This window comes from Pseudogemmobacter faecipullorum (genome assembly GCF_020539525.1).
Taxonomy (GTDB): Bacteria; Pseudomonadota; Alphaproteobacteria; order Rhodobacterales; family Rhodobacteraceae; genus Pseudogemmobacter; species Pseudogemmobacter faecipullorum.
Map to the genome: position 1 here is coordinate 1 of NZ_JACDXX010000023.1, position 41309 is coordinate 41309.

The 41309-nt window shown below is 64.4% G+C and carries 38 protein-coding genes, 1 pseudogene and 1 riboswitch; of the genes and pseudogenes, 27 read left to right on the plus strand and 12 right to left on the minus strand.

The features are described from left to right. The 4 genes and pseudogenes from H0485_RS18195 to H0485_RS18210 form a co-directional block, all read right to left on the minus strand. A pseudogene (locus tag H0485_RS18195) lies at positions 1-125 on the minus strand (IS3 family transposase); the annotation flags it as partial. Further along, the gene (locus H0485_RS18200) at positions 77-454 is read right to left on the minus strand and encodes a tyrosine-type recombinase/integrase (protein ID WP_354002459.1); all 378 of its coding nucleotides are present in this window, start codon (positions 452-454) and stop codon (positions 77-79) included. The pseudogene H0485_RS18195 and the gene H0485_RS18200, both read right to left, overlap by 49 nt. Before the next feature lie 117 nt (positions 455-571). Next, positions 572-811 carry a hypothetical protein gene (locus H0485_RS18205; RefSeq protein WP_226937350.1) on the minus strand — a complete coding sequence of 80 codons (240 nt, stop codon included), beginning with the start codon at positions 809-811 and terminating at the stop codon, positions 572-574. A gap of 126 nt (positions 812-937) precedes the next feature. Further along, positions 938-2494 carry an ABC transporter substrate-binding protein gene (locus H0485_RS18210; RefSeq protein ID WP_226937351.1) on the minus strand — a complete coding sequence of 519 codons (1557 nt, stop codon included), beginning with the start codon at positions 2492-2494 and terminating at the stop codon, positions 938-940. Positions 2495-2686: 192 nt separating this feature from the next. On the opposite strand from H0485_RS18210, the gene H0485_RS18215 reads away from it, so the two are divergent. The 3 genes from H0485_RS18215 (at position 2687) to H0485_RS18225 (ending at position 5929) form a co-directional block, all read left to right on the plus strand. Further along, entirely contained in the window at positions 2687-3619 is a 933-nt protein-coding gene (locus tag H0485_RS18215) for a LysR family transcriptional regulator (protein WP_226937352.1), read from the plus strand. A gap of 84 nt (positions 3620-3703) precedes the next feature. After that, positions 3704-4744, plus strand: coding sequence for an aromatic ring-hydroxylating dioxygenase subunit alpha (locus H0485_RS18220; protein ID WP_226937353.1), 1041 nt, complete (start codon positions 3704-3706; stop codon positions 4742-4744). Positions 4745-4747: 3 nt separating this feature from the next. Next, on the plus strand, positions 4748-5929 hold the full coding sequence (locus H0485_RS18225; protein WP_226937354.1) for a 2Fe-2S iron-sulfur cluster-binding protein: 1182 nt from the start codon (positions 4748-4750) through the stop codon (positions 5927-5929). Between the two features lie 90 nt (positions 5930-6019). Here H0485_RS18225 and H0485_RS18230 read toward each other — a convergent pair whose 3' ends face one another. Genes H0485_RS18230 through H0485_RS18240 form a run of 3 tightly spaced genes read right to left on the minus strand, consistent with a single transcriptional unit; the run spans position 6020 to position 9467 of the window. Then, positions 6020-7633 (minus strand): ABC transporter ATP-binding protein, encoded by a 1614-nt coding sequence (locus H0485_RS18230; RefSeq protein ID WP_226937355.1) that lies wholly within the window; start codon positions 7631-7633, stop codon positions 6020-6022. 3 nt (positions 7634-7636) lie between these two features. Beyond that, positions 7637-8494, minus strand: a complete 858-nt coding sequence (locus tag H0485_RS18235) for an ABC transporter permease (protein WP_226937356.1) — start codon at positions 8492-8494, stop codon at positions 7637-7639. 4 nt (positions 8495-8498) lie between these two features. Then, positions 8499-9467 carry an ABC transporter permease gene (locus H0485_RS18240; RefSeq protein ID WP_226937357.1) on the minus strand — a complete coding sequence of 323 codons (969 nt, stop codon included), beginning with the start codon at positions 9465-9467 and terminating at the stop codon, positions 8499-8501. 106 nt (positions 9468-9573) lie between these two features. Here H0485_RS18240 and hutC point away from each other — a divergent pair, with 106 nt between their 5' ends. Beyond that, complete coding sequence (gene hutC / locus H0485_RS18245; RefSeq protein ID WP_226937358.1) at positions 9574-10299, plus strand: histidine utilization transcriptional repressor HutC; 726 nt, start codon at positions 9574-9576, stop codon at positions 10297-10299. Between the two features lie 43 nt (positions 10300-10342). On the opposite strand, the gene H0485_RS18250 is transcribed toward hutC, so the two are convergent. Continuing rightward, the gene (locus H0485_RS18250) at positions 10343-11734 is read right to left on the minus strand and encodes a formimidoylglutamate deiminase (RefSeq protein ID WP_226937359.1); all 1392 of its coding nucleotides are present in this window, start codon (positions 11732-11734) and stop codon (positions 10343-10345) included. A 68-nt stretch (positions 11735-11802) separates the two neighbouring features. On the opposite strand from H0485_RS18250, the gene hutI reads away from it, so the two are divergent. From hutI to H0485_RS21685, 8 genes are read left to right on the plus strand one after another with little or no spacing between them, the layout of a single operon-like run. Then, complete coding sequence (hutI, locus tag H0485_RS18255; RefSeq protein WP_226937360.1) at positions 11803-13005, plus strand: imidazolonepropionase; 1203 nt, start codon at positions 11803-11805, stop codon at positions 13003-13005. Beyond that, positions 12993-14543 (plus strand): histidine ammonia-lyase, encoded by a 1551-nt coding sequence (gene hutH / locus H0485_RS18260; protein ID WP_226937361.1) that lies wholly within the window; start codon positions 12993-12995, stop codon positions 14541-14543. The genes hutI and hutH overlap by 13 nt, the downstream gene beginning before the upstream one ends. Then, on the plus strand, positions 14540-15340 hold the full coding sequence (gene hutG, locus H0485_RS18265; protein WP_226937362.1) for an N-formylglutamate deformylase: 801 nt from the start codon (positions 14540-14542) through the stop codon (positions 15338-15340). Before hutH ends, hutG begins: the two co-directional genes overlap by 4 nt. After that, the gene (locus H0485_RS18270) at positions 15340-16533 is read left to right on the plus strand and encodes a CaiB/BaiF CoA transferase family protein (protein ID WP_226937363.1); all 1194 of its coding nucleotides are present in this window, start codon (positions 15340-15342) and stop codon (positions 16531-16533) included. The genes hutG and H0485_RS18270 overlap by 1 nt, the downstream gene beginning before the upstream one ends. Then, entirely contained in the window at positions 16526-17668 is a 1143-nt protein-coding gene (locus tag H0485_RS18275; protein ID WP_226937364.1) for an acyl-CoA dehydrogenase family protein, read from the plus strand. Before H0485_RS18270 ends, H0485_RS18275 begins: the two co-directional genes overlap by 8 nt. Positions 17669-17683: 15 nt before the next feature. Further along, complete coding sequence (gene hutU / locus H0485_RS18280; RefSeq protein WP_226937365.1) at positions 17684-19378, plus strand: urocanate hydratase; 1695 nt, start codon at positions 17684-17686, stop codon at positions 19376-19378. Further along, positions 19375-19953 carry a HutD/Ves family protein gene (locus H0485_RS18285; protein WP_226937366.1) on the plus strand — a complete coding sequence of 193 codons (579 nt, stop codon included), beginning with the start codon at positions 19375-19377 and terminating at the stop codon, positions 19951-19953. Before hutU ends, H0485_RS18285 begins: the two co-directional genes overlap by 4 nt. A 25-nt stretch (positions 19954-19978) precedes the next feature. Beyond that, the gene (locus H0485_RS21685; RefSeq protein WP_255613811.1) at positions 19979-20110 is read left to right on the plus strand and encodes a hypothetical protein; all 132 of its coding nucleotides are present in this window, start codon (positions 19979-19981) and stop codon (positions 20108-20110) included. Positions 20111-20133: 23 nt separating this feature from the next. Here the strand turns inward: H0485_RS21685 and H0485_RS18290 are convergent, their stop codons facing one another. Then, complete coding sequence (locus tag H0485_RS18290; RefSeq protein ID WP_226937367.1) at positions 20134-21000, minus strand: glycosyltransferase family 2 protein; 867 nt, start codon at positions 20998-21000, stop codon at positions 20134-20136. A 129-nt stretch (positions 21001-21129) separates the two neighbouring features. On the opposite strand from H0485_RS18290, the gene miaB reads away from it, so the two are divergent. The 10 genes from miaB to aroA all read left to right on the plus strand — a co-directional run bounded on the left by miaB (position 21130) and on the right by aroA (position 31756). Beyond that, entirely contained in the window at positions 21130-22497 is a 1368-nt protein-coding gene (miaB, locus tag H0485_RS18295; RefSeq protein WP_226937368.1) for a tRNA (N6-isopentenyl adenosine(37)-C2)-methylthiotransferase MiaB, read from the plus strand. Between the two features lie 194 nt (positions 22498-22691). Then, complete coding sequence (locus H0485_RS18300; RefSeq protein ID WP_226937369.1) at positions 22692-23273, plus strand: OmpA family protein; 582 nt, start codon at positions 22692-22694, stop codon at positions 23271-23273. Positions 23274-23284: 11 nt separating this feature from the next. Further along, positions 23285-23650, plus strand: coding sequence for a hypothetical protein (locus tag H0485_RS18305; protein ID WP_226937370.1), 366 nt, complete (start codon positions 23285-23287; stop codon positions 23648-23650). A 300-nt stretch (positions 23651-23950) separates the two neighbouring features. Next, positions 23951-24922: a PhoH family protein gene (locus H0485_RS18310; RefSeq protein ID WP_226937384.1), complete on the plus strand. Its 972-nt coding sequence runs from the start codon at positions 23951-23953 to the stop codon at positions 24920-24922. 203 nt (positions 24923-25125) lie between these two features. Next, positions 25126-25623 (plus strand): rRNA maturation RNase YbeY, encoded by a 498-nt coding sequence (gene ybeY, locus H0485_RS18315; protein WP_226937385.1) that lies wholly within the window; start codon positions 25126-25128, stop codon positions 25621-25623. A gap of 41 nt (positions 25624-25664) precedes the next feature. Beyond that, positions 25665-26570: a CBS domain-containing protein gene (locus H0485_RS18320; protein WP_226937371.1), complete on the plus strand. Its 906-nt coding sequence runs from the start codon at positions 25665-25667 to the stop codon at positions 26568-26570. A 2-nt stretch (positions 26571-26572) separates the two neighbouring features. Further along, complete coding sequence (gene lnt / locus H0485_RS18325; RefSeq protein WP_226937372.1) at positions 26573-28114, plus strand: apolipoprotein N-acyltransferase; 1542 nt, start codon at positions 26573-26575, stop codon at positions 28112-28114. A gap of 31 nt (positions 28115-28145) precedes the next feature. After that, a riboswitch (SAM-SAH riboswitch) is annotated at positions 28146-28195 on the plus strand. Between the two features lie 6 nt (positions 28196-28201). Beyond that, a complete protein-coding gene (gene metK / locus H0485_RS18330) occupies positions 28202-29368 on the plus strand; it encodes a methionine adenosyltransferase (protein WP_226937373.1) in 1167 nt (388 codons plus the stop codon). 139 nt (positions 29369-29507) lie between these two features. Next, positions 29508-30236, plus strand: coding sequence for a tRNA (guanine(46)-N(7))-methyltransferase TrmB (gene trmB / locus H0485_RS18335; protein ID WP_226937374.1), 729 nt, complete (start codon positions 29508-29510; stop codon positions 30234-30236). Between the two features lie 173 nt (positions 30237-30409). Next, entirely contained in the window at positions 30410-31756 is a 1347-nt protein-coding gene (gene aroA, locus H0485_RS18340) for a 3-phosphoshikimate 1-carboxyvinyltransferase (protein WP_226937375.1), read from the plus strand. A gap of 211 nt (positions 31757-31967) precedes the next feature. Here aroA and H0485_RS18345 read toward each other — a convergent pair whose 3' ends face one another. Next, entirely contained in the window at positions 31968-32621 is a 654-nt protein-coding gene (locus H0485_RS18345; RefSeq protein ID WP_226937376.1) for a GcrA family cell cycle regulator, read from the minus strand. Between the two features lie 407 nt (positions 32622-33028). Here H0485_RS18345 and H0485_RS18350 point away from each other — a divergent pair, with 407 nt between their 5' ends. Then, positions 33029-34201 (plus strand): aspartate aminotransferase family protein, encoded by a 1173-nt coding sequence (locus tag H0485_RS18350; protein ID WP_226937377.1) that lies wholly within the window; start codon positions 33029-33031, stop codon positions 34199-34201. 75 nt (positions 34202-34276) lie between these two features. Beyond that, a complete protein-coding gene (gene argF, locus H0485_RS18355) occupies positions 34277-35203 on the plus strand; it encodes an ornithine carbamoyltransferase (protein WP_226937378.1) in 927 nt (308 codons plus the stop codon). A 117-nt stretch (positions 35204-35320) separates the two neighbouring features. Here the strand turns inward: argF and H0485_RS18360 are convergent, their stop codons facing one another. Continuing rightward, a complete protein-coding gene (locus H0485_RS18360) occupies positions 35321-36490 on the minus strand; it encodes an MFS transporter (RefSeq protein ID WP_226937379.1) in 1170 nt (389 codons plus the stop codon). A gap of 77 nt (positions 36491-36567) precedes the next feature. After that, positions 36568-38982, minus strand: coding sequence for an ATP-dependent helicase HrpB (hrpB, locus tag H0485_RS18365; protein WP_226937380.1), 2415 nt, complete (start codon positions 38980-38982; stop codon positions 36568-36570). Positions 38983-39197: 215 nt separating this feature from the next. Here hrpB and meaB point away from each other — a divergent pair, with 215 nt between their 5' ends. The 3 genes from meaB to H0485_RS18380 all read left to right on the plus strand — a co-directional run. Further along, positions 39198-40175 (plus strand): methylmalonyl Co-A mutase-associated GTPase MeaB, encoded by a 978-nt coding sequence (gene meaB / locus H0485_RS18370; protein WP_226937381.1) that lies wholly within the window; start codon positions 39198-39200, stop codon positions 40173-40175. 171 nt (positions 40176-40346) lie between these two features. Further along, entirely contained in the window at positions 40347-40634 is a 288-nt protein-coding gene (rpmB, locus tag H0485_RS18375) for a 50S ribosomal protein L28 (protein WP_226937382.1), read from the plus strand. Positions 40635-40948: 314 nt separating this feature from the next. Continuing rightward, positions 40949-41309, plus strand: a 361-nt coding sequence (locus tag H0485_RS18380) for an acetyl-coenzyme A synthetase N-terminal domain-containing protein (RefSeq protein WP_290427262.1), incomplete at its 3' end; no start/stop codon positions are given.

Here is a 41309-nt window from a genome sequence, read left to right on the forward strand (position 1 = left end):
CCGTAGACCTTGCCGCTTTCGGTCCATGCCTTGTGCAGAAGGTCTGTTTGACGCGCATCCTCTTGGGCGCGCTTGCTCATCGGGCGTTGCAACCAAGCATAAAACCCGCTGGGCTGGATGCGCAGGCGTGGATGTCATATTTTTCCGCCCCGATGGCCCGGCGCACAGCCATGATCAGATCGGCTGCACCGCGGTAGCTGGTAGGCTTGCCAATCCCCCAGGCGGAGATCGTGGCGCCGAGCTTTGTGGTCTCAGCCAGCACGCCTTTCAGGTGAGGGGTGAAGGGCACCCAAAGGCGCGCACCGGTCTTCCCCTGCACCACATTGATGCCGTCGCCATCGATGTCGCTCCAGCGCATCTTCAGCACGTCCCCGATTCTCTGGCCGGTCCCGAGCGCCAATTCAAAGAGTAGTAGCGTCCGACCTGAAGCATTCATCCGAAAGGCCTCGATCATATTTTCGGGCCATGCCTCGCGCGGTTCGGTGTCTGCTTTGAGAAGGGAGACACCTTTGGCCGGATTATCGGGGCGCCAGCCCTTGTCGATCGCGTGCTCGAAGAGGATCCGAAGCACCTACACGATGTAGTTTGCGAACCTGACCTTAGCCACATTGGCGTCCCGAGCCTGGATGATGTCGCGGCGTTGCATGCGCTCCACCTCCAGCTTCCCGAGCTTCTCGGTGACCCATTTCAGGACCTTGTCGTAATCGCGGGCCGTGCGGGGCGCCAGGGCAGCGTAGCGAGGGCTGGCATGGCGTGGATCGAGCTGGCCCAGCCGGGTCATGGTTGTGATGCCAGCCGCTTCCAGCCACATTCGCGGCACGGATCATGTCCGCCTCACTTGTAGCCCGCGCCATTAGGTTGGTCACCGGCGGATCCGGGGCCGCCGGTACTGAAGTGGCTCCGGATCCGGATCGGGCCGGCCCGGAGCAACGCGAGGTCAGGCGGTGAACCACCAGCGTTCGCCGCAGCGGGCTCCGTCCAGATCCCAGTCATTGGCGATCTCGCCATGCCCGATCCTGTCGCTGGTCGCATCGAGGAAATCAGCCCAGATTGGCGCGATCAGACCGGCATCCTCTGAGATCAGGCGCTGGCATTCCCAATAGAGTTCCTTGCGGCGGGTATCATCGGCTTCGCCACGCGCGGCGACCAGGGCCTTGTTGAAGGCCTCATTGTCCCAGCTGCTTTCGTTCCAGCTTCCGATGCTCTCGCGCGAATAGGCGAGGGTCAGCATGGCATCCTCATTCACCCGGCCCGACCAGCGCGTCGCAAACAGCGGGCGCTGCCCCCAGATGCTCGACCAGTAGCCGTCATCGGGCTCGCGCTTCACCTCGATGCTGATGCCGGCGCGGGCGGCCTGTTCGGCATAAAGCTGCGCCATATTTGTGGCACCGGTAAAGGGCAGTTCCGAGACATGCAGCGGCACCGTCAGCCCGGCAACCCCTGCCTTTTCCAGCAGCGCCCTGGCCTTTTCGGGGTCATAGCTATGCTGCTCGAGCCCCGAATAATGCGCCGGATAGGCTTTCGAGAGCGGCTGATCATTGGCGATGGAGCCGTAACCGTTCTGGACTTTTGCCAGCACCTCGTCGCGGTCGATGGCCAGCTTCATCGCCAGCCGCACATCGCGATCCCTGAACAAAGGATCGGTGACATTCATGCAAAAGCCCTGATGCATCTTGCCCTGGGTCTGGATCAGCTTCATCCCCGGCATCGCCTCAAGCAGCTGCGCGGTCGTCGTATCGACAAAGCCCATGGCGTCGATCTGTCCGGTCTGCAAAGCGGTGGTGCGGGCATTGATATCGGCAATGCAGTGCAATTCGATCGAGTCGAAATGCGCCCGGCCTTCTTTCCAGTAGTTCGGGTTCCGGCGCACGACGCTGCGCAGGCCCGGCTCATAGGTTTCCAGAATGTAGCCCCCCGTGCCGACGCCTTTGTCGAAGGCGCGATCCTCTGCGGGCACGATCAGCATATTGATCATCGACAGAATGGCCGGGAAACCGGCATTCGGGGCTTCGAGCGTGACCCGGACCTCAAGCGGCGCGCTGACGGTAATATCCCTGATCGCCACCATCAGCGACTTGGCCTCGGAGATGGTGTCGGCACCGCGATGCAGGTTCAGCGACCAGACCACATCTTCTGCGGTCAGCGGCTTGCCGTTGCTGAATTCCACCCCCGAGCGGATCTTGAAGGTCCATTCCGACAGATCGGCATTCGGAGCCCATTCGGTGGCAAGCTCGGGGATCAGCACGCCACCTGGTCCGACCTCGATCAGGCAGTTGCGCAGCTGATACTGCAGATGCATCATGAACCGGTATTCATTGACCTGCGGATCCAGCGTATCGGCGGTGCTGAAATCCGAGATCGCCAGGCGGAAGGTCCCGCCCGCTTTTGGGCTGTTCTGCGCGAGGGCAGGGCGCGCGTTCAGACCCAGGGCTGCGGCGGCGGTGATCGCCCCTGCACCCATCAGGATGGAACGGCGGTTGGTGATCAGAGCCATTTTTCTTTCTCCCTGTTGTTGGCCCTCTTCTGGGGAGGACCTGTCTCGGTGGATGGGTGGCAGTCTTGCGCCGCAGGCGCCTCAATATGTATATTCTTAATAATGCTAAGACCTGCTTAGCTCACCCGCAAATCAATACGGCTGCATACTTGTTTAGCTGAGCTAAACAGGCGTCAGCCTGGGGATCTGAAAATGAGCACTGTTCTTCCTCCGCTGCGTGCGCTTCAGGCATTTGACGCATTCGGCAGAAACGGCACCGTCCATGCCGCGGCGCGAAGCCTCGGCGTCACGCCTGGTGCGGTCAGCCAGCAACTGCGGCTGCTGGAGGAGCATGTCGGCCTGTCGCTGCTTTCCCGTGAGGGGCGGCGGGTGACATTGACGCCGGTTGCGCGGGTCTATCATGAGCTGATCAGTCAGGGCTTTGACCGGATGACGCGCGCCCAGGAGTTCGTCACCGCGCAGCGCGTCTCAGAGGATCTGACAATCAACGGTCTGCCGACATTGATACAGAAATGGCTCAACCCCATCATGTACCGCTTTCAGGCCGGTGCGCCCGAAACCACGCTGCGCATCGTGGCGACGCATGGAGAAACCGAGCCACAATGGATGGATCTGACCCTGCGGCTGACCTATGGCCAGGCCGCCGCGCGCTATCCGCATTCGCGGGTGCTGTTCACCGATATGTGTTTTCCGGCCTGCTCGCCCGCGTTTAAAGCGGCGCATCCTGAGGCTCAGACCAATGAAGGCCTGGCGCGGCTGCCGCTGATCGACATCGACTGGGGTATGGATGAATCGGTCGCGCCCCGCTGGTCAGACTGGTTCGTGGCGCAGAAGACCCCGCTTGCGGGACCGCTGAAGACGGCGGCTGTCTATTCGCTGTCGAGCCTGGCGCTGGAGGCTGCGGTTTCGGGCCAGGGGGTGGTGCTGGCGCAGGCCGCCTTCGCAGGGCCAGACCTGGAATCGGGCCGGCTGGTACGGCTGTCCGATCAGGTGCTGCCGATGCCGGAGGCCTATTATATCTGCTGGGGCCTGACCACGATGACGCATAAGCCAGCGCGCGATTTTCTAAATTGGGTCCTCGCTGAATCTAAAGCAAAGCGTGAGGGGAAACAGAAGCAAAGCTAAACAATCACTCAGTGGTTCTCCACTGGTCAGCTGACATTTGTCTGCGCATAATCCGGGGAAACACCGCCACATAGGGATGTAGCCATGTTTCTGAAAAACGCCTGGTACGTCGCAGCCTGGAGCAGCGAAATCGACAATAGCCTGCGGCAGATCCTTGTCCTTGGCGAAAAGATCTGCGTCTATCGCAACTCCCAGGGCGAGGTCATCGCGCTGGAGGATGCCTGTCCCCACCGCAAGCTGCCGCTGTCAAAGGGGCGCATCAAGGGCGATAATGTTGAATGCGGCTACCATGGCCTGACTTTCGACTGCGCCGGGCAATGCGTCTGGGCCCCCGGCGGCGGGCGCATCCCCTCGGCCGCGAAGGTCCGGCCCTATCCGGTGCATGAGAAATACGGTCTGGTCTGGATCTGGATGGGCAATGCCGCGATTGCCGATGTTGAGGACATTATCGACATCCCCAATTACGACAGCCCGGACTGGGGCATCAACCGCGGTGCGGCGATGGAGCTGCAGTGCAACTACCTGCTGATGACCGACAACCTCCTCGATCCGACCCATGTCGCCTGGGTGCATGAGACCAGCTTTGCCGCTCCGGCCACCAAAGACACGCCGCTGAAGGTGACGCGCACCGATGATGGCGTGATCGTGCACCGCTGGATGATGGATGCCCCGCCGGCCCCGTTCTACGCCAAGATCGTGGAATTCGAGGGCAATTGCGACCGGTTGCAACATTATGAGGTGCGTTATCCCTGCACCGCGCTGATCCGTGCGATCTTCACCCCGGCAGGCACCGGCGGGCCGGAAGGGACGCTGGACGAGAAGACCTTCGTCATGGACAGCTATAATTTCATGACCCCCACGACCGAGACCGAGACCCGCTATTACTGGTTCCAGCTGCGCAATATCCGCCCCGATGATGCCGCGCTTTCGGCGATGATGAGCGCGGATGTGCGCACTGCATTCGAAGAGGATCGCGTTGTGCTGAACGCGGTGCAGATCGGTCTGCGTGAGAAAACCTCGCCGCATATCGACCTGTCGATCGACGCTGGTCAGTTGCGTTTCCGCCGCCAGCTTGAGGCAATGATCGCCGAAGAGCAGGCGGTCGACGCCAAAATGCAGGGCTGAGCTATGGCCGATGCATTCCGCAAATTCCGGGTGGCGCGCAAACACCCGGAAAGCAGCGTCATCACCTCGTTTCACCTCGTGCCGGCGGATGGTGGCGCACTCTGGCCCGCGCGTCCGGGGCAATATCTCACCCTGCGTATCCCTGGCCCCGAGGGGCCGGTGCTGCGCACCTATTCGCTGTCGAATGCGGTCGATGCCACAGATTGCCACCGTATCTCGGTCAAACGTGAGACAGGGCTGAACGGCAATCCGGATGGTATCGGCTCGGGCTGGCTGCATGACCATCTGGCCGCAGGTGATGAGATCGAGGTGGCGGCACCGCGCGGCGCTTTCTTCCTCGATGAGGGCAGCACCCTGCCGGTGCTGCTGCTGGCCGGCGGCGTCGGGGTGACGCCGATGATGTCGATGCTGCACCGGCTGGCGCAGGGCAGCCGCAAAGCCTGGCTGGTCCATGCTGTCGAGAGCAGCGCGGTTCAGCCGCTCAGGGCCGAGGTCGAGCGGCTGGTTGCGGCCTCCTCGGGGCGGATCACCGCCTGCAATGTGTTGCGCAACCCTGCGCCCGGGGATCATCCGGATGTGACGGGCGTTGTGAATGCCTCGCTGCTGCAATCGCTGCTGCCGCTGGATGATTATCAGGTATATCTCTGCGGTCCGGTGCCGTTCATGGTGGCGATGTGGCGGCTGCTGACCAGCCTTGGCATTGCGCCCGAACGGATCGGATATGAGTTCTTTGGCCCCGGGGGGGCTTTGCCGAAACTGGCCGCGGGAGAGCTTGCACCGCCCGGGAGCGCGACGCCGCGTATTCCGGTCAGGGCGCCGAAATCGCTCGACCGGCTCGACTACCTCACCAATCCTGATGTGCGCAAAGCCGCTGAGCCCGCCGCGCGCAATGCGGCCGCAGCGGCTGGGCCGGATGCCATGGCCGAGAGCGGCAATGAGGTTGTCTTTGCCCGCTCCGGCGTGACCCTGGCCTGGAACAGCGGTGTGAAATCTATCCTCGAGCTGGCCGAAAGCGCGGGGCTGGACCCGGCCTTTGTCTGTCGCTCGGGTATCTGCAATTCGTGCCGCTGCACGGTGAAAGCGGGACAGCTGGACTATTTCAGCGAGCCGCTGGACCCGCCGGGCCCGGGCCAGGCCCTGATATGCTGTTCACGTCCCAACGGACGTGTGGTTCTGGACCTGTAAGCTCCCAACAGGTTCATAACAGAAAGGGCGGCCCGGACCGGGCCGCCCTTTTCCTTTTTCCTTATACCGCGAGGGCAAGGCCCTCAGCCCTCAGCTGGCAGCCTGACGGCTGGCCAGAAGCCTGTCCAGCCAGTCGGGATCCATCTGCGGCACGGAGGACAGCAGCAGCTCGGTATAGGCCTCGTGCTGCGGCGAAAAGATCCGTGCCTTGTCGCCCTGTTCGATCACCCTTCCGTGCTGCATGACCACGACGTGATCGGCAATCGCCTGCACCGTGGCAAGATCATGGGTGATGAACAGATAGCTGATGCCGCGCTCGCGCTGGATACGGTCCAGAAGGCGCAGGATGCCCTCGGCCACCAGCTGGTCGAGGGCGCTGGTCACTTCGTCACAGATGATCAGCTCCGGTTCGGCCGCAAGCGCGCGCGCGATGCAGAGACGCTGCTTCTGTCCGCCCGACAACTCGCCGGGCAGCCGGTCGATGAAAGTATCGGGGGCCAGCTCGATCTCGGTCAGCAATTCGCGAATGCGCGCCTCTTTCGCCTTACCGCGCAGGCCAAGGTAGAACTCCAGCGGCCGGCCCAGAATTTCGCGGATCCGGTGGCGCGGGTTCAGCGCGGTATCGGCCATCTGATGGATCATCTGCATCCGCTGCAACAGCCGGCGCGGGCGGGCACCCAGGCTGGCGGGCAGGGGCGCGCCATCGAAAGTGACCTTGCCCGAGGATGGCGGCAACAGCCCCATGATCACCCGCGCGGTGGTAGATTTACCCGAGCCGCTCTCGCCGACGACGGCCACCGTACGGCCGCGTGGAACCGAAAGGGATACCTTTTCCAGCACTTTCTGCGTGCCATAGGCGGCATCGACCGCGTCAATCTGCAACAGCGGCGGGCCATCGGGCGCGGGATCGCGCGGCGAGGGCTGGAAATCGCGCACCGCCCAGAGCGAGCGGGTATAGTCCTCGCGCGGATTGGTAAGCATGTCGCGCACCGGTGCGTCCTCGACCTCTTCGCCCTTCAGCAGCACCTTCACCCGATCGGCCATCTGCGCCACCACGGCCAGGTCATGGGTGATATAGATCGCCGCCGCATTATGGGTGCGCACGATGTCACGGATCGCGCTCAGCACCTCGATCTGGGTCGTCACGTCCAGGGCTGTGGTGGGTTCGTCGAAGATGATCAGATCGGGTTTGCAGGCCATGGCCATCGCCGTCATCGCGCGTTGCAGCTGCCCGCCCGAGACCTGATGCGGGAAGCGAAAGCCGATCTCGTCGGGATTGGGCAGCCGCATCTCGGTATAGAGCCGTACCGCCTCGGCTTCGGCCTCGGCACGCGTCATGACACCATGGCGCACCGGGGCCTCGCAATGCTGGCGCATCAGCCGCCAGGCCGGGTTGAAAGAGGCGGCCGAGGATTGCGCGACATAAGCGATCCGCCGGCCGCGCAATTTGCGCAGCTCTTCGGCTCTGGCGCCTACCAGCTCTTGGCCATCGAAGGTGACCGAGCCGCTGGTGATACGGCAGCCAGGGCGCACATGCCCCATGGCGGTCAGGCCCAGCGTTGATTTTCCCGCCCCGCTTTCACCAATGAGACCAAGGACTTCGCCCCGTGCCAGCTCAAGGCTGACCCCTTTGACGATCTGGTGCCAGTCATCGCCCGAGCGGCCCTCGAGCCACAGATCACGAATTTCCAGAAGTTTTGTCATAGCTCAGTCCTTCAATCCGCTGGACAGGTGCAGCACCCAGTCAACCACAAGGTTCACCGCCACCGTCAGGATGGCTATGGCGGCGGCGGGCAGCAGCGGCGCCAGCCCGAAAGTCGCCGTCTGCCAGCTCGAGAAATTGGCAAATGAGATCAGCCGCGCGCTTTCGCGCACCATCGAACCCCAGTCTGCGGTAGGGGGCTGCAGGCCCAGGCCGAGAAAGCTGAGCGCCGAGATGAACAGGAAGACGAAGCAAAAGCGCAATCCGAATTCAGCGATCAGCGGGGCCGAGGCATTGGGCAGGATCTCGCGCCGCAGGATCCAGCCCAGACCCTCGCCGCGCATCCGCGCCACTTCGATGTAATCCATGGTCAGGATGCCCTGGGCCACGGCGCGCGACAGCCGGAAGACCCGGGTGCTGTCGAGCACTGCGATCACGCAGATCAGCGCCAGGGCCGAGGCGCCGGTGATGGTCAGAATCAGCAATGCGAAGATCAGCGAGGGAATCGCCATCAGCACATCGACCAGCCGTGACAGCGCGGTATCGACCCAGCCGCCCAGGGTTGCCGCCATCAGCCCGAGAACCGCCCCGATCAGAAAGGCAAGGCAGGTGGTGATCAGCGCGATCCCCACCGTATTGCGCGCGCCATAGATCAGTCGCGACATCACATCGCGCCCCAGCGCATCAGTGCCGAGGTAATAGGGCGCGACCCAGGGCTGATAGGCCGGACCGATCACCTCGGCCTCGCCATAGGGCGCGATCAGTGGCGCGAACAGGGCCAGCACTGCATATATTACAATCAGGCCCAGCCCGATCCGGGCCGAGAGCGGCGCGTGGCGCAGGTGGAAAAGCCATTGAGTCACAAGATTACCTCGGGTGCATTAGGCGCGGGTTGGACAGGATGGCGATCACATCCGCCAACAGATTCAGAAGGATATAGGTCGCCGCAAAGATCAGGCAGGCCGCCTGCACCACCGGCATGTCCCGTTTGGCGACGCTGTCCACCAGGAGCTGGCCAAGGCCAGGATAGACGAAGACCACCTCGACCAGCACCACGCCGACAATCAGATAGGCCAGGTTCAGGGCGATAACGGTGACGATGGGAGCCACGGCATTCGGCAGCGCATGGATGGCGATGACCCACCAGCGCTTCATCCCCTTCAGCTCGGCCATCTCGATATATGGCAGGGCGAGAAGGTTCACGATCGCGGCCCGGGTCATGCGCATCATATGCGCGGTCACGATCATCACCATGGTCAGCGCCGGCAGGAAGCTGACATATAACCGCTCGCCCAGCGGCATGGTCGGGGTCACGCTGGCCAGGCTCGGGAACCAGCCCAGCTGGACCGCGAAGACCAGAATCAGGATATAGGCGACAAAGAATTCGGGGAAAGAGATCACGGCCAGCGTCGCGCTGGAGATCCAGCGATCCAGCAGCGAAGCGCGGTGCAGCGCGGCGATCAGCCCCAGCACTATCGCTACCGGCACCGCGATCAGCGCCGCATAGCCTGCGAGGAAGAATGTATTAAATGCCCGGTCTCCGATCAGATCGGCAACCGGGCGGCGGGTTGCCAGTGACAGGCCAAAATCACCCTGTACGGCGGCGCTCAGCCAGCCAAAGTATCGTGTCAGCGCCGGATCATTCAGGCCAAACTGCGTTTTGAACGCCGCAATTGTCTCGGGCGTGGCAGCCTGTCCCAGAACCTCTGTCGCCAGATCGCCGGGCAGCAGCTCGACCGCCCAGAAGATCACCGCAGAGACGACGATGAGCGTTAGCGTCCCGATGGCGAGCCTTCTGAGGACAAGCCCGGGGATTGGTGATACTTTGGATGTCATTTGTATAGACTTTAACCTTGATAAGGATATCCATAATGACAAAATTTGCGTATCAGTCCAGAAAAATCGCGCCTTTCTGTCGCGCTGTGTGAAAGGAATCACTCCTATGCCTTCCAATCGGGCGGGCGGCTCGGATAGCGTGGGTCGGATGACGTATCGTGATATCAAAGCCGACATTCTTGAGCGTATCCTGAACGGCACCTGGCCGCCGGGCAGTGCGGTTCCCAATGAGCAGGATCTGGCGCTGGAATATGGGGCGGCGCGCGCGACGGTGAACCGCGCAATGCGCGAGCTGGTCGATGAGGGCTATGTCGAGCGCAAGCGCAAGGCCGGAACGCGGGTGCGTATGGCCCCAGTGCGCCAGGTCCGGTTCGAAATTCCGCTGATCCGCAAAGAGATCGAAGAGCGGGGCGCCAGCTACCGCTATGCCCTGATCCGCTCCGAAGCGATGTCCGCCCCCGACTGGCTGCGGGCGCGGCTGAATCTGAAGCCGGGCACCGAAGTGCTGCATCTGGTCTGTATGCATTTCGGCGATGGCCGGCCCTATCAGCTTGAGGATCGCTGGATCAATCTTGCCGCGACGCCGCAGGGTCGCGACTTCGATTTTTCGACCGTCGGCCCGAATGACTGGCTGGTGCAGCAGGTCCCCTATTCGGATGTGGAGATCAGTTTCTCGGCCACATCCGCCGATCCTGAACAGGCGATGCTGCTGAACTGCCATGCCGGTGACGCGCTGTTTCGTGTCGAGCGGCAGACCACATGGCAAGGCCAGGTTGTCACCTATGTCAGCCTGATCTACCGGCCTGATCATCGGATGACGACCCGCTACTGACAGCGGGTCGTCCCTGGCGGCTTTTGCTGGCTCTGGTCTCGGCTCAGGCTTCGGCCCGCAGAGTTCTGACCGCGGCGATATAGGCGCTGCGGATCGCCTCGCGGCGGATATGGCGGCCCTCCTGCACCAGATGGCGGCCAGCCGACCAGACATCGCGCACCATGCTGCTGTCACCGGCAAAGGCAAAACTGTCGGGGATGAAATCGCCCTGCAGGCCGGTCAGATCCGGGTGATCCATGTCGAAGGTCAGCAGATCCGCCCATTCTCCGACCGCGATCGTGCCCGCGCCCCGACCTGCAGCCTGCGCCCCTCCGCGCGAGATGGCATCGATCAGGCGGCGCCCGGTCGAATGCTCCGGCGTTGCAAGAGCGGCGCGGCTGTGGTCGCGCAGGCGCTGGCTGGTGTCCAGCTGGCGCAGCTCTTCGGCCAGCGAGATGCGGATATTGCTGTCCGAGCCGATGGAGAGGGCGCCACCGGCCCCGGCCCAGCGGATTGCGTCGAAAATGCCGTCGCCGAGGCTGGCTTCGGTCAGGGGGCAAAGCCCCGCGACAGCGCCGCTGCGCGCCAGGGCGATGGTTTCTTCGGGCAGCATCCGGGTGCAGTGGATCAGGCACCATTGCGGCGACACATCCAGATTGGCCAGCGCCCATTCGACGGGGCGCGCGCCGGTGGCGGCCAGAACCTCATCCACTTCGGCCTGTTGTTCGGCCAGATGCATATGGACCGGCCCGTCGCCCGCCAGGGCAATGGTGGCCGCCAGATCCCGCGCCGCGACCGCCCGCAGCGAATGCGGTGCCACGCCGAGGCGGGTGTCTGCCGGCAGGCTGGCCAGCGCCCGGCCTGCTCCCTCATGCAGGCGGGCGAACTGATCGGCGTCATTGCCAAAGCGCAGCTGGCCGCCGCTTAAGGCGCGGCCGTCGCAGCCGCCCTGGGCATAATGGACCGGCAAGAGCGTCAGGCCGATGCCGGTCTGTTCCGCCGCGGCAGCGATCCGGGCCGAAAGCTCAGCAAGATCGTCATAGGTCTGACCGCCCGGGCTGTGGTGCAGATAATGGAATTCGACATTCGCGCCGAATCCGGCCTCGAGCATTTCCATCTGCACAAAGGCGGCGATGGCCTGGACCTGATCGGGGGTGATCCGGTCCAGGAAGCGGTACATCAGCTGGCGCCAGGTCCAGAAACTGTCGTTCTGCCCGGCGCCGCGTCGTTCGCTCAGCCCCGCCATAGCGCGCTGAAAGGCATGGGAATGGGTATTGGCGGGGGCATGGACCAGCACGTCACGCAAAATCGCACCCGCCGGCGCCGGGCCTTTCGCGATCGAGAGGATGCGGCCATCCGCGCCGATCCCAAGCGCGACATCCTTTGCCCAGCCCTTAGCTAAAAGCGCCTGTTTTGCCCAGATAACGGTCGGTTTCGATGAGATGCACTCTGTCATGTGACGACTCGCTTGACATATTATGTCTGCTCATAATAGCGTTTGATCTGGATATAACAAGGCAAACCATGCTCCTCGTCGATCTCACCCTCGTCTCTCCTGAAAATGGCACCGACAGCGGCCTGATCGCTGGCGCTGTGATTGCAATCTCTGAGGATCGCATCCTCTGGGCCGGGCCGGCGGCCGATCTGCCCGCCGCCCATCAGCATCTGAAGAAACAGTCCCTGGGCGGGCGGCTGGTGACGGCCGGTCTGATCGACTGCCATAGCCATCTGGTCTATGGCGGCGACCGCGCGCGCGAATTCGACATGCGTCTGAACGGTGCCGGATATGAGGAAATCGCCCGGGCCGGGGGCGGGATCCTGTCCTCGGTCCGCGCCACGCGCGCGGCAAGCGAGGCCGAGCTTCTTGCCTCCGCATTGCGCCGCGCCGACCATCTGATCGCCGAAGGTGTCACCACGATCGAAATCAAATCCGGCTATGGGCTGGATCTGGAAACCGAGCTGAAAATGCTGCGTGTCGCCCGCCGCATCGGCCAGGAGCGCCCGCTGCGCGTGGTGACCACCTGGCTGGCCGCCCATGCGCTGCCGCCCGAATATGCCGATGACCGGGATGGCTATATCGAGCGCGTGGTGATTGCCGGGATGGAGGCCGCACAGGCGGCGGGGCTGATTGATGCGGTGGATGGCTTTTGCGAAGGCATCGCCTTTACTGCCGCCGAGATGGACCGGATTTTCAGCCATGCGAGCGCGCTCGGCCTGCCGGTGAAGCTGCATGCCGAGCAGCTGTCCGATCTGGAGGGGGCGGCGCTGGCCGCGCGGCACGGGGCGATTTCGGCCGACCATCTGGAATGGCTGAACGAGGCGGGCATTGCCGCCATGGCGGCCTCCGGCACCGTTGCGGTGCTGCTGCCCGGCGCGTTTTATACGCTGCGCGAGACGAAACTGCCGCCCATCGCCGCCCTGCGCGCGGCCGGGGTTCCGATGGCGCTGGCCACGGACAGCAATCCCGGCACCTCGCCCGTCACCTCGGCGCTGATCACCATGAACATGGGCGCCACGCTGTTTCGCATGACCCCGACCGAATGCCTGGCCGGGTTCACCGTCAATGCTGCCCGGGCTCTGGGTCTGGCCGACCGCGGCCGCATCGCCGCCGGTCAGATCGCTGATCTGGCGGTCTGGGACATCAGCCATCCGGCCGAGCTGGCATACCGCATCGGTTTCAACCCGCTTCATTCCCGCATTTTCGGAGGTAAGCCATGCCCGCTCTGACAGATCTTGTTCTGACCCCCGGCACTGCGACCCTGGCCGAGCTGGAGCGGGTCTGGCGCGAGGGTCTCCGCGTCAGCCTGCATGCTTCGGCCCGCGCCGGTATCGCCGCCTCTGCAGCGCGGATCGCTGCCGCCGCCGCAGGGGGTGCACCGGTCTATGGCGTGAATACCGGCTTTGGCAAACTCGCCTCGGTCCGGATCGCGCCTGCCGATACCGCCATTTTGCAACGCAATCTGATCTTGTCGCATTGCTGCGGCGTGGGGGAGGCGGTGGAGCCGCAGACCGTGCGGCTGATCATGGTGCTGAAACTGCTCAGCCTCGGGCGGGGGGTGTCGGGCGTGCGTCCCGAGCTGGTGACATTGCTCGAGGATATGCTGGCGCATGACGTCCTGCCGGTGATTCCGTCGCAGGGATCGGTCGGGGCCTCGGGCGATCTGGCACCGCTGGCCCATATGGCGGCGGTGATGCTGGGCGCGGGCAGGGCGCTTTATAAAGGCGCTGAAATGTCGGGGGCCGAGGCGCTGGCGGCGGCGGGTCTGTCGCCGATGACCCTGGCGGCGAAAGAGGGGCTGGCGCTGATCAATGGCACCCAGGTCTCGACCGCCTTCGCGCTGGTCGGGCTGTTCGAGGGTTTTCGTGCCGCGAGGGCGGCGCTGGTTGCCTCCTCGATGTCGACCGATGCGATCATGGGCTCGACCGCGCCCTTTATCGACGAAATCCACAGACTGCGCGGCCATCGCGGCCAGATCATGGCGGCGGGCATCATCCGCGGCCTGATGGCGGGCTCGGCCATCCGCGAAAGCCATCGCGATGGCGACAGCCGGGTGCAGGATCCCTATTGTATCCGCTGCCAGCCGCAGGTGACCGGCGCCTGCATCGATGTATTGTTCCAGGCGGCGGCCACGCTGGAGATCGAGGCGAATGCCGCGACCGACAATCCGCTGGTGCTGACCAGCGAGGATCTGATCGTCTCCGGCGGCAATTTCCACGCCGAGCCGGTGGCGCTGGCAGCCGATCAGATCGCTCTGGCGCTGGCCGAAATCGGTGCCATCTCGCAGCGTCGCAGCGCCATGATGGTGGATCCGGCGATGAGTTTTGGCCTGCCGCCCTTCCTGAGCCCGGATCCGGGCCTGAACAGCGGGCTGATGATCGCCGAAGTCACCTCGGCGGCGCTGATGAGCGAGAATAAGCATCTGGCCAACCCTTGCTCCACCGATTCCACCCCCACCAGCGCCAATCAGGAGGATCATGTCAGCATGGCCGCCCATGGGGCGCGGCGGCTGCGGCGGATGAATGCCAATCTCGCCCAGATCCTCGGGATCGAACTGCTCTGCGCGGCTGCGGGCATCGAGGCGCGTGCGCCGCTGCTCACCTCTGCCCCGCTGGCGAAGGCGCTCTCCAGATTGCGCCAGGACATCGCGCCGCTGCAACAGGACCGCTATATGGCAACCGATCTGGCCCTGGCGGCGGAGCTGGTCAGCAGCGATGCTCTGGCCGCTGCCGTGCCGGCGGCGCTGTTCGCGGAGCTGCGCCTGTGAGGCCGGTTGAGGTACAGCGCGGCGACAGCCCGGTCATTCTGGGCCTGCCGCATACCGGGACCTGGCTGCCCGAGAGCATAGGGGCCAGGCTGAATGCACGCGGCCGGGTTCTGGCAGATACCGACTGGCATATCGAGCGGCTCTATGAGGGGCTTTTGCCTGGCGCCACCACGGTCCGGGCCACCTTCCATCGCTATGTCATCGACGCCAATCGCGGCCCCGAGGATGAAAGCCTCTATCCTGGCCAGAATACCACCGGCCTGGTGCCGCTGACAGATTTTGACGGCGAGCCGATCTGGAGCGTTCCGCCGGATGGTGCCGAGATCGCCGCGCGTCTGGCCAGCTATCACGCCCCCTATCACGCGGCTTTGCAGGCCGAGCTGGATCGGGTCCGGGCCAGGAATGGGGTGGCGATCCTGTTTGACTGCCATTCGATCCGCTCGGTCATTCCCTTCCTGTTCGAGGGGGTGCTGCCCGATTTCAGCATCGGCACCGCCGGTGGCCAGAGCTGTGATCCGAGGCTGGAAGCCGCGGCGCTGCGGATCTGCGAGGCCAGCGGCCGCAGCACGGTGCTGAACGGGCGGTTTAAGGGCGGCTGGACCACGCGCCACTATGGAAAGCCGCAGGCAGGGGTGCATGCGATCCAGATGGAGCTGGCGCAGTCGAGCCATCTGGAAACCGAGCTCCCGCCCTTTAGCTACGATCCGCACCGCGCCGCATCGCTTCGCGCGACGCTGGCTGATCTTTTGCTGGCGCTGGCCGCGCTTGCGCCCAAACTGACTGAGGAAACCCTTTGATGAAACCGTTAGCAGGCATCCGCATTCTTGATCTGACCAGGGTGCTGGCCGGGCCGTTCTGCACCGCGATCCTGGCCGATCTCGGGGCCGAGGTGATCAAGCTGGAACCGCCGCAGGGCGATGATTATCGCCATGTCGGCCCTTTCGTATCGGGCGAATCCGCGCTGTTCGCGCTGAACAATCGCGGCAAGCAATCGCTGGTCGTCGATCTGAAGGCCGATGAGGGGCGGGCGCTGGCCCTGAAAATGGCCGCCACCGCGGATGTGGTGGTCGAGAATTTCCGCCCCGGCGTCGCCGACCGGCTGGGCATCGGCGCTGCCGCCCTGCAGGCGGTCAATCCGCAGCTGGTTGTGGCCTCGATCTCGGGCTTCGGGCAGGAAGGCCCCGCCGCGGATCTGCCCGCCTATGATGTGGTGGTTCAGGCCATGTCTGGCTGGATGGACGCCACCGGCGAAGAGGGCGGTACGCCCCTGCGCACCGGCGAGGCGATCGGCGATGTCGCCGCCGGGCTTTACGCCGCGATCGGTATCCTTGCCGCCCTGCTCGGGCGCGGGACGCATGGCGGCAGCCATGTCGATATCGCCATGATGGACTGCCTTGTCGCCATGCTGCCCACCAGCCACGCGCTGCAGCATTATGCCGGCCAGCCGGTGAAACGCACCGGCAACCGTCATCCGCTTTCGACGCCCTTTGGCGCCTTCCGCAGCGCCGATGGTCAGGTGATCATCGCGGTGCTGGGCCCGCGCCAGTTTGCCGGCCTTTGCGCGCTGATGGGACAGCCAGAGCTGGCCCGCGATCCGCGCTTCACCAGCGATGAGACGCGGACCAGCAATGAGCCTGCGCTGCGCGCCCTGATCGAAGCCTGGACCACCAGCCTGCCGACCGATGCATTGATTGCAGAACTGCGTCAGGCGGGCATTCCGACCGCGCCGATCCAGACGCTGGCCCAGGCGCTCGACAGCCCGCATGCACGGGCCCGCGGCCTGGTGGCCGATCTGCCGCACCACCGGCTGGGCAGCAGCAGGGTGGCCGGCCAGCCAATCCGGTTTGACGGTGAGAAGCCTCTATCCGTCGCCGGCGCTCCCGCTTTGGGAGGCGACACCCGCCCTGTGCTGACCGCACTTGGCCTGACCCCCGATCAAATTACCGGCCTGATTGCCGCCGGAATCGTGCAGGAGACTGAATTTGCCTGATTATTCCCACTTGCTTGAAGAGAGCGAGCGCGGCTTCATCGATATGCTGACCCGCTTCGCCAGCGAAGAGATCGCCCCATTCGCGGCGGAAACCGATGAGACGGGGGAATTTGTTCACAAACAGATCGCCGCTCTCGCCGCGACCGGGATCATGGGCGCCAACCTGCCCGAGGCCTGGGGCGGTGCCGATATTTCGGCCCATGCCCTGTTCGAGGGCGTGGCGACCATCGCGGGGGCCTGCGCCTCGACAGTCTCGGCGCTGACGGCCCATTATCTCGCGACGGATTCGCTGCTGATCGGTGGCGATGACGCGCTGCGCGCCCGCCTTTTGCCCGCCGCTGCCGAAGGCCGGCTGCTGGGCGCCTTTGGCCTGACCGAGCCGAATGCCGGCTCGGATCCGGGCGATATGCGCACCAAAGCGGAACGCGAAGGCGAGGGCTGGCGCATCCGCGGCCGCAAATGCTTCATCTCCAACGGTGGGGTTGCGGATTTCATCGTGGTCTATGCCGTGACGGATCCGGCCGCCGGCGCTCGCGGCATCTCGGCCTTTGTGCTGGAGAAGGGCACCGCAGGCCTGGTGCCGGGCCGGGTGGAGCAGACCATGGGTCTGCGCGGTGGCCATGTCTGGGAGCTGGACATTGATTGCTACGTCCCGGACAGCAACCGCGTCGGGCCCGAGGGCTCGGGCTTCCGCACCGCGATGAAAGTGCTGGATAATGGCCGGGTCGAAGTGGCCGCGATGTGCGTCGGCATTGCCCGCGCCGCGCTCAGCGCCGCACGCGACTGGTCCAGATCCCGCATCATCGGCGGCGAGGCACTGGCCATGCGCCAGGGCATCCGCTGGATGCTGGCCGATATGGAGACCGATCTGGCCGCCGCCGAGCTTCTGGGCCATGAAGCGGCCCGCCAGCGCCATGCCGGCCAGCGCTTTACCGCTGCCGCCAGCCGCGCCAAGCTCTTCGCCTCCGAGGCGGCGGGCCGGATCGCCGACAGCGCCATCCAGATCCATGGCGGCTACGGCTACACCCGGGATTTCCCTCTGGAACGTCATGCCCGCGATCTGCGGATCATGCGGATCTACGAAGGCTCCTCCGAGATCCAGCGCAATATCATTTCCGGCATTTTGCTCGCTTAAGAAGAGACTGACATCATGACAAATCCCCGTCACAATACCCGCGACATTTATCCGGCGACCGGCACCGGGATCACGGCGAAAAACTGGCAGTCTGAGGCGGCGCTGCGGATGCTGATGAACAATCTGCATCCCGATGTGGCCGAAAACCCGCATGAGCTGGTGGTTTATGGCGGCATCGGCCGCGCCGCCCGGACCTGGAAGGATTTCGACCTGATCTGCGACGCGCTGCGCGATCTGGAAGCAGACGAAACCCTGCTGGTTCAGTCCGGCAAACCCGTGTCGATCATCCGCACCCATAAGGATGCGCCGCGGGTTCTGATCGCGAATTCCAACCTTGTTCCCCGCTGGGCAAACTGGGAGCATTTCAACGAACTGGATAAGAAGGGCCTGATGATGTACGGCCAGATGACCGCAGGGTCCTGGATCTACATCGGCGCGCAGGGCATTGTTCAGGGAACCTATGAGACCTTTGCCGAGATGGGCCGCCAGCATTTCAATGGCGATCTGACCGGGAAATGGGTGCTGACCGGCGGCCTTGGCGGCATGGGTGGTGCACAGCCCCTGGCCGCGGTTTTCGCGGGCGCATCCTGCCTCGCGGTCGAGGTCGACGAGACCCGGATCGACTTCCGTATCCGCACCAGATACCTGGATGCCAAGGCCAGAACCCTTGATGAAGCACTGGCGCTGATCGCGGAATGGAACGCCAGGGGCGAGGCTAAATCGGTTGGCCTGCTGGGCAATGCCGCCGAGATCTTCCCCGAGATCCTGCGCCGTCAGCTGGCGGGCGAAAAGCTGCCCAATGGTGGCCCCGATATCGTGACCGACCAGACCTCGGCCCATGATCCGGTGCATGGCTATTGCCCGGCCGGTTGGAGCGTCGGCGAATGGCGCGCCAAACAGTCCAGCGATCCGGCAGGCGTCGACAAGGCCGCGCGTGCCTCGATGCGTGCCCATGTCGAAGCGATGGTCGGCTTCCATGACGCTGGCGTGCCGACGGTGGATTACGGCAATAATATCCGCCAGATGGCGCTGGAAGAAGGCTTCGGGCGCGCCTTTGCTTTCCCGGGTTTCGTGCCCGCCTGTATCCGCCCGCTGTTCTGCCAGGGTATTGGCCCGTTCCGCTGGGTGGCGCTCTCGGGCGATCCCGAGGATATCGCCAGGACCGATGCGGCGATGAAAAAGCTGTTCCCGGAAAACAAAGGCCTGCACCGCTGGCTGGATATGGCCGCTGAGCGGATCGCCTTCCAGGGCCTGCCCGCGCGTATCTGCTGGATCGGTCTGGGTGATCGTCACCGTGCCGGTCTGATGTTCAATGAGATGGTTAAGAACGGCGAGCTGAAAGCCCCGATCGTCATCGGCCGTGACCATCTGGATTCGGGTTCGGTCGCCAGCCCCAACCGGGAGACCGAGGGGATGATGGACGGCTCGGATGCGGTCTCGGACTGGCCGCTGCTGAACGCTTTGACCAATACCGCAAGCGGCGCCACCTGGGTGTCGATCCACCATGGCGGCGGCGTCGGCATGGGCTTCTCGCAGCATGCCGGTGTGGTGATCGTGGCCGATGGCACCGATGAGGCCGCCAGACGACTGGAGCGGGTGCTGTGGAATGACCCGGCCTCGGGGGTGATGCGTCACGCCGATGCCGGTTATGAGCTGGCGAAAGACTGCGCCACGCTGCATGGCCTGCGTCTGCCCGGCATCATGCGGTGAACGGACATTACAAAGCCGCCGGGCGGATCTTCCGCCCCTGGAAAAACGGCGGTGGGCAAACGGCGGAAATCGCCGTTTCGCCCGCCGGCGCGGATTTCGCCGGTTTCGACTGGCGAATTTCGACCGCCATCGTCGCCTCGGACGGTCCGTTCTCGCTGTTCCCGGATGTCGACCGGGTTTTGGCGGTGCTCGAAGGCGGCCCGATGCGGCTGGATATTGCCGGGCAAAGCCATGTCCTGACCGCTGACAGCCTGGCTCTGGCCTTTCCCGGCGATGTGCCGAGCGCCGCGGAACTGACAGAGGGGCCGATTTTGGATTTCAACGTGATGACCCGTCGTCCGCTGAAAGCTGAAGTGACGCGCGGGCCATTTTCGCCACCCGCAGGCCCGGCACCCGCCCGCCCGGCAATTGCCCGGCTGGCATTGCTGCTGGAGCAGGGGGGCGGGCTGGAGCGGCTGGATCTGGTCGATCTCGATGCCTGCGATCCGGCTTTGCTGCTGTCGCTTAAGGGCCTGCAGACCCTGATGGTGACGATAACGGACCCAGCCTCCGTGACCCTGAGCGGCCAGCGCTGATGCCCCGGGTCGCGAGCCGGTTTTGATGGCTGTCGGCGCCCATGCGCCGGGCGCGGTGCCGCCGCTCGGGGAGATCCGCCGGACCTATGACAGTTTCTGGCATAATTTTGCCGCTGCGCATCGTTTTACCGGCTTTTTGCGGCAGATCTTCGGGTAAAAGCCGGGCCGGTCAGATCCGGGTCAGAACCACTGGCCCGGCTCCATCAGCCCCAGATCCATCAGCTGCTGGCTGTGCCAGCGGAAGGGTTCTGAGCGGTGCCAGAGGAAGCCTGAGATATCGCTGCGGCTGCCGGGATTGGTGCGCAATGCCTTGGCGGTACGGAAAGAGCAGATCGTGGTGGTGATATTGTGATGCCAGGGGCAGGAATAGGTGTTCATCTCCTCATCGGTGAGGGTGAAATCGGGCCGCAGCCGCAGGCCCTGGCGGGCCCGGAACAGCGCGATGCGGTCAATCTTGCGCCTGTCCCAGGGGATATGCTCCTCAAACCGCCAGCGCAGCCCGCCAAAGAAATCCATCTGCCGCTCTTTCACCCCCTGACCATCGCTGGCCTGCCTCGACAGCGCATAATAGCCCGAGCGGTCGAGATGCGCATTTTCCAGCGAGACGGCATTGGGCCAGCGCGTCAGATCAGGGGCATAGAGGTCAATCACATAGCTGAGGATCGCCTCGCGCCGCTCTTCGCTCTGAAAGCTGATCAGATCGCGCAGGCTGCGGCTTTCGCAAAAGGGGAAGAACAGAAATTCGGCATTATAGCCGTAGCAGATCCAACGCCCGGCCAGCGGGTCAATCAGCCGGTTCACCACCCCGACCAGGGCATCCTCGGCGAAAACATCGCAATCGATGCGCTCGATCGCTGCCTCCAGCGCCGGATCGAGCTCCAGCTCCGCAGGCGCAAAGAGCAGCAGCTGATCAAAGCCCGCCTGCAGATGATGTTGCAGTGTCGCCTCCAGCGCGACATCATCCTCGGCCATGATCAGCGCCGCCGGGCCCGAGCTTTTGCGCAGCGCGCCGGAGGCAATCAGAGCGGCAAGTGTATCGTAGCGCATCTTCCCTGCCTCCCGGATCAGCCAGGCGTGAGCGTCACAGAGGGCGCGCCCGGGCGCAAGCGGGAAAGCAGCGGCGTTGCTCCCGGGGCAGGGGCGGTGTAAAAGTCGCCTTCCGAGGAGACCATCCGCATGACGAACCCGCCCATTCTGCACGACCCTGCTGCTCTGCGCCTGCCGGAAGGCGAAGCTGCCAAAAAGCTGTTCATCAAGACCTATGGCTGTCAGATGAATGTCTATGACAGCGAGCGCATGGCGGAGGCGATGGGCTCGAAAGGCTATGTGCTGACCGAAACGGCGGATGATGCCGATATGGTGCTGCTCAACACCTGCCATATCCGCGAAAAAGCCAGTGAAAAGCTCTATTCCGATCTGGGGCGGCTGCGGGCGCTGAAGCGGAAGAATCCGGAGATGAAAGTCGGCGTGGCGGGCTGCGTCGCCCAGGCCGAGGGCGAGGAAATCCGCCGCCGTATGCCGCTGGTCGATATCGTGGTCGGCCCCCAGGCCTATCACCGGCTGCCGGCGATGGTTGAGGCAGGCGGACCCCAGGTCGATACCGATTTCCCGGCCGAGGATAAATTTGAGCATCTGCCGCAGCGCAAGGGCTATCGCGGCCCGACCGCCTTTCTGACGGTGCAGGAGGGCTGCGACAAATTCTGCGCTTTCTGCGTGGTGCCCTATACCCGCGGCGCCGAGGTGTCGCGTCCGGCCGAGCGGCTGCTGCGGGAGGCGCGGGAACTGGTCGCGCGCGGGGTGCGGGAAATCACTTTGCTCGGGCAGAATGTGAATGGCTATCACGGCGCGGCCGGGGGGGCAGAGAGCTGGACGCTCGGCCGCTTGCTGCGCAGCCTTGGCGAGATCGGCGGGCTGGACCGGCTGCGCTATACCACCAGCCATCCCAATGACATGGATGATGATCTGATTGCGGCGCATGGCGATCTGCCGCAGCTGATGCCCTATCTGCATCTGCCGGTGCAGTCCGGCTCGGACCGCATTCTGAAGGCGATGAACCGCAAACACACCCGCGATCAGTATTTCCGTCTGATCGACCGGATCCGCGAGGCGCGGCCCGATATTCTGATGACCTCGGATTTCATTGTCGGCTTCCCCGGCGAGACCGATCAGGATTTCGAGGATACGATGGATCTGGTGCGCCGGGTGAATTACGGCGCGGCTTTCTCGTTTAAATATTCCGCCCGCCCGGGCACGCCTGCGGCGGAAAAGGCCGGAGTGCCGGATGCGGTGGCCGATGCCCGGCTTCAGGCGCTCCAGGCGCTGTTGCAGAGCCAGCAGACGGCGGCCCAGGCGCAGATGGTCGGTCGCGAGATTTCGGTGCTTTACGAAAAAACCGGGCGCTATCCCGGGCAGATGGTGGGCAAATCCGAACATCTGATGGCGGTGCATGTCGAGGATGGGGCGGGTGCGATCGGCGATCTGGTGCGCGCGCGTGTCACCGCGGCGAGCGCGAATTCTCTGGCGGCGGTGCTGCTGCCGGGCTGATCCCCGGCGGCGCGGGCCTTATGGCCCGATTGTTGCGCTGCCCGCATCAATGCCGCATTAACCACCGCATCTTGTGGTCCTGGGCGTCCAGATGGCCATATTAATGCCCTGAACCAGCCAGAATTCCCTTTACTTGCAAGGTCAGGCTCGTCAATCCTGCCCGGACTGTCACATTAGGGTGAAGGGGGCTGGCTGTGAGTTATATTTCACGTGCCGTGCAGGGTATTTTTAAAAGCGCTGCTCTGGCAGCGATGATTATTTCGGGCGGCGCTGCTGCCGCTCAGGATCGCACGGTTGATCGTACTGTCGTCACCGGAAAAATTGAATGGGGTGCCTGGATTGACGATGACGGCTGTATGCACTGGTGGGCCGATGGCGGCCTCGAGGGCTATATGGTGCCGCGCCGCGATCCGAAGACCGGCCGCCCGGTCTGTCTGAAGAAAAACACCTGTCTGGTTGAGAATACCGATGCGCTTTTCGCCACCGACAGCTCAAAGCTGACCAGTGCCGGACGCCAGCGCCTTGCGCAGTTCTTCTCGTCGGCCGGGGCCTTCGGCTATGCCATTTATGGCCATACCGACAGCCGCGCCTCGGATGAATATAATATGCGCCTGTCTGAGCGTCGCGCCAAAGCCGTGGGTGATGTGGCGCGCTCGGTTGGCGCTTCGGTCGAGCGTCAGATCGGCTTTGGCGAGCGTCATCCGGTTGCAACCAATTCCACCGCGGCCGGCATGGCGAAAAATCGTCGTGTCGAAGTCGTGTGCTATCGCTGGTAAGGGGCAGAACCATGGCATTTAAAACTATAGGCCTCTTGCTCGGCATTGCCCTTCTTGCAGGATGTGACGGGCTTTCGCCCTATCAGGGCCCGGATTCGGTGATCGCCACCGCAGACGACCGGGGGCGCGATAAGGGCGTGCTGGTCAATGGCCGCGCCGCCATCGCCTATGATCCGGATGGCTGCCAGAACTGGATCATGGATGACGGGGTCGAGGGCTATTCGACGCCGCGCTACGATCCGGTCTCGGGCCTGCCGATCTGTAATAATCTCTATCCGCCGGGTACGGTGCTGGGCGATTACCAGACCGGAAGCCAGGGCATCCGTGACTGGGTGCCTGGCTCGCGCCGCAATACCGTGGTCGTCGGCCGCAACTGAGGCCGCGGGGGTTTCGACCCGCGACAGACACCGGAATTACCGGAAGGCCGCATCCCGCCCGGGCATGCGGCCTTTTGCTTTGAAAGCAAATGCCGGGCGCAAATACCGGGCAGGGCAGGCGGCAGTGGTTGAAACCCCGGGATTTGTCGCTAGATCTTTACATGCCGGGGCAAGATATAGTGGTGCGAACGTAGCCCCTTGCCAGATCCCGCGCTGAGGCGCAGCATTAAGGCCAGGATTCAAGCACAGGAGACCCGCTTGGGCATCAGCGCGCTGACCCCCCCGACCCGCACCGAGGATATGGTGGAAACCGTCCTGGAATTTCCTGATAACCGTCTGCTGATTGGTCTTTGCGGTGAATATGACCGCAATCTTTCGCAGATCGAAAACCAGCTTGGCCTGCATATTCTGCGGCGCGGCAACCGGCTTGTCGTGGTCGGTGACAAAGAGCTGCGTGAGCAGGCGGCGGCGGTGCTGCGCTCGCTTTACGCAAGGCTTGAGGAGGGGCGGTCCATCGGCGCGGGCGACATCGACGGCGCTCTGCGCTTTGGCAGCGCCACAGCGGCGGCGAAAGCGCCTGAGGGCGAGCAGATCGAAATGTTCGCACCCGGCATGGAGCTGCGCACCCGCAAAAAGCCGATCGAGCCGAGGACTGAGGCGCAGAAGGCTTATGTCGCCAATCTGTTCCGCAATGAGCTGGGCTTTGGCATCGGCCCGGCGGGCACCGGCAAGACCTATCTGGCGGTGGCGGTCGGGGTGACCATGCTGCTCACCGGCGCGGTGGAAAAGATCGTGCTCTCGCGTCCGGCGGTCGAGGCTGGTGAGCGGCTGGGCTTCCTGCCCGGCGATATGAAGGAAAAAGTCGATCCCTATATGCAGCCGCTCTATGACGCGCTGAACGATTTCCTGCCGGCGCGTCAGGTCGAGAAGCTGATCGCCGAGAAGCGGATCGAGATCGCGCCTCTGGCCTTCATGCGCGGCCGGACCCTCGCCAATAGTTTCGTCGTGCTCGATGAGGCGCAGAATTCGACGGCGATGCAGATGAAAATGTTCCTCACCCGTCTGGGCGAGGGCTCGCGTATGGTGATCACCGGCGACCGCACCCAGGTAGACCTGCCGCGCGGCGTGACCTCGGGTCTTTCCGAGGCTGAGCGGATCCTGAAAGGGGTTCAGGGCATCAGCTTCAATTATTTCACCGCCAAAGACGTGGTGCGTCACCCGCTGGTCGGCCGGATCATCGAGGCCTGGGATGCCGATGAGGCCCGGGCCTGACAGTCTTGCGCTTCTGAAAAAGATCTCCGGGCCCGTTGCACGGGCCTGGATGCCTCCGGCGGGGGATATTTACGGACAGATGAATGAACAAGCGGCTTTCATCTGTCCTGAAATATCCCGGGAGTGTGAAGGGGGGCAGGGCCCCCTTCCGCCGCCCCTTGCCTCAGAGCGCGCCAGAGGATAGGCGCGGCGCCATGGATCAGATGCTGACAGAGACCGTTTTTGAGGATGAGCGCTGGCAGGCCTTCGGGCTGGAAGCGCTGGCCGAAACCGCCGCCCGCGCCACGCTTACCGGCATGGGCCTGCCCGCCGGGGGCTTTGTGATCGCGCTTCTGGCCTGTGATGATGCGCGGATTTCGCTGCTCAATGCCGAGTTTCGCGGTAAGCCCAGCCCGACCAATGTGCTCTCCTGGCCCTCGGAGGAGCGCGCCGCCGAAGTGATCGGCGAAGAGCCCGAACCGCCTGAGCCCGGCGATGCCGATGATCCCGAAGAGCTGGGCGATCTGGCGATTGCCTATGAAACCTGCCTGCGTGAGGCGGATGAGCAGGGCAAGGATCCGGCGCAGCATGTCACCCATCTGATCGTGCATGGTGTCATGCATCTGCTGGGTTATGACCATATTGAAGACGAAGATGCGCGGCTTATGGAAGAACATGAAACGCGGATACTTGCGGCCATGGGCATTGCTGACCCATATTAGGCGCGCATCCACATACCGGGTGCTTTCTGGATAAAGGGACGATGGGCAGTAGCAACGATGGGCCGGATCAGACGCCGGACGCGTCTGACAGTCAGGCCGAGGCCGCTTCTTCTTCAAACGAAGGCGCGGGACGGGGCTTTTTCGGGCGGATCATTTCCGCCTTTTCGCCAGGCGGGGCGGATGCCGCCGAAACACGGGAACAGCGCGCCGCGCTGAGCGGACTTGCTGCCCTGCAGCGGCTCAGTGTCGATGATGTCGCGATCCCCAAAGCCGAGATTATCGCGGTTCCGGTGACAGCAGAGCTTTCCGAGCTGGTTGCCGTCTTCCGCGCGCATGGTTTCTCGCGCCTGCCGGTCTATGATGACAGCCTCGATCAGCCACTGGGTCTGGTGCTGCTCAAGGATATTGCCCTGAACCACGGTTTTGACCAGACAAAGCCCTATGATCTGAAGGCGCTGCTGCGCCCCATCCTCTATGCCCCCCCCTCAATGCCGGGCGCGGTTCTGCTGCAGAAAATGCAGAAAGACCGCGTGCACATGGCGCTGATCATCGATGAATATGGCGGGGTCGATGGCCTTGTGACCATCGAGGATCTGATCGAGACCGTGATCGGTGAGATCGAGGATGAGCATGATGAGGTCGCGGGACATCTGTGGAAAGAAGAGGCCCCGGGCGTGCTGCTGGCCCAGTCTACCGCCGAGCTTGAGGATCTGGAGACGGCGCTGAACTTCCGTCTGCGCTCGGGCGCCGAGGATGAGGAGATCGATACGATCGGCGGCCTCGTCTTCCTGCGCACCGGCCATGTGCCCTCGAAAGGCGAGGTCATCGCGCTGGAGAATGGCGCGACGATTGAGGTGGTGGATGCCGATGTCCGCCGGATCAAACGGCTGCGGCTGCGCCTTCCGGGCCAGACCGGGGCCGAGGCAATGACCGGACGGGCTGGCTGAACATGATCTCACGCGCGATCTGCGGCCTCCGCAACGCCGCCTGGCGCAGCATCGCGCGTGACTTTGCTCTGGGGCTGGTGGCGGTCACCGGCCTCGCGCCGCTGAATTTCTGGCCAGTATCGCTGATCGCGCTGGGCCTGATCCTGCACCGGGTCGGCTCGGCTGAAACGCCGGGCCTTGCCGCCAGACGCGCCTGGTTTGTCGCCGCGGGCTGGTTTGGCTTTGGCCTGTCCTGGATCGTTCAGCCTTTCATGGTCGATCCGCTGCGCCATGGCTGGATGGCGCCTTTCGCGCTCCTCGGCATCTCCTTCGGGCTTGGCTTGTTCTGGGCGGCGGCGGGCTGGCTCTCGGCACGACTGCGTCTGGGGGGCATCGGCTTTGCGCTGACGCTGTCGCTGGCCGAGCTGGCGCGCGGCCATGTGCTGACCGGTTTCCCCTGGGCTTTGCCCGGCCATATCTGGGCCGCGACGCCTTTGGCCCAGATGGCCTCGCTCAGCGGCAGCTATGGCATGACGGCGCTGACCCTGATCGCCCTGGCCGCACCTTTATCTTACGGCTGGCGCCGGGGCGGGGCGCTCAGCCTGGCTGTTCTGGCCCTTGCCGCGGGCTGGTCCTGGCACCGGCTCGCTCTGCCAGAGCCGGCGGCGCTTGCCGCCCGCGCCCGTATCGTTCAGCCCAATATCGCGCAAAGCCTGAAATGGGATCCGCAAGAGGCGGATCGCAATTTCACCCGGCTGTTGCAGATGACAGAGGGGGCGGCTGCCGATCTGGTGATCTGGCCCGAGACCGCTGTGCCCTATCTCTTCGAGCCAGGCAGCTGGGTGCCGCTGGCGATGACCGGGGCCGGGGCAGGGCGCCCCGTGGTTTCGGGCTTCCAGCGCAACCAGGGAGCGCTGGCCTGGAACAGCCTCGGGGTCTTTACCGGCGCGGGTGAGGTCAGCCAGAGCTTTGACAAAATGCATCTCGTGCCCTTCGGGGAATATATGCCGATGGGTGATCTGCTCTGGCAGGCCTTTGGCATCCGCGCCTTTGCCGCCCAGGTGGGGGCGGGTTATTCGGCGGGCGGGACGCGTGACCTTCTCGATCTTGCCAGGGCCGGGGCGGCGGGGGCGGGCCGGGCCTTGCCGCTGATCTGCTATGAGGCGATTTTCCCCGGGGATCTGAGCATTGATGCGCGCGCCGACTGGATGCTGCAGGTGACCAATGACGCCTGGTTTGGCACCCTGACCGGCCCCTATCAGCATTTTGACCAGACCAGGCTGCGCGCCATTGAGCAGGGCCTGCCGCTGCTGCGCGCCGCCAATACCGGCATTTCAGGCTTTATTGATGCACGGGGCCGGGTGGTCGAGGCGCCCGGGGGCCAGCCCGCGCTGCTCGGCCTTGGTGCCGAAGGGGTGATTGATGCGCAGATCCCCGGCGCCCTGGCCGTGCCACCCTATGCAAGGATGCTGCGCCTTGCCGGGGAATGGCCCATCGTGTTTGTGCTGCTGGCCGGACTGGTTCTGGCCCGGTTTGCCACCAGACCGCGACCTTACAGCGCTTGATTGTTGCTCCCCCGGGGTCTAAGCGGGTCGACAACCGTCACAACGGCTTCCTGGCGTGACGGGGCTAACCCCAACGGAGCAACTTTCATGAGCCGCACTGACTATGTCTTCACCTCCGAATCCGTTTCGGAGGGGCATCCCGATAAAGTATGCGACCGCATCTCAGACGCCATTCTGGACGCTTTCCTCACCGAAGAGGCCAATGCCCGCGTTGCCTGCGAGACTTTCGCCACCACCAATTGCGTTGTCGTCGGCGGTGAGGTCGGACTTTCTGACCCGGCGCGCCTGAGCGAGACCCTCGGCCGGGTCGAGAGCATCGTGCGCGACTGTGTGAAAGACATCGGCTACGAGCAGGATGAATTCCACTGGAATACGCTGCAGGTGCAGAACCTGCTGCATCCGCAATCGGCGCATATTGCCCAGGGCGTGGATCGCGACGGTGCCGGTGATCAGGGCATTATGTTCGGCTATGCCTGCCGGGAGACGCCCGAGCTGATGCCAGCGCCGATCCAGTATAGCCATGCCATCCTGCGCCGCCTGGCTGAGGTGCGCAAATCGGGTGAGCAGCCGACCCTGCGCCCCGATGCCAAATCGCAGATCTCGCTGCGCTATGAGGACAGCAAGCCGGTTGAGGTGACCTCGATCGTGCTCTCGACCCAGCACAGCGATATCGCCCAGAGCTCAGACGACATCCGCGCCATTGTCGAACCCTATATCCGCGAGACCCTGCCCTCGGGCTGGATCACCGCGAAGACGGTCTGGCATGTCAATCCGACCGGGACTTTCGTCATCGGCGGCCCGGATGGTGATGCCGGTCTGACCGGCCGCAAGATCATCGTCGATACCTATGGTGGCGCGGCGCCGCATGGCGGCGGTGCTTTCTCGGGCAAGGATCCGACCAAGGTTGACCGCTCGGCCGCCTATGCCGCGCGCTATCTGGCGAAAAACATCGTGGCCTCGGGCCTTGCGGCGCGCTGCACGGTGCAGGTCTCCTATGCGATCGGCGTGGCCGAGCCGCAGTCGATCTATGTCGATACCCATGGCACCGGCCTGGTGCCGGATGCGGTGATCGAGCAGGCGGTGCCGAAGGTGCTCGACCTGACGCCGCGCGGCATCCGCACCCATCTGGGGCTGAACCGCCCGATCTATGCCCGCACCTCGGCCTATGGCCATTTCGGCCGCGCGCCCGAAGCTGATGGCGGCTTCTCCTGGGAGCGCACCGATCTGATCGATGCGCTGAAAGCGGCGGTCTGATCCGGGGCGACAGAATGAATAAAGGGCGCCCGCCGTGGCGCCCTTTTTTTATCGGCCGGATTCAGGGGCAGGTTTCATGCGCCGGTTGACCCCGGTCCTTTGGGCCATTAGACGGCCCCGGTTCGTTTGAGGAAGCGCTATGTCTGACGCCGAGACCCCGAAATCTGAAGTTCGCGATGCCGGCGAGGCCGCAGAGCGCCGCAATTTCTACGGCCGCCACAAAGGCAAGACCCTGCGCTCAAGCCAGAAGGATTATCTGGCCAATGATCTCGAGCTGCTGCGGCTGAAGAATGTGACGGCTGAGGAGAACCCTGAGCGTCAGATCCTCGATATGACGCAATTCGCCGGCAAGCCGGTCTGGCTCGAGATTGGTTTTGGCGGCGGCGAGCATCTGGTGCATATGGCCGCGGCCAATCCGCAGATCCATCTGATCGGTTGCGAGCCTTTTGTGAATGGCGTCGCCATGCTTCTGGGCAAGATCCGCGCCGCGGGGGTGAGCAATCTCTCGATCCATCCCGGTGATGTGCGCGATCTTTTCGATGTGCTGCCCGATCATGTGATCGAAAAAGCCTTCCTGAACTATCCCGATCCCTGGCCAAAAGCGCGCCACCACCGTCGCCGCTTCGTCACCCAGGGCTATCTGACCGCTTTGCACCGGGTGATGCGGCCGGGCTCGGAATTCCGCATCGCGACCGATATTCCCGATTATGTCCGCCAGGCGCATGAGGAAGTGCCGGTTGCTGGCTTCCGCCTGGTGAAAGAAGCGGGCGAGGGGCAGCACTGGCAGGACTGGATCTCGACCCGCTATGAGCAGAAAGCCTTCCGCGAGGGCCGCCTGCCGCATTATCTGACCTGGGCGCGCGACTGATCCCGCGCGGCCCTTCACGGCGGCCCTCTACTGCGGCACCGTCAGGGCGGGAAACCGCGTTTCGCGCTCTGATTTAAATCCTGTCGCTGCGGGCGGCTTGCAGCCTGCCAGAGGTGGACCGTCTGATCTGGTTGCGCTATCACCACAGGCGAATTCGGGTCAGGAGAGCAGGCATGTCCGGTCACGGTGAAGCACAGGTGATGGTTTCGGCGAAGAGCGGTCCGCTCTCGGGTGTGGCAGAGGTGCCGGGCGATAAGTCGATCTCGCATCGCGCGCTGATTTTTGGCGCGATGGCGATTGGCGAGACGAAGATCACCGGCCTGCTCGAAGGCGAGGATGTGCTCGATACCGCTAAGGCAATGCGCGCCTTTGGCGCCACCGTGACCCGCCATGGCGAAGGCAGCTGGTCGGTCAATGGCGTCGGGGTCGGCGGCTTCCGTGAGCCGGAAAATGTCATCGACTGCGGCAATTCCGGCACCGGCGTGCGGCTGATCATGGGCTGTATGGCCACCACGCCGATCAGCGCGACTTTCACCGGCGATGCCAGCCTGAACAAGCGCCCGATGGGCCGGGTCACCGATCCTTTGTCGCTGTTTGGCACCCAGGCCTTTGGCCGCAAGGGCGGCAGGCTGCCGATGACGCTGGTCGGCGCCGCAGATCCGCTGCCGGTGCGCTATACCCTGCCGGTCGCCTCGGCCCAGGTGAAATCGGCGGTGCTGCTGGCTGGTCTCAATGCCCCGGGGGAGACCGTGGTGATTGAGCGCGAGCCGACCCGTGACCATTCCGAGCGGATGCTGCGCGGTTTTGGGGCCGATCTGACGGTTGAGCAGACTGATGAGGGCCATGTCATCACCCTCAAGGGCCGGCCCGAGCTGAAGGCCCAGACCGTGGCTGTGCCGCGCGATCCCTCCTCGGCGGCTTTCCCGGTCTGTGCGGCGCTGATCACCCCGGGCTCGGATATCCTGGTGCCGGGCGTCAGCCAGAACCTGACCCGCAACGGCCTCTATCTGACCCTCGTGGATATGGGGGCGCAGATCGAATTCCTGAACCCGCGCGAAGAGGGTGGCGAGCCGGTCGCGGATCTGCGGGTGCGCTATTCGCCGGATCTGCAGGGGATTGAGGTGCCCGAAGAGCGCGCGCCCTCGATGATCGATGAATATCCGGTACTCTCGGTGGTCGCCTCCTTCGCCCATGGCACCACGGTGATGCGCGGCGTCAAAGAGCTGCGGGTGAAAGAATCAGACCGGATCGACGCCATGGCGCGCGGGCTTGAGGCCTGCGGCATGAGCATCGAGGAAGAGGAAGATGTGCTGATCGTGCATGGCAAAGGCCCGGGCGGTATGCCGGGCGGCGCCACCTGCGCCACCCATCTTGATCACCGCATCGCCATGAGCTTCCTCGTCGCCGGTATGGCGGCGCAGAAAGAGATCAGCGTCGATGACGGTTCGCCGATCCTGACCTCTTTCCCGATCTTTGAGGGGCTGATGAACGGGCTCGGCGCGGCGATCCGCAAGGCCTGATCAGAGAGAGGGGGGCGCTCGCGCCCCCTCGCAGCCCGGAAGGGCCGCTCACCCCCTGAGGATATTTCAGGACAGATGAAATCTGTCTTTGCTTTGTCCGGAAATATCCCCGGGCGGCGGGGGTCAGGCAGCCCCAGCCCCTGGCAGAAGCCAGAAAAAAGCCCCGCCGGAATGATCCGGGCGGGGCTTTTTCTTACGCTCTGGCGCGGTTTCAGCGGCGACGGTCGCGGCGTGCGCTCATCGGCTGGAAGGCGACGCCGACATGGGCTTCGCAATAGGGTTTGCCGGCAAGCGAGGGCAGGCCGCAGAACCAGAAATCATCCGAGGCCGGATCGCCGATCGGCCATTTGCAGGTGCGCTCGGTCAGCTCCATCAGCGTCAGCTTGCGCGCACGCTTTTCCACCTCGCGCACCGAAGCCAGCGCCTCGGGGCTGATTTCATTCAGCGAGGGCTGCGGCGGCAGCGGCTGACCGGCGGGCACGATGGCTTTGCGGATCGGCAGCGGGGTGACATTCGAGACCGGCGCCTGGGGCGCGGCCTGGGGCGCGGCGGCCGCCGGGCGCAGGGGCTCGGCCGGGCGCGGGCTGGCCGCCTGGGGCGCTGCCGCCGGGCTTTCCGCCCGCGGGGCTGCTGCTACCGGCTCGGCCGGGGCTGCCGCCCGCGGCGGCGGGGCCGCTGCAGAGGGGGCCGCCACGGCCTCTTCCTCGTCTTTGCCGCCAACCCGGTTGGACAGCCCCAGCCGGTGGACCTTACCGATCACCGCATTGCGGGTCACACCGCCAAGTTCCTTGGCGATCTGGCTGGCAGACTGGCCTTCCGACCACATCTTTTTGAGAAGTTCGACCCGCTCGTCCGTCCAGGACATATCCCGCTCCGCCTGTCTGATACCCTCTGCATACTAACGGTCCGGGGGAGGGGGCTGCAAGGGCAGAACGAATCAAATCAACCCCAGGGTGACGCTGCGCCGCGGCTGCGGCGAGGTTTTCGCGCTGAAACCGGGCGAAAATCGCGGATTTCCCGGCCTGCGGCATGGTAAATCCGTCGGAAGCGCCGCTTTTCCTGCGATGCTGGCCGGACAAATTCATTTACAGCTCCCGGCTTTCTGCGCTAAGGCGGCAGGATGATCATGTCCGCGACCCTTACTCTTCGTCTGCGACGCCGCTGAGGCGCATGATCCCGGCTGCCTGACCGTTTTCGGGCAAAATCCCTCTGTTGACAGCCTCAATGCCCCGGCTTTACGCCTTGGCTTCCCAATTCCGAAGGGCAATCCCTATGATTTCCGCTGTGCTTCCGACCTATAACCGTGCGCCGCTCGCCTTTAGCAAAGGCCAGGGCAGCTGGCTGGAGGCGACGGACGGGCGACGTTACCTCGACCTTGGCGCCGGGATTGCGGTGAATGCGCTTGGCCATTGCGCGCCTGAACTGGTGGCGGTGCTGCAGGACCAGGGCGCGAAGCTCTGGCATGTCTCGAATATCTACACCATCCCCGAGCAGGAGCGTCTGGCGGCGCTGCTCTGCGATCAGAGCTTTGCCGATACGGTGTTCTTCACCAATTCCGGCACCGAGACCGCTGAGCTGGCGATCAAAATGGCGCGCAAGTTCCATTATGAGAACGGCCAGCCCGAACGGACCGCTTTCCTCGCCTTTGAGGGCGCCTTCCATGGCCGCTCGACCGGGGCGATTGCCCTTGCCGGCTCCGAGAAGATGGTGAAGGGCTATGGCCCGCTGATCGGGGGCTTCTCGCAGCTGCCCTGGGGCGATCTGGCAGCGCTGAAGGCGGCGGTGAGCGATCAGACCTGCGCGGTGATCATCGAGCCGATCCAGGGCGAGGGCGGCATCCGCCCGGCCGGGCAGGCCTTCCTGCGGGAGCTGCGTGCGATCTGTGATGCGACCGGCACTTTGCTGATCTTTGACGAGGTGCAGTGCGGCATGGGCCGGACCGGCAAACTTTTTGCCCATGAGCTGGCCGGGGTGACCCCCGATATCATGATGGTGGCCAAGGGCATCGGCGGCGGCTTCCCGCTCGGCGCGGTGCTGGCGAGCGAAAAGGCGGCAAAGGGTATGATTGCGGGCACGCATGGCTCGACCTATGGCGGCAATCCGCTGGCCTGTGCGATCGGCGCGAAAGTGACCGAAATCGTCAGCGATCCGGCCTTCCTCGCCGAGGTGGTCCGCAAGGGCGCTTTGTTCCGCCAGGGGCTGGAAAGCCTGGTCGCCCGGCATCCGCAGGTCTTCTCGGGCGTGCAGGGCGAGGGGCTGATGCTGGGGCTGAAATGCGTGAAAACGCCGGGGGATGTGGTCGCTGCGGGCTATGGTGCCGGTGTTCTGACGGTGGCGGCGGCCGATAATGTGCTGCGGCTGCTGCCGGCGCTGAACATCCCTGATGCCGATATTGCCGAGGCGCTGAACCGGCTCGATGCGGCTGCCACAGCGCTTGCCGCCTGATTTCATCTGTCGTTAAATATCCCGGGGTGCGGGGCAGAGCCCCGGCTTCTGCCCCCTCCGTGAAAAGCGAAAAACATGAACCATTTCCTTGATATCCATACCACCTCTCCGGCAGATCTGCGCGGGATGATCGACCAGGCCCGGTCGATGAAAGAGGCCCGCACCGGTCTGCCAAAGGGCACGCCCGATGCCGATCAGCCGCTGAAAAACCACATGGTCGCGCTGATTTTTGAAAAGCCCTCGACCCGTACCCGGGTGTCTTTCGATGTCGGCGTGCGCCAGCTCGGCGGCGAGACCATGGTGCTTTCGGGCAAAGAAATGCAGCTCGGTCATGGCGAAACCATTGCCGATACCGCGCGCGTCCTGTCGCGCTATGTCGATCTGATCATGATCCGCACTTTTGAGGAAATGACCCTGCTTGAGATGGCAGAACATGCCACGGTGCCGGTGATCAATGGTCTGACCAACCGCACCCATCCCTGCCAGATCATGGCCGATATCCTGACCTATGAGGAGCATCGTGGCCCGATCAGGGGCAAGAAAGTGGTCTGGGCCGGAGATGGCAATAATGTCTGCGCCAGCTTCCTGCATGCCGCCGGTCAGTTTGGCTTTGACATGACCTTCACCGGGCCGGAAACCCTGGACCCCGAGCCGGCCTTCGTCGATCTTGCCCGCTCGAAAGGCGTGAAAGTCACCATCCAGCGCGATCCCTTCACCGCGGTCGAGGGCGCGGATCTGGTGGTCACCGACACCTGGGTCTCGATGCATGATCCGGAATCGGCGAAAGAGCGCCGCCATAATCAGCTGCGCCCCTATCAGGTCAATGAGCAGCTGATGAGCCGGGCAAAGCCCGATGCGCTGTTCATGCATTGCCTGCCCGCGCATCGCAATGATGAGGCGACCAGTGCGGTGATGGACGGGCCGCATTCGGTGATCTTCGATGAGGCGGAAAACCGTCTGCATGCCCAGAAAGCAGTGATGCGCTGGTGCCTTGGCCTCTGAGGCCTGGCGCCGCGGGACCTGAAGCCGCGGGACTTAATGCCGTGAGACTTAAAAAAAAGGGCGCCTTGCGGGGCGCCCTTTTGCACAGACCGGATTGGATAACCAGGGGCGGCGGGTTTACAGCTCCTGGCGGTGATCAGCTGTCACCGTCCAGCGCGACAGGAAGGCAAGGGCGAGGATCATTGCCGCGAGGCCGCCAAAGGTGACGCGGTGGCCGAAATTCTCGGCCAGCCAGCCGATGGTGGCCGGGGCCATCAGCACGCCGGCATAGCCGATCATCGTCACCACCGACAAAGCCGCGCCCGGGCGCTGGCCGGGAATATTGCCCGCCGCCGAGAAGATCACCGGTACCAAATTGGCGCAGCCAAAGCCCGAGAGGGCAAAGCCGAAAATGGCGATATAAGAGCCGGGGGCCAGGGCCGCCAGCGCGAGGCCAAGGCCCGCGATCAGCGCCGAGAAGGTGAAGGTCGGCACCGAGCCAAAGCGGTTGCGCAGCCCGTCACCGGCAAAGCGGATCAGTGCCATAGTGGCGGCGAAAAGCGCAAAGCCGAGGCCTGCGGTGAATTCATCGGCGCCGAAGGTTTCGGCGAGGAACAAGGCGCCCCAGTCGAGCACTGCGCCCTCAGGGACGAAGGCAAGAAAGGCCATCAGCCCCAGCAGCCAGATGCTGAGCTCGCGCGGCAGGAAGCTGCTTCTGGTCGCGCTGGCAACCGGCTCCGGCGGCAGGGGCGGCTCACCGCGCAGGAAGGGCAAAGCGCAAAGCACGATGGCGAGGATCACCGCCGAGGAGAGCAGCGCCTGGACCTCGCCCCCGGCGCGTGAGATCACCAGCGCCCCCAGCGATCCGGCAATAAAGCCGCCAAGGCTCCAGAACCCATGCAGCGAGGACATGATGGCCTTGCCGAGCCGGCGCTCAACCTCGACCGCATTGGCATTGGCCATGATGTCGAGCGCGCCCATCAGCACGCCGAACATCACCATGGCGAGGCTCAGCCAGAACAGCGACGGCGCGAAGGCGACCATGGGCAGCACCGGCACAATGCCCAGCCCGGCGAGCCGGACCAGCGGCAGGGTGCCAAAGCGCGGAATGGCTTTGCCGACGAAGAGCATGGCAATCATCGCGCCAATGCCAAGGCCGAAGATCAGAATGCCCAGCGTCGGCTTGTCGATGCCATGTTTGGGCAGCAGCAGCGGGATCTGCGGGGCCCAGGCCCCGATCATGATCCCCCCGGAGAGGAACAGGGCCGAATTGGCCCAGCGGGCAGAACGGGCTTCGTCGCGGGTCATTCGGGCACAGGCTCCTGGATCAGTCTCAGCGCCTGCCTATCTGCTCGCCCGCAATCAGGAAAGGGGGGGCGAGGGCTTCAGCGTCGTGGTTTTGCACGCAGCGTCGGCTCATGCTCGCGCGGGTCTTCGGGCCAGGGATGTTTGGGATACTGGCCGCGCATATCCTTGCGCACATCGGCATAGGAATTGCTCCAGAATCCCGGCAGATCCAGCGTCACCTGCACCGGGGTCTGGCGCGGTGAGAGCAGGCTGATGCGCAAAGGCAGGCGGTGCTGGCCGACGGTCGGATGCTGGGTGACGCCGAACATCTCCTGCAACCGCACCGCAATCGCCGGATGTTCGCCCTCGTAATCAATCGGCACGGCGCGGCCCAGCGGCGTGGTGAAATGCGCCGGGGCCAGGCGGTCGACCTCGGCCATTCTGGCATGCCCCAGATGGGCTTTCAGCGCCTCGCTCAGATCGAGCCCCTTCAGATCGCCGAGGTTGCGGGCTTTGCCAAGCCAGGGCAAGAGCCAGTCTTCGGCGCTGTCGAGCAGGGCCAGATCGCTGACCCCGGGCCAGTCCTCGCCCCGGGTCAGTGCGATCCGGGCGCGCAGCCGGGCCGCGGCCGCGCTCCAGCTCAGCCCGTTTTCGCGCAGCCCCTGCAGCGCGGCGCGCGACAGGGCCTCGGCGGGGGCCTCGCTCCAGGCGCGCTCATTGAGCACCAGCGCGCCATAGCGCTCGCGGCGCAATGCCTGGACCCGGTTCTCGCGGCTGTTCCAGATCACCTCATCGCTCCAGGTGATGCGGTCGGCGGCAATTTCGCGCAGCTCTTCCTCGCTCAGCGCCGCCGCCATACGGATCTTCGCCTCACGCGGGTCTCCGTCGAGATCGGTGGCGACCAGCAGCCGGGCTTTTGCCAGCGCGCTGCCCGGTTCGATATAAGCGCCTTTGCCGCCCGACAGCAGAAAACGCGGTGCCTCACCCCTGCGGCGCAACCCGATGCGGTCGGGATAGGCCAGCGCCGCCATCTGCGCCGGGCTGTACTGCACATCGCTGTCCCCCGCCGCCCGGACGAGGCGCTTTGCCTCCTGACGGATCCGCTCAATCACGCCGCGATCGGCATTTTCGGGCGGGCGGGCAATGGCCTGGAGCCGCAGCTCCAGTTCGGGCCCGGCGCCGCGCAAAGGATCGCGCTCCCCGATCAGCGCCGCGAGGGGGGCGGCCTCTTTCCCCGCGACCGCCAGCATATGGCCCAGACGCGGATGCAGCGGCAAAGCGGCCAGCTTCCTGCCATGCGCGGTGATGCTGCCGGTGGCATCGAGCGCGCCGAGATCGCGCAGCAGCGCTCGTGCCTCGCTGAGGCCGGCTTCGGGCGGCGGGGTGAGGAAGGGCAGATCATCCGAACCCCATTCCGCCAGTTCCAGCGCCAGCGCCGTCAGGTCAGCGACCTGAATGCCGGGCGGCGGGAAAGCGGCCATGCCGCCCTCTTCCCCCTTCGTCCAGAGCCGGTAGCAGAGACCTTCCGCCACCCGGCCGGCCCGGCCGCGCCTTTGCTCGGCTTCGGCCCTGGTCACCCTTTCGGTCACCAGCCGCGCCATGCCAGAGCCCGGATCAAACCGCGCGCGCCGCGCCTTGCCGCCATCCACCACGATGCGGATATCGGGCAGGGTCAGCGAGGTTTCGGCGATAGAGGTGGCGAGCACCAGTTTGCGCAGCCCGGGCCCGGCGGGGGCGAGGGCGGCCTGCTGGCTGGCGAAATCCATCGCGCCATAAAGCGGGCGGATCACGCAGCCGGGCAGGGGATCAAGCAGGGCGGCAAGGCGGCGGATCTCAGCCTCACCCGGCAAAAAGGCCAGCAGCCCGCCCTCGGGGTTTTCCCCGAGCGCCTGGCGGATCAGCCCGGCCATGGCGGCCTCAAAGCGCAGCGAGGCATCCACGGGCCGGGGCAGCCAGCGGGTTTCGACCGGGAAGGCGCGGCCCTCGGCGGTCAGAACCGGCGCATCCTGCATCAGCGCGGCCACCGGCGCGGCATCGAGCGTGGCCGACATCACCAGCACCGCCAGATCCGGGCGCAAAGCGGCGCGCAGCTCGAGCACCAGCGCAAGGCCCAGATCGGCCTGCAGCGAGCGCTCGTGAAATTCGTCAAAGATCACGCAGGAAATGCCCGAAAGCTCGGGATCGCCCTGGATCATCCGGGTCAGAATGCCCTCGGTCACCACCTCAATCCGGGTGGCGTCCGAGATCTTCGCCTCGCCCCTGATGCGGTAGCCGACACGCTGTCCGACCGCCTCGCCCAGGGTCGAGGCCATGCGCACGGCCGAGGCGCGGGCCGCCAGACGGCGCGGCTCGAGCATCAGGATCTTGCCTGGATAAAGCCCGGAGGCGAGCAGATCGAGCGGCACCAGCGTGGTTTTTCCGGCCCCGGGCGGGGCCTGCAGCACGGCGCGGCCTGCCTGGGCAAGGGCCTGGCGCAGCTCGGGCAGGATATGGGTGACGGGCAGGGTGATCATTCCCGCTATATGCCAGGCGTCTGCGGCTCTGGCCAGTGGCGGCTGGCCCGGGCGGAGATATTTAAAAAAATGGCCAGGCGCGGATCGCGGATTTCCCCTTCCTCAAATATCCCGGGGGGGCTGCGACAGCTGCGGGGGGCAGCGCCCCCTTCTTTTGTCTGCTGGCTTTTTGCGGCCCGCTTTGGCAGACATTTCCCGGCGGAAGAGGAAATCTGATGACGATTGCGGAAATGGCAGCGGCGGTTCTCGCCGGAGACCGGCGGGCGCTGGCGCGTTCGATCACTCTGATTGAAAGCGCGCGGGCGGATCATCGCGAACAGGCGGTGGAATTGCTGACGATGCTGCGCGGCTCGGGACGCGAGGCTTTACGCCTTGGTCTTTCCGGCACGCCAGGGGTGGGCAAATCGACCTTCACCGAGGCTTTTGGCATGCAGCTGGCCGAGGCGGGCAGGCGCGTCGCCGTGCTGGCGGTGGACCCCTCTTCGGCGCGCTCGGGCGGGTCGATTCTGGGCGATAAAACCCGGATGGAACAGCTGTCGCGCCATCCCAATGCCTTTATCCGTCCCTCGCCCAGCCAGGCCCATATGGGGGGCGTGGCGCGGCGCACCCGGGAGGCGGTGGCACTTTGCGAGGCGGCAGGCTTTGATCTGGTGGTGATTGAGACGGTGGGGGTCGGTCAGTCCGAGACCATGGTGGCCGAAATCTGCGATCTGTTCCTGCTTCTGATGGCGCCTGCAGGCGGCGATGAGTTGCAGGGGGTCAAACGCGGCATTATGGAAATGGCCGATCTGATTTTGGTCAATAAAGCCGATGGCGATCTGCTGGCCACGGCGCGCCGTACCGTGGCCGATTATGCCGGGGCTTTGCGGCTGCTGCGCCGCCGCCCCCAGGATCCGCCGGATTTCCCCAAGGCGATGCCGGTCTCGGCGGTCGAGGGCAATGGGCTGGAAATGGCCTGGGCCGAGATGGAGGCGCTGGCGCGCTGGCGGCGCGAGCATGGTCATTGGGCCAGACGCCGCGCCGATCAGGCGGCCTACTGGTTTTCCGAAGAGGTGCGCCACGGGCTTCTGGCGGTGCTCGAGCGCGAACCGGCACAGGGAATCATGGCCCGGCTGGCGGCAGCGGTCACGAGCGGCGAATACAGCCCCGAGGCTGCAGCGCAGCAAATGATGCGTGCACTGGGCCGCAGCTGAGTGTATAGGGAGGCAAGGCACGGGCGAAAGCGCGGGTGTCGCAGATTTTCGTTCCGCTCTGCCGGGGCGGCCTCTTGACCTCGCTGCCGATAGACCGTACATGCCGCAAATCGAATTCGGACGGCGGGGGCTTCCCCGTGCCCTGTCCTTCTGAACAACGAGGATACTCAAATGTCGCGCGTTTGCGAACTGACGGGCAAGGGCCCGATGACCGGCAACACGGTCAGCCATGCAAATAACAAAAGCCGTCGTCGCTTCCTGCCGAACCTGAATGAGGTTTCGCTGGCTTCCGACACCCTCGGCAAGACCTTCACCCTGCGCATCTCGGCAGCTGCCCTGCGTTCGGTTGATCACCGCGGTGGTCTGGACGCCTTCCTGGCACGCGCCAAAGACGTGGAGCTCTCGGCTGACGCGCTGAAAATCAAGCGCGACATCGCGAAAGCAGCAGCTGCTGTCTGAGCGCTGTCAGCATCCGGCCTTAAGGCCGTGATCTGAAAGATTAAAACCCTGATCGCCCGGCGATCAGGGTTTTTTCTTTTCTGTCAGCCGCTTATCTCCGGCGCCTTGCAAGAAACTCCGGGGAGGCGACGGATCGGCGCTTGACCTTGTGGCAGGGCCAGGCAGAAAATGAGCGGGAAGGACGGCGTATGCTTACCGCGCGCCGGACCCGAGAGACGTCGCGGGGAGAGGCGGCGGCCCGGGAGGAGAGCGGAGCAATCCGCAGAGACACGGGCGCACAGTCATCCCCGCTTATTCCGAGGGAGGAAGGGGCCATGTCAGCTCCTGTGCAGCTTTACCCGCCATCGGCGGCATTTGTGGCGGGGTCGCATCTTGATGCGGCGGGCTATGCGTCGCGTTATGCGCATTCGGTCGAAGCGCCTGAGGCTTTCTGGGGCGAGGAAGGGCTCAGGCTCGACTGGATCCGGCCCTATACGAAGGTGAAGAACACCTCTTTCGCGCCGGGCGCGGTTTCGATCCGCTGGTATGAGGACGGCATTCTCAACGTAGCCGCCAATTGCATCGACCGCCATCTGATCGACCGCGCTGAGCAGACCGCGATCATCTGGGAGCCGGATGATCCGGCGGAACCGGCGAAACATATCAGCTATCGCGAATTGCTCGAACAGGTGTCGC

Coding starts and splice junctions, on each gene's coding strand:
- meaB (WP_226937381.1), top strand. CDS start 39,198: ATGACGATTGCGGAAATGGCAGCGGCGGTTCTCGCCGGAGACCGGCGG.
- lnt (WP_226937372.1), top strand. CDS start 26,573: ATGATCTCACGCGCGATCTGCGGCCTCCGCAACGCCGCCTGGCGCAGC.
- hutH (WP_226937361.1), top strand. CDS start 12,993: ATGCCCGCTCTGACAGATCTTGTTCTGACCCCCGGCACTGCGACCCTG.
- rpmB (WP_226937382.1), top strand. CDS start 40,347: ATGTCGCGCGTTTGCGAACTGACGGGCAAGGGCCCGATGACCGGCAAC.
- miaB (WP_226937368.1), top strand. CDS start 21,130: ATGACGAACCCGCCCATTCTGCACGACCCTGCTGCTCTGCGCCTGCCG.
- H0485_RS18225 (WP_226937354.1), top strand. CDS start 4,748: ATGGCCGATGCATTCCGCAAATTCCGGGTGGCGCGCAAACACCCGGAA.
- metK (WP_226937373.1), top strand. CDS start 28,202: ATGAGCCGCACTGACTATGTCTTCACCTCCGAATCCGTTTCGGAGGGG.
- H0485_RS18320 (WP_226937371.1), top strand. CDS start 25,665: ATGGGCAGTAGCAACGATGGGCCGGATCAGACGCCGGACGCGTCTGAC.
- H0485_RS18210 (WP_226937351.1), bottom strand. CDS start 2,494: ATGGCTCTGATCACCAACCGCCGTTCCATCCTGATGGGTGCAGGGGCG.
- H0485_RS18360 (WP_226937379.1), bottom strand. CDS start 36,490: ATGACCCGCGACGAAGCCCGTTCTGCCCGCTGGGCCAATTCGGCCCTG.
- H0485_RS18305 (WP_226937370.1), top strand. CDS start 23,285: ATGGCATTTAAAACTATAGGCCTCTTGCTCGGCATTGCCCTTCTTGCA.
- H0485_RS18250 (WP_226937359.1), bottom strand. CDS start 11,734: ATGACAGAGTGCATCTCATCGAAACCGACCGTTATCTGGGCAAAACAG.
- H0485_RS18345 (WP_226937376.1), bottom strand. CDS start 32,621: ATGTCCTGGACGGACGAGCGGGTCGAACTTCTCAAAAAGATGTGGTCG.
- H0485_RS21685 (WP_255613811.1), top strand. CDS start 19,979: ATGGCTGTCGGCGCCCATGCGCCGGGCGCGGTGCCGCCGCTCGGGGAG.
- aroA (WP_226937375.1), top strand. CDS start 30,410: ATGTCCGGTCACGGTGAAGCACAGGTGATGGTTTCGGCGAAGAGCGGT.
- H0485_RS18220 (WP_226937353.1), top strand. CDS start 3,704: ATGTTTCTGAAAAACGCCTGGTACGTCGCAGCCTGGAGCAGCGAAATC.
- hutC (WP_226937358.1), top strand. CDS start 9,574: ATGCCTTCCAATCGGGCGGGCGGCTCGGATAGCGTGGGTCGGATGACG.
- H0485_RS18200 (WP_354002459.1), bottom strand. CDS start 454: ATGATCGAGGCCTTTCGGATGAATGCTTCAGGTCGGACGCTACTACTC.
- H0485_RS18215 (WP_226937352.1), top strand. CDS start 2,687: ATGAGCACTGTTCTTCCTCCGCTGCGTGCGCTTCAGGCATTTGACGCA.
- H0485_RS18240 (WP_226937357.1), bottom strand. CDS start 9,467: ATGACATCCAAAGTATCACCAATCCCCGGGCTTGTCCTCAGAAGGCTC.
- hutI (WP_226937360.1), top strand. CDS start 11,803: ATGCTCCTCGTCGATCTCACCCTCGTCTCTCCTGAAAATGGCACCGAC.
- H0485_RS18270 (WP_226937363.1), top strand. CDS start 15,340: ATGAAACCGTTAGCAGGCATCCGCATTCTTGATCTGACCAGGGTGCTG.
- H0485_RS18230 (WP_226937355.1), bottom strand. CDS start 7,633: ATGACAAAACTTCTGGAAATTCGTGATCTGTGGCTCGAGGGCCGCTCG.
- H0485_RS18205 (WP_226937350.1), bottom strand. CDS start 811: ATGTGGCTGGAAGCGGCTGGCATCACAACCATGACCCGGCTGGGCCAG.
- H0485_RS18350 (WP_226937377.1), top strand. CDS start 33,029: ATGATTTCCGCTGTGCTTCCGACCTATAACCGTGCGCCGCTCGCCTTT.
- hutU (WP_226937365.1), top strand. CDS start 17,684: ATGACAAATCCCCGTCACAATACCCGCGACATTTATCCGGCGACCGGC.
- argF (WP_226937378.1), top strand. CDS start 34,277: ATGAACCATTTCCTTGATATCCATACCACCTCTCCGGCAGATCTGCGC.
- H0485_RS18310 (WP_226937384.1), top strand. CDS start 23,951: ATGGTGGAAACCGTCCTGGAATTTCCTGATAACCGTCTGCTGATTGGT.
- hrpB (WP_226937380.1), bottom strand. CDS start 38,982: ATGATCACCCTGCCCGTCACCCATATCCTGCCCGAGCTGCGCCAGGCC.
- ybeY (WP_226937385.1), top strand. CDS start 25,126: ATGCTGACAGAGACCGTTTTTGAGGATGAGCGCTGGCAGGCCTTCGGG.
- H0485_RS18290 (WP_226937367.1), bottom strand. CDS start 21,000: ATGCGCTACGATACACTTGCCGCTCTGATTGCCTCCGGCGCGCTGCGC.
- trmB (WP_226937374.1), top strand. CDS start 29,508: ATGTCTGACGCCGAGACCCCGAAATCTGAAGTTCGCGATGCCGGCGAG.